Consider the following 57,671-nt stretch of genomic DNA (forward strand, 5'->3'; position numbering starts at 1 on the left):
GACCGTGACCGCGAGCGAGCCGTCCGCCGGGTCGGACGCCCCCACGACCAGGGCGCCGGAGCGGCCGAGCCCGTAGAGCGAGGCCTGCCGGAAGGCCGTACGGGAGTCCAGCGCGCGGGCGGGCAGCCGGACCGAGCGCAGCAGCTCGCCGTCCTTCAGGTCCTTGACGCCGGCGCCCAGGATGAAGTCGGCGACGGGCAGCCGCCGGGTGGCGCCGTCCTGGCCCTGGAGGAGGACGGTGCCGTCGAGGGCGGCGGTCAGGGAGATCATCGGGCCGGCGGGCAGGCCGTTGCAGAGGTTCCCGCCCACCGTGGCCATGTTCCAGATCTTGAAGCTGGCCAGGAAGGCCCGGCAGCACTGCTCGAAGAGCGGGGCGGCCGTCGCCGGCAGGGTCCGGCCGAACCGCGACAGCTCGGTGATGGTGCAGGTCGCTGCGATGTCCAGGGAGCCGTCCGGCTGCCAGGACAACGGCGGCCAGCCCATCCGGGAGAGGTCGACGAGGCGTCGGATGTGCGGCTGCGGCTCGGAGAAGAGATACGTGCCCCCGCCGAGCCAGGCATCACCCGGGCGCCACGGCTCGCGCCGGCGGGCGTCCCGCACGTCGAGCACCGTGTTGAGATCCATTTCGCGCCACCGACCTCTCACCGTTGGAGTGTTTCCGGTCAGTGAAGCAACGCGGACGGGGCCGCGACGACTGGTCCCGGCCACGGAAACGCACGGGCCCCCGGGGGTTTGTCCTGGATGATCGACCAAGAGGGAATGGCAGGTCTTGCCCTTGCATTTACGATGGGCTTTCACGTATTCACCTGGCGAATGTGGGTTCTGCCCACCGCAAGGAGTCCCCGTCATGCACGTCCTCGACCTGCTCCAGTCCGACGATCTCGGCCTCACCCTGCTCTGGGGGGATGAAGCCCTTCTCGGCCAAGAGGTCAGCGGGGTCACGGCCACCGACCTGGAGGACCCCGGCCGCTTCCTCGGCCCCGGGGAGCTCGTCCTCAGCGGGCTCGTGTGGTGGTCGGCGGGCGACCCGGCGAAGGCGGAACGCTTCGTCGCCGCGCTGGCCGAGGCCGGGGCCACCGCCCTCCTCGCCGGCGAGGAGACCCACGGGCGGGTCCCCGACGAGCTCGTCGCCGCCTGCCGCGCCCGCCGGGTGCCCATCGTCGCGGTCCCCGCGCGGACCAGCTTCCGGGCCGTCACCGAGACGGTGTACCTGCGCCAGTGGGGCGACCTCAGCCGCCGCCCGACGCGGCTGTTCGCCCTGCCCGAGAACGTCCGCGGCGAGCTGAGCCGGCTCCTGGAGAGCGGCGCCGGCCCCGCCGAACTGCTCGACCGGGCCTGCGCCCACCTGGGCCGGGTCTCCTGCTACCTGCTCACCGCGAGCGGCCGCACCGTGGCCCGCACCCCCTCCGCGCCCGCCCTCCCGGCCGGCCGCGCGGCCGGGACGCCCGGGCGCGGCGGGGTCTCGCTGCGCGTCGAGGCCGAGGGGTCCGCGTACGACGCCTGGCAGTTGCACCTCCCGGACGCGGACGCGGCGCCGCCCCGGGTGCTCCACGAGATCGCCGAGGTGCTGGCCCAGTACCGCGACGGGCAGGCCCGCCGCACCGCCGCCCGGCGCGCGGCCGGCCAGGAGCTGATCGCGCTGCTGGAGGGGCCGTGCCCGGCCGACCCCGGGGCGCTGGAGGAGGCCCTCGGCGCGGCCGGACTGCCGCAGGGCGGTCCGTACCGGGCCCTCGCGTCGACCTCCTCCGACGCCCTGGCCGAGGCACTGGACCACCTGGACGGGGCCCGGTACGCGGTGGGCCGCGCGGCCGCCGTGCTGTACGAGCCCCCGGGCACGGAGCGCGACCCGGTCTCCCGGCTCGGCCCGGTGTGGCCGCTGATCCAGGCGTGCGCGGACCCGGGGGCCGACCTGCGGCTGGGCGCCGGCGCCCGGGTGGCGGGGGCCGAGGGGCTGCGCACCTCGCTGAGCCAGGCCCGCTTCGCGCTGACCGCGGCGGACGCGCGGGTCCCGGTCCGCGGGATGGAGCGGTTGGACAGCCTCGCGGAACTGCTGGCCGGGGTGCCGCCGGAGGTCCGCTCGGTGTTCGGGGCGCGGACCCTGGGGGCGCTCGGGGACGGGATGCTCCGCGAGACGCTGGAGGTCTTCCTCGCCAACAACTGCTCGTGGACGCGCACGGCCGAGGCGCTGCACCTGCACGTCAACACGGTGCACTACCGGATCGAGCGGGTGGAGGCGCTGACCGGCCGCGACCTGTCCCGCCTGGACCACAAGCTGGACCTGTACGCGGCCCTGCGCTGCGGCTGACCGGGGCGCGGAACCGTGCGCCGGCCGGGCCCTCAGCCCAGGTCGACGTGGACCTCGGTGGACTTCACCCGCGCGGTCACCGTCACCCCGACCTCGATGCCGAGCTGCTCCACCGACTCCCGGGTCACCAGGGAGACGACGCGGTGCGGACCCGACTGGACCTCCACCTGGGCGGCCACCTCGTCGAGCCGGACCCGGGTGACGATCCCGGCGAAGGAGTTCCGTACGGAGGTGGCGGGCGCGTGCGGCGGCGGCGGGTGCGGCCCGGCGGCCCGCTCCTTGGCGAAGCCGGCCAGCGCCGCCCCGTCGATGCTCCGGCACCCGTCCGGACCGCGCAGCGCGGGCAGCCGCCCCGCGTCCGCCCAGCGGCGGACGGTCTCGGGGCTCACGCACAGCAGGTCGGCGGCCTGCCCGATGGAGTACGACGGCACGCCCGCAGCTTAGGCCGTGCCGGGCCCCGGCGGCCGGGTCACGGCCGGGGCCTCCCGCCGCGCGGCCCCGTCACCGCCGGAGCAGGACGATCACCGGACCCCGCATCGTCAGCGGCACGTTGCCCAGGGCGTACGGCACGGTCGTCCCCAGGGCCGGGATCTGGCTGCGCGCCCGTTCCGTGAGCGCGCCGAGCGCGGCGGTGGTGGTCTGGGCCCCGGCGAGGGCGCCGAGCAGGACCGGCAGCGGCAGCCGCTGCACGAAGTGCGCGTAGAGGAACCCGGCCGGCAGCGGCAGCGTCGTGACGGCCTCGCCCCACAGCAGCAGCGGCCAGCCCGCCTACGCAGACCGGGCACGAAGCTGGGACCGGGTGTCGCCGAGCTCGATCCGGGTGTCGGGGTCGTGTTCGAGGATCTCGCCCGCGCGGCGCAGCCGGGTGATGTAGAGCCGCCGGCCGGCGGCCTTCTGCTCGGCCTCGAAGGAGCCGACGGTGCGGCCGGCGAAGCGCGGCACGTCCACGGCGTAGGCGCGCAGCACGTGCCGGTAGTAGCCCTCGCCCGCGTCGGGGTCCGGGTCGACGGCCTCCGGGTCGGCGGCGAGCACGGCGCTCTCGGCCCCCCGCCCCCGCTCCGCACGCCCGGCGGACCCGAACGGCGCCCGACCGCCGCGGCCTTCGCGGCGCGGGCCGGGGCGCGCGCCCCGGGCCGCGACGGACACCGGTAGGGGAACCATGGGGAAAAGTGCGCCGGGAAGCGCGAAGAGCCCCACCGCAAGCGGTGGGGCTCTTCAACGTATTGCCCGGTGAGAGCAATGGCGGAGGATACGAGATTCGAACTCGTGAGGGGTTGCCCCCAACACGCTTTCCAAGCGTGCGCCCTAGGCCACTAGGCGAATCCTCCGCGGCAAACAATACAAGACGTTGAGGGGTGCTCGCGAACGTGATCGTCCGGCCGCTTCGGGGACGGAGTCCGGGTCGATTCCGGGGCCCCGCATCCGCTAGGGTGGGGCCAGCCCCTCACGTGGCGCTATCTCACCCAACTCCCCCAGGGCCGGAAGGCAGCAAGGGTAAGTGGGCTCTGGCGGGTGCGTGGGGGGCGCTTTGCGTTCCGGGGCGGCCACCCCGGACGGCCCGCGCGCGGAGTCGCCGAAGCGGGCGGGGCGGTGCGGGGCGCGGAGCGCGTGGCGGCGGCGGGCCGCCGTTGTCGGCGGGCCCGGATAACCTCGTATACGTGTCGTCCCTTGCGCTGTACCGCCGCTATCGCCCCGAGTCGTTCGCCGAGGTCATCGGTCAGGAGCATGTCACTGCACCGCTGATGCAGGCCCTGCGGAACAACCGGGTCAACCACGCGTACCTGTTCAGCGGTCCGCGCGGCTGCGGGAAGACGACCAGCGCGCGCATCCTCGCCCGCTGCCTGAACTGCGAGCAGGGCCCCACCCCGACCCCGTGCGGGGAGTGCCAGTCCTGCCAGGACCTCGCGCGCAACGGGCCGGGCTCCATCGACGTCATCGAGATCGACGCCGCCTCGCACGGTGGTGTGGACGACGCCCGTGACCTGCGGGAGAAGGCCTTCTTCGGGCCCGCCTCCAGCCGCTACAAGATCTACATCATCGACGAGGCGCACATGGTCACCTCGGCGGGCTTCAACGCCCTGCTGAAGGTGGTCGAGGAGCCGCCGGAGCACCTCAAGTTCATCTTCGCCACCACCGAGCCGGAGAAGGTCATCGGGACCATCCGGTCCCGCACGCACCACTACCCCTTCCGCCTGGTCCCGCCCGGCACCCTGCGTGAGTACCTGGGCGAGGTCTGCGGCCGCGAGGGCGCCAAGGTCGAGGACGGGGTGCTGCCGCTCGTCGTGCGCGCCGGCGCCGGGTCCGTCCGCGACTCGATGTCCGTCATGGACCAGCTGCTGGCCGGCGCCGCCGACGACGGTGTGACGTACGCCATGGCCACCTCCCTGCTCGGCTACACGGACGGGTCGCTGCTCGACTCCGTCGTGGACGCCTTCGCCGCCGGGGACGGGGCCGCCGCCTTCGAGGTCGTCGACCGGGTGGTCGAGGGCGGAAACGACCCGCGCCGCTTCGTCGCCGACCTGCTGGAGCGGCTGCGCGACCTGGTGATCCTGGCCGCCGTGCCCGACGCCGGGGAGAAGGGCCTGATCGACGCCCCCGTCGACGTGGTGGAGCGGATGCAGGCCCAGGCCTCCGTCTTCGGGGCCGCCGAGCTGTCGCGCGCCGCCGACCTGGTCAACACCGGGCTCACCGAGATGCGCGGCGCCACCTCTCCCCGGCTCCAGCTGGAGCTCATCTGCGCCCGCGTGCTGCTGCCCGCCGCCTTCGACGACGAGCGCTCCCTCCAGGCCCGGCTCGACCGGCTGGAGCGCGGCGGCGCGGGCCTGGCCTTGGCCGCGGCCGCCGCGCCCGCCGTGCCGCAGCCCGCCATGGGGTACGTGCCCGGTCCCGAGGCCCACGCCATGGCCCCGGCCGGCCCCGGCGGAGGCCCCGCCGCGGCCCGCGCCGCCGCGCAGGCCGCCGAGCCCGAGGCCGCCCCCGCGCCGGTACGGGCCCCCGCACCGCCCGAGCCGGCCGCGCACCCGGCCCCCGCCGGGCCCCCCCACACCCACCCCGCGCCCGCCGCCCCGGCGGCCCCGGCCGGCCCCGCCCCCGGCGCCTGGCCCGGAGCCGCGCAGCCCGGCGGCGGTGCACCCGGTGCCTGGCCCGGAGCCGCCCCGCAGGCCGCGCCCGCCCAGGCCGCCCCCGCTCCCACCGCCGGCGCCTGGCCCAGCGCGGCCGCGCCCGGCCAGGGCGCGCCCGCGGCGCCCGCACCGGCCCCCGCCGCGCACGCCGCCGCCCCGGCCGCGGCGCCCGCGCCCTCCCCCGGCATGGCCGCCGGCGCCGGGCAGGTCCAGGCGATGTGGCCGTCCGTGCTGGAGGCCGTCAAGAACCGGCGCCGCTTCACCTGGATCCTGCTCAGCCAGAACGCCCAGGTCGCCGGTTTCGACGGCACCACCCTCCAGCTCGGCTTCCCCAACGCCGGAGCCCGCGACAACTTCGCCAGCAGTGGCAGCGAGGACGTCCTCAAGGCGGTGCTCGCCGAGCAGTTCCAGGTCAACTGGAAGATCGAGGCCGTGGTCGGCGGCGGCGGCCCCGCGCCCGCCGTCTCCTCGGCGTACGGTGCGCCGGCCGCCCCCGCGTACAGCCCGCCGCCCCCGCAGCAGGCCCAGGCCCCGCAGTACCCGCCGCAGGAGTCGCAGCCCGCCCGGCAGTCGCCGCAGCAGCCCCCGCAGCACCAGCAGTCGGCTTCCGCCCCGCAACCTCCCGTACGCCAGGCGCCCCCGCCGGTGTCGCCCGAGGACGACGTCCCGGAGGAGGACGATCCCGACCTCGTCGACAGCGCGCTGACGGGCCACGACCTCATCGTGCGCGAGCTCGGAGCGACGGTTGTGGAGGAATACACGAACGAGTAGGGCACCGTACTTGGGTGGCCGCACGAATCCGGCTGCGCCGTCCGGGCTAGGCTGAGCAGCGTGAAGGTCCTCGTCATCGGCGGCGGCGCCCGCGAACACGCCCTGTGCCGCTCTCTGTCCCTCGACCCCGACGTCTCCGCGCTCTACTGCGCTCCCGGCAACGCCGGGATCGCCGAGGTGGCCGAGCTGCGCCCGGTCGACGCCCTCAACGGCACCGCCGTGGCCCGGCTGGCCGCCGAACTCGGCGCCGGCCTCGTCGTCGTCGGCCCGGAGGCGCCGCTGGTCGCCGGCGTCGCCGACAGCGTCCGCGCGGCCGGCATCCCCTGCTTCGGCCCGTCCGCGGCGGCGGCCCAGCTGGAGGGCTCCAAGGCCTTCGCCAAGGACGTGATGGCCGCCGCCGGCGTCCCGACCGCCCGCAGCTACGTGTGCACCACCCCCGAGGAGGTGGACGCGGCCCTCGACGCCTTCGGCGCCCCGTACGTGGTCAAGGACGACGGCCTCGCCGCCGGCAAGGGCGTCGTGGTCACCGAGGACCGGGCCGCCGCCCGCGCGCACGCCCTGGCCTGCGGCCGGGTCGTCATCGAGGAGTACCTCGACGGCCCCGAGGTCTCCCTCTTCGCCATCACCGACGGGGTCACCGTCCTGCCGTTGCAGCCCGCACAGGACTTCAAGCGCGCGCTCGACGGCGACGCCGGCCCCAACACCGGCGGCATGGGGGCGTACTCCCCGCTGCCCTGGGCCGACCCCAAGCTGGTCGACGAGGTCATGGAGCTCGTCCTGCAGCCCACCGTCGACGAGCTGCGCCACCGCGGCACCCCCTTCTCCGGCCTGCTCTACGCCGGCCTGGCCATCACCGGCCGCGGCACCCGGGTCATCGAGTTCAACGCCCGCTTCGGCGACCCCGAGACCCAGGTCGTGCTGGCCCGGCTGCGCACCCCGCTCGCGAGCGTGCTGCTGAACGCCGCCAAGGGCACCCTGGACGCCGAGCCCCCGCTCAGCTGGCGCGACGAGGCCGCCGTCACGGTGGTCATCGCCTCCCGCGACTACCCCGAGACCCCGCGCACCGGGGACCCGATCGAGGGCCTGGCCGAGGTGGCCGAGCAGGACGCGCCCGACGCGTACGTGCTGCACGCCGGGACCGCGCGCGACGGCGACCGGGTGGTCAGCGCGGGCGGCCGCGTGCTGTCGGTGACGGCGACCGGTTCTGATCTGGTGCAGGCCCGGGAGAGGGCGTATAAGGCGGTGGCGCGGATCCGGCTCGACGGTGCGCAGCACCGCACGGACATCGCCGCCAAGGCGGCCGAAGGCCGCTGAGCGGCGACGAAGTGAACCCGCGGGTCCGGTGCGCAGGAGGTGCGCCCGGGCCCGCAGGCGTGTCCGCGGACGATTGCATCCGGCCGCGTTCGAACGCACCCAGCTTTACCCAAAGCCATTCCATCGGGTGATCGTCACCCGGACTGCCTGACGGCCGCCCGCACCCCAACTAGGGTGCGGCGCAAGCATTCCGGCACTTGGCCCACCGGCATTGCGGTGTCGGTGGCGGGTGTCACAGTGGGGGAGTGAGCAAAGCCGCCGCAGGGCAGAGGGGGTGAGGTCCGGCCGTGTCCGGAACCGGTTCGATCATGGAAGTGGGCGTGCCGTCCGCGCGTTCCCGCGCCTTGGCCGTGCTGCGCGTACGCAGCAGGGCCCTGGCCGCCGTACTGCTGCCCGCCGCCGTCGCGGTGGTGCTGGTGGCGGCCCGGGCGACCGGCCGCCTGGCCGCCGATCCCTGGCCCGCGGTGACCCTCGCCGTCTGCGCGGCCGCCGCGCTCGTCCTGCTCGTCGGCGCGGCCTTCGGCGCGGTCGTGCTCCGGGCGAGCCCGGCCGTGACCCCGACCGTGCCGCTGTCGGAGGCCGCCGCCCCCGACCTCTACCGGCTCGTACGGGACCTGGCCGACCGGATGGACGTCCCGGCCCCGTCCGCGATAGCCCTGACCCCGGACTGCGACAGCTGGCTGGAGGACCGCACGCACGCCGCGCACCGCCGCGGCGGTGCGACGACCGGGCCCGAGACCGTGCCCGGCGCCGCTCCCGTGCTGGTCATCGGCTCGCCGTTCCTGTGGTGGATGCGCGTGGCGGAGCTGCGGGCCGTGCTGGCCCCGGTCGTCGCCGGCACGGGACCTTCCGCGCACCCCGACATAGCCGACGCCCGGGGGTTCGTCCGGGGCCTGGACGCCGCCGTGGACGTGGGCGGCCGGCCCGGCCTGGGCTGGATCGCCGTGCCCGCGCGGCTGCTGCTGCGGCTGTGCCGGGTGGACGCCGCCGAGATGGAGCGCGGGGTGGCCGCGGCCGCCTCCGATCGTGCACAGGGTGTGGACTACGGGCTGCGCATCGTCGCCCAGGAGCAGGTCGGCCTCGCCTACGCGGGCTGGGACCGGCTGCTGACCCGGGTCGCGCTGCCCGCCTGGCGGATGGGCCGCTGGCCGGCGCACCTGGACGCGGGGGTCGTCTCCGCGCTGACCGAGCTGTCCCGCCGCGACCGGCTGGCGGAGGGCTTCACGTCACGGCTCGGCGAGCGGCCCGCCTGCGACCTGCTGGACTCGCCCGGGGCGATCGACGAGGCGACCTCCCTGCTGGCCGCCCGGCTCTTCCACGGCGGTCCCGCCGAGTCCGGGCCCGACTGGTCCCCGGTGGACTGGACGGCGTACCCGGAGGAGGTCGTGGACCGCAAGTGGCGCACGGAGGCGGCCCGCCTCCACGCGGCCCTGGACGCCCTGGCCTTCCCGGCGGGCGCCCCCGGCCCCGCCGGCGCCCCGTCGCCCCCGCCCGGCCCCGCGGCCGGAGAGGCCCGAGCCGCCTCGGCGCCCGGCGCGGGCGCGTCCCTCCCGGCGGCGCCGGCGGCCGTACCGGCGAACCGGGTCGCCTCGGGCGCCCCCCTCGCCCCGCCGGCCCCGGCCGTCCGTGCCCCGGCCTCCCCGTCCGCTCCGCCTCCCGCCGCCCCTGACCCCGCGCCCCTCCCGGCCGCCGACGTCTTCGCCGGGCCCACGCTGGAGCGGGTGCTCGGCTACCTCACGGACCCGGCCGGCGACGGTGCGGCCGGGGAGGCGCTGGCCGGCCGGCTCAGCGGGGACGTGGCGCGCGAGGAGCGGGCCGCCGGTTCGGCCGCCGCCGGAGCCGGGAAGGCCCGCGGCGCGGACGCCGTACCGCTCTTCCCGCTCCAGCCGCCCCGCAGCGGGCGGGACCTGCTGGCCGACCACGTCACCGCGATGGTGTGCTGCGCTGCCGTGGACTCGGCCGGTGCGGGCCCCGGGCTGGACTGGCTCGACGGCCCGGTCCTGCTCGTCGGGGGCGAGCGACGCACCGATCTGGCGCCCCGCGTGCTGTCCCTGGTCGAGGACGGCGACGCGGCGCCCCTGCGGGACTGGCTCGCGGAGCTGGGCGTCCGCCCGGAGAAGCCGGTCCGCCTCGTGTGACCGGCCCCGGCACCGGCCCCTCCCGCGCCCGGACCCGGCGCGCGGGTGCAAGCGGACGTCGATGTTCCGTTCACATCGATTCGCGACGAACGGTGACGGAGTGAGCGCGTTATGTGATGTGCTGGGACCGGGTCGCGGCCGCTGACCGGAAACCGTGTCCGGAAACAGTGCCGCGCACCGGCCAGGCGATGCCCGTCCGGGGGAGCGAGGGAGGGGAGCGATCATGGGTGCGGACCAGATCCGGCGTTGGGAGTCAGGTGCGCTCGCGCACGCGGTGAGCGATCCCTTCGGTCAGGGCCCCCTGCCGTGGTTCCGGGGCAGCGAGCTCTACTTCGACGACACCGGCCACGTCGTGCCCTGGTACGTGGACCCGGCCGCCGGAACCGGCCGGATCCCGCGCGCCCGGGGCGCCGGCGGCCCCCGGACCGCCGACGACGTGCACCGCCAGATCAAGGGCTTCACCTCCACCGGCGCGGTCACCCCCGGCGAGGCCATCGACTTCCACATCACCGTCGACCCGCCCCAGCAGTTCTCCGTCGACGTCTACCGCATCGGCCACTACGGCGGCGACGGAGCCTCCAAGATCACCACCAGTCCGCGGCTGTCCGGCATCGTCCAGCCGGCCCCGCTGACCGCCGACCGCACCGTCTCCTGCCACCACTGGTGGATGTCCTGGCGGCTGCAGGTCCCCTCGTACTGGAGCGTCGGCGCGTACGTCGCCGTCCTGACGACCGCCGACGGCTACCGCTCCCACATCCCCTTCACGGTCCGCGACGACCACCCCGCCGACCTCCTGCTCCTGCTGCCCGACATCACCTGGCAGGCCTACAACCTCTACCCGGAGGACGGCCACACCGGCGCCAGCCTCTACCACGCCTGGGACGAGGACGGCCGGCTGCTCGGCGAGCGCGACGCCGCCATCACCGTCTCCTTCGACCGCCCCTACGCGGGCGCCGGCCTGCCCCTGCACGTCGGCCACGCCTACGACTTCATCCGCTGGGCCGAGCGCTACGGCTACGACCTCGCCTACGCCGACACCCGCGACCTGCACGCCGGACGCATCGACCCCACCCGCTACCGCGGCCTGGTCTTCCCCGGCCACGACGAGTACTGGTCGGCGCCCATGCGCCGCACCGTCGAGCGCGCCCGCGACCACGGCACCTCCCTCGTCTTCCTCTCCGCCAACACCATGTACTGGCAGGTCGAGCTCGGCCCCTCGCCCTCCGGCGTCGACGACCGGCTCCTCACCTGCCGCAAACGGCGCGGCCCCGGCCGCGCCAGCCTCTGGCGCGAGGTCGACCGCCCCGAACAGCAGCTGCTCGGCATCCAGTACGCGGGCCGGGTCCCCGAACCCGCGCCGCTGATCGTGCGCAACGCCACGCACTGGCTGTGGGACTCCACCGGAGCCACCGAGAACGACGAGCTCCCCGGCCTGGTCGCGGGCGAGGCGGACCGTTACTTCCCGCGCACCCAGCTCCCCGTGCACCAGGACCGCATCCTGCTCGCGCACTCCCCGTACCTCGACGGCGAGGGCCACCGCCGCCACCAGGAGACCTCCCTCTACCGGGCCCCCAGCGGCGCCCTGGTCTTCGCGTCGGGCACCTTCGCCTGGTCCCCCTCGCTCGACCGCCCCGGCCACGTCGACGAACGGGTCCAGCGGGCCACGGCCAACCTCCTCGACCGGATCTGCAAACGGGACTGACCGCCCCCGCCCGGGCCGGCGCGCCCGGCGCGCCGAGCCCCGTGCCCGGGCACCGGCCCCGGTACGGGAGAATGGCCCTGCGCTCGTACAGAACCACAGGGAGATCCCGTGTCCGGATTCGTCGAAAAGCCCGAGCCGGTCCAGGTGCCCGGCCTCGTCCACCTCCACACCGGCAAGGTCCGCGACCTCTACCGCGACGGCGACGGCAATCTCGTCATGGTCGCCAGTGACCGCATCTCCGCCTTCGACTGGGTGCTCCCCACCGAGATCCCGGACAAGGGCCGCGTCCTGACCCGGCTCTCGCTCTGGTGGTTCGAGCAGCTGGTCGACCTGGTCCCGAACCACGTCATCGGCACCGAACTGCCCGACGGCGCCCCCGCCGACTGGGCCGGCCGCACACTGGTCTGCAAGAGCCTGACCATGGTCCCGGTCGAGTGCGTGGCCCGCGGCTACCTCACCGGGTCCGGCCTCGCCGAGTACGACCGGACCCGCACGGTCTGCGGCCTGGGCCTCCCCGAGGGCCTGGTGGACGGCTCCGAGCTGCCCGGCCCGATCTTCACTCCGGCCGCCAAGGCCGAGGTCGGCGAGCACGACGAGAACGTCTCGTACGAGGAGGTCGCGCGCACCACGGGCGTCGAGACGGCCGCCCTGCTGCGCCAGACCACCCTGGCCGTCTACAGCCGCGCCCGGAACATCGCCCGCGACCGCGGCATCATCCTGGCCGACACCAAGTTCGAGTTCGGCTTCGACGCGGACGGCACGCTGGTCGCCGGCGACGAGGTGCTGACCCCGGACTCCTCCCGCTTCTGGCCCGCCGACCAGTGGAAGCCGGGCCGCGCGCAGCCGTCCTTCGACAAGCAGTTCGTCCGCGACTGGCTGGCCTCCCCGGCCTCCGGCTGGGACCGTACGGCCGAACTGCCGCCGCCCGCCCTCCCGCAGGAGGTCGTCGAGCAGACCCGCGCCAAGTACATCGAGGCGTACGAGCGGCTCACCGGCCTCACCTGGGTCTGAGGCCCGCGGGGCCACCCGCGCCGAACACGAGGAAGCCCCCCGGTCACAGGACCGGGGGGCTTCTCCGATGGAGCGGACAACGCGACTCGAACGCGCGACATCCACCTTGGCAAGGTGGTGCTCTACCAACTGAGCTATGTCCGCAAGCGCCGTAAGGCGAGACCTACTATACCCAACCCCGCTCGCGTGCGAGACGCACTGCCGTGTGCCGGTTCTCGGCGCCCAGCTTCGTCGCCGCCGAGGACAGGTAGTTCCGTACCGTCCCCTGCGAGAGCGCGGCCCGCTCCGCGATCTCCGCGACCGGTGCCCCGTCCGCCGCGAGTTCCAGCACCTCGGCCTCCCGGGCGGTGAGCGGCGAGTCCCCCGCGCTGATCGCGTCGGCCGCCAACTCCGGGTCCACGTAACGGCCTCCGGCGTGCACGGTGCGGATCAGCTCGGCCAGCCGCTGCGCCGAGACCGTCTTCGGCGCGAAGGCGCGCACCCCCGCCGCCAGGGCCCGCTTCAGGTGGCCGGGACGCCCGTGACTGGTCACGATCATGGTCTTGCAGTCGGGCAGCTCGGTCCGCAGCGATGTGGCCACGCTCACACCGTCCGCCCCCGGCATCTGGAGGTCCAGCACCGCCACGTCCGGCCGGTGGGCCCGCGCCATCGCCAGCGCCTCCGGCCCGGACGCCGCCTCCGCCACCACCAGCAGATCGTCCTCCAGTCCGAGCAGCGCGGCCAGCGCCCCGCGGATCAGGTGCTCGTCATCGGCGAGCAGCACGCGTACGGGGCTCACGCCCGCACCCCCTCTTCCTTCTCTTCGTCCTCGTCGCTCCGGCCGCCGTCCCCGCGCGCCCGGCCCCCGATCCCGCCGGCCAGGCACCTCGCGGGGACCTGCGCGCGGACCCGGAAGCGGCCCCCGGGCACCGGCCCGGCCTCCAGGGTGCCCTCCACCGCGGCCAGTCGCTCCCGCAGCCCGGCCAGGCCCGAGCCGGGCGCGCGGCCGTCCGGCGCCGCGACCGCGGCCGCGCCGTCGTTCTCCACGGTCAGCACCAGGTCCGCGCCCGCGTCGGCCGCCGCCAGCCGGATCACGCAGTGCCGGGGTTCGCCGTGCCGGAGCACGTTCGTGGTGGCCTCGCGCACCACCCAGCCCAGGGCCGACTGCACGGCCGGGGGCAGCGGCCGCCGCTCGCGCAGCTCCACCCGGCAGTCGATCCCCGCCGCGCTGAGCACGCCCCGGGCGCCCTCCAGCTCCACCGCCAGATCGGCCGCGCGGTAGCCGCGCACCACGTCCCGCACCTCGCGCTGGGACTCCCGGGCGATGCGCTGCACCTCGATCATCTGCTCCACCGCCTCGGGGCGTTCGCGCCGGGCCAGCTGGACCGCCAGCTCGCTCTTGAGGGCGATCACCGCCAGGTTGCGGCCCATCACGTCGTGCAGGTCGCGGCCGAAGCGCAGCCGCTCCTCGGCGACCGCCAGCTGGGCCTGGAGCTCGCGCGAGCGGTCCAGTTCCCGGACCGTGCGCACCAGCCACGCCGAGAACCCGCAGGCGGCCGCGAGGAAGAAGGAGCTCAGCAGCACCGCGGCCCCGTACCCGACGGCCTCGCCGGCCGACCGGCCCACCAACGCGATCCCGGCAGCCGCGGCCACCGCCAGACCGGGGGCGAGGTACAGCATGTGGCGGACCCGGGGCAGGCACAGCACCACGGAACCCGCGGTGAAGCAGGCCATGCCCACCAGGAGGGTCGGCGTCACCTGCGGGGGCCCGGTCAGGCCGGCCCCGTCCAGCAGGAGCACCGCCAGCGACGCGCCGGCCGTCACGGCGAGCGTGGCCGCAGCGAGCCGCACCGGCCGCGCGCGCCGCTCCACCACCCAGTCCAGGGCCCGGGAGGAGAGCACCCCGCACAGGACGGACTGCACGCACACGATCCCGAACAGCGACAGCCCGACGGCCCTCGACAGGTCGCCGGGCACGGACCCGAGCGGAGCCAGCCCGACGGTCGTGATTTCGAGCAGCACGAAGAAGTGGAAGGACCAGCGGGTGTACAGCTCGACCTTCCCCGCACTGCTCCGGTCGCGCCACCACCCGGTCAGCTTCGACACGGCTCCGTCTCCCCGCCTCGCTCGTCCCGCGCCCTAGCGCCGCGGTTCCCAGCGGAACCACCGCTGCACAGCAAACACCGTTATCCCCGCCCAGGCCAGCGTGGTCAGCCCGGCCGCCAGCAGGTCACCGCCCTGCGCCCCGCCCGACCAGCCGGCCCGCACCAGGGTCATCACGCCGCTCAGCGGCAGCAGTTCGCAGACCGGGACCAGCGCGTCGGGCAGCGCGTCCACGGGCAGGAAGAGCCCGGAGCCGAGGGCCGTCAGCAGGAACAGCGGCAGGGTGGTGATGCCCGCGCTCTCCACGTTGCGGGTGAAGGAGCTGGTCAGCGCCGACAGCCCGGCCAGCAGCAGGATGCCCGCGAGGACGGCCGCGAGGACCAGCGGGGGATTGCGCGGCAGCCGTACGTCCAGGGCTGCGGCCCCGGCGGCGACGAGGACGGCGATCTGGCCGAGGGCGAGGACCGTCGCGGGCAGCGCGGTCCCGGCGAGGATCTCCAAGTCGCGCGCCTCGCCGGTGCGCAGCCGCTTCAGCACGAGCTCCTCGCGCCGCGCCACGTAGGCGGAGACCAGGTTCATGTAGACGACGAGGACCAGCACCATCCCGATCCCGCCGGTCAGGGTGGCCTCGCCGAGCGCGGCCGCGTCCTGCGGGCCGGTCAGGGTGGAGCGCAGGACGAAGACCATCACCAGCGGCAGCAGCAGCGCCACGCTCAGCGCGGCCCGGTTGCGCACGAGCAGGGTGAGTTCGCTGCGGCCGAGCGCCGCGAGCCGTGCGGGCTTCAGGGACAGTGCGGTCATCGGGTCCTCGCCATCGTGGTGTCGGCCGCGTCGCCCGCGCCCTCGGTCGTGCCGTCCGCCCCGCCGCTCCGGCCGGCCGCGCGCCGGCGGTCCCGGGCGATCTCCAGGAAGGCCTCCTCCAGGGACGCGGACCGGGCGTCCAGCCCGGCCAGCTCGACCCCGGTGTCGTGGGCCCAGCGCAGCAGTGCGCCCAGGTCGGCCTGGAGCCGCCCGGTACGGATCTCCACCTGCCGCCCGTGCGCGGCGGCGTGCAGCGCCAGCGGCAGCCGGCCGGCCGGCATCCCTTCGGGCAGGGTGAAGCGGATGCGGGCCGGCCGGGTGGCGGTCACCTCGGCCGGGGTGCCGGAGAGCACGAGCTCCCCCTCGTGCAGGATCCCGAGCCGGTCCGCGAGCTCCTCGGCCTCCTCCAGGTAGTGCGTGGTCAGCAGCACGGTGGTGCCCTGGGCGCGCAGTTCGCGGACGAGGGCCCAGGTGTCGCGGCGGCCCTCGGGGTCCATGCCGGTGGTCGGCTCGTCCAGGAAGAGCACCTCGGGCCGGCCCAGCAGGGCCATCGCCAGGTCGAGGCGGCGCCGTTCGCCGCCGGACAGCTGTGTGACCCGTACGGCGGAGCGCGCGCCGAGCCCGACCAGCTCCAGCACCTCGGGCGCCGGCCGGGCGGCGCTGGTGACCCCGCTCCACATCCGGACGGTCTCGGCGACCGTCAGGTCGGAGGGGAAGCCGCCCTCCTGGAGCATGACCCCGGTCCGGGGGCGGACGTCCGCCCGCCGGGTGTACGGGTCGAGTCCGAAGACGCGCACCCGTCCGCCGGTCGGGGCGGCCAGTCCCTCCAGCAGTTCGACGGTGGAGGTCTTGCCGGCGCCGTTGGTCCCGAGCAGGGCGAAGATCTCGCCGCGCTCCACGGAGAAGGAGACGCCTCGGACGGCCTCGAAGCCGCCGGCGTAGCCGCGGCGCAGGCCCTCGACGTCGATCACGGTGTCAGTCATGGTCCAAGCCTCGGCCCGGCCCGGACCGGCCGGCAGTGCGCGCTGTCACGAGCGGCGATGACATTTGTCAGGGAGCACCGGGGCCGGGGCCGCCGGCGCGAAAAGACGGTGCGGCGCAGTGCGGGGAAACACGAAGAAGGCCCCGGTCGCAATGACCGGGGCCTTCCATCCGAGCGGACGACGCGACTCGAACGCGCGACATCCACCTTGGCAAGGTGGTGCTCTACCAACTGAGCTACGTCCGCAAGCACCGCGCGAAACTACCGCGTGGGCAATGCGTGCATCACTCTACCTGATCCACCGAGGTGGTCGGTATTGCGTTGCAGAGCGGGTGACAGGGATCGCACACTGCGCCTTCCTCCTGGAAGGAGGATGTTCTACTACTGAACTACACCCGCACGACCTGTGGGGCTTTGACCTGCGGTCTGGCCCCTCGGCGTGATCCACACACTAGCCGACGGAGGGGGGTGGATGGCAAATCGGCTCTCAGTGGGCCGCGTTGTAGGCCTCGTAGATCCTCTTGGGGATGCGGCCGCGCGGCGGCACCTCGTGCTGGTTGGCGCGGGCCCAGGCCCGGACGACCGCCGGGTCGGGCGCGATGGACGTGTGCTTGAAGGCCTTCCCCGAGCGGGACTGGCGCCGCCCGGCGGCCACGAAGGGGGCGAGGCCCTTCCGCAGTTTCTTTGCGTTGGCCGCATTGAGGTCGATCTCGTACGACTTACCGTCCAGGGAGAACACGACCGTTTCCGCCGCTTCTCCGCCGTCGATGTCGTCGGAGAGCGTGACTACTACGCGCTGCGCCACGGATATCGGTCCCTTCGTGCGACGCCACCGGCGCTGTGCCCGGTGATGTCGCCTGTGTGGATGTTTCGGAGCATTGCATCTTTACCGCACCGTTGCGAAGCGACAAATGCCACTTGCTCCGGGTGATTCCTTTGTACCCCGATTCCCTTTGTATTGCGAAGCCCAGTTAATTGTCTCCGCGTGTCCCGCCGCAATCCCGGGCACGTGGTTTTCCGGCGGATTTTGCGAAGCGTTGGTGAAGCCCAATGTCCCGGACGATCACGATCGAAGGATATCTACCCGCGTAGAAATTTTCGCCGGGTACGCTGAGGGAACCGCCTTCGCACCAACCACCACACGGGAGTGCCAGTGGCACGCGTCGTAGTCGACGTCATGCTCAAGCCGGAGATCCTCGACCCCCAGGGCCAGGCGGTGCAGCGTGCACTGCCGCGTCTGGGCTTCGAGGGGATCTCCGACGTCCGCCAGGGGAAGCGCTTCGAACTGGAGGTGGAGGGACCGGTCGACCAGGCCGCCCTCGACCGCATCCACACGATGGCCGAAACGTTCCTCGCCAACACCGTCATCGAAGACTTCACCGTGAAGGTCGAGGCCTGACGGTGACCACTCGCATCGGAGTCGTCACGTTCCCCGGAACGCTCGACGACCGTGACTCGCTGCGCGCCGTCCGGCTCGCCGGGGCCGAGCCGGTCCCGCTCTGGCACCGCGACAAGGACCTGCACCAGGTCGACGCGGTCGTCCTCGCGGGCGGCTTCTCCTACGGGGACTACCTGCGCGCCGGGGCCATCTCCCGCTTCTCGCCGGTGATGGAGACCGTCATCGCGCAGGCCCGCGCCGGCATGCCCGTCCTGGGCATCTGCAACGGCTTCCAGGTCCTCACCGAGGCCCACCTGCTGCCGGGGGCGATGCTCCGCAACAACCACCTCCACTTCGTCTGCCGCGACCAGAAGCTGCGGGTGGAGAACGCGGAGACCGCGTGGACCGGCGACTACACCGCCGGCCAGGAGATCTCCGTACCGCTGAAGAACATGGACGGCCGATACACCGCCGACGAGCGCACGCTCGACGAACTGGAGGCCGAAGGCCGCGTGGCCTTCCGGTACCTCGACGGCAACCCGAACGGCTCGCTGCGCGACATCGCCGGCATCACCAACGCCGAGGGCAACGTCGTCGGCCTCATGCCGCACCCCGAGCACGCGGTCGAGCCGCTGATCGGGACGGGCCGCACCGACGGCCTCCCGTTCTTCACCTCGGTCCTGAAGAAGCTGGTCAGCGCATGAGCCTCGACACCGTCAAGAACGCCACCGTCACCCCCGACGCCTCCCAGCCCTGGAAGGAACTCGGCCTCAAGGAGGACGAGTACGCGCGCATCCGGGAGATCCTCGGCCGCCGTCCCACGGGCGCCGAGCTCGCCATGTACTCCGTCATGTGGTCCGAGCACTGCTCGTACAAGAGCAGCAAGGTCCACCTCCGGCAGTTCGGCGAGAAGACCCCCGAGAACGACGCGATGCTCGTCGGCATCGGCGAGAACGCCGGCGTCGTGGACGTCGGCCAGGGCTACGCGGTCACCTTCAAGGTCGAGTCGCACAACCACCCCTCGTACATCGAGCCCTACCAGGGCGCGGCCACCGGCGTCGGCGGCATCGTCCGCGACATCCTCGCCATGGGCGCCCGCCCGGTCGCCGTCGTCGATCCGCTGCGCTTCGGTGCGGCCGACCACCCCGACACCCGGCGCGTGCTGCCGGGCGTGGTCGCGGGCATCGGCGGCTACGGCAACTGCCTGGGCCTGCCGAACATCGGCGGCGAGGTCGTCTTCGACGCCTGCTACCAGGGCAACCCGCTGGTCAACGCCGGCTGCATCGGCGTGATGAAGCACGAGGACATCCACCTCGCCCAGGCCTCCGGCCCCGGCAACAAGGTCATCCTCTACGGCGCCCGCACGGGCGGCGACGGCATCGGCGGCGTCTCGGTCCTCGCGTCCGAGACCTTCGACGACACCAAGCCCACCAAGCGCCCCGCGGTGCAGGTCGGCGACCCGTTCCAGGAGAAGCTCCTCATCGAGTGCACCCTGGAGATCTTCAAGGAGAAGCTGGTCGCGGGCATCCAGGACCTCGGCGGTGCCGGGCTCTCCTGCGCCACCAGCGAGCTGGCCTCGGCCGGTTCGGGCGGCATGCGCGTCGAGCTGGACACCGTCCCGCTGCGCGACGCGACGCTCTCGCCCGAGGAGATCCTCATGAGCGAGTCGCAGGAGCGCATGTGCGCGATCGTCGAGCCGCAGCACGTCGCGCGGTTCATGGAGATCTGCGAGAAGTGGGACGTCATCGCCACCGTCATCGGCGAGGTGACCGAGGGCGAGCGCCTGGAGATCTTCTGGCACGGCGAGCAGATCGTGGACGTGCCCCCGGGCACCGTCGCCCACGAGGGCCCCGTCTACCACCGCCCCTACGCCCGTCCCGACTGGCAGGACGCGCTCCAGGCCGACGACGCGGGCCGGCTGCCGCGCCCGCAGACCTCCGAGGAGCTGCGCGCGCAGGTCCTGGCGCTGGTCTCCTCCCCGAACCAGGCCTCGAAGTCCTGGGTCACCGACCAGTACGACCGCTTCGTGCAGGGCAACACCGTCCTGTCGCAGCCCGAGGACGCGGGCATGGTCCGCATCGACGAGGACACCAACCTCGGCGTGGCCATGGCCACCGACGGCAACGGCCGCTTCACCAAGCTCGACCCGTACGCGGGCGCGCAGCTGGCGCTGGCCGAGGCGTACCGCAACGTCGCGGCGACCGGGGCCAAGCCGCTCGCGGTCTCCGACTGCCTGAACTTCGGCTCGCCCGAGGACCCGGCCGTCATGTGGCAGTTCGCCGAGGCCGTCCGCGGTCTCGCGGACGGCTGCCTGGAGCTGGGCACCCCGGTGACCGGCGGCAACGTCTCGCTCTACAACCAGACGGGCGAGAGCGCGATCCACCCGACCCCGGTCGTGGCGGTCCTCGGTGTGATCGACGACGTCAACCGCCGGACGCCGATGGCGTTCGCGGAGGCCGGCCAGCTGCTCTACCTGCTCGGGGACACGGCCGCCGAGTTCGGCGGCTCGGCCTGGTCCCAGGTCGTCCACGACCACCTGGGCGGGCTGCCGCCCAAGGTGGACCTGGGCCGCGAGAAGCTGCTCGGCGAGATCCTGATCTCGGCGTCGCGCGACGGCATGATCGACGCCGCGCACGACCTGTCCGACGGCGGTGTGATCCAGGCCCTCACGGAGTCCTGTCTGCGCGGCGGCAACGGCGCGCGGATCGTGGTGCCGGAGGAGCTGGACGCCTTCACCTTCCTGTTCTCCGAGTCCGCGGGCCGGGCCGTCGTGTCCGTCCCGCGCAGCGAGGAGCTCCGCTTCACCGACATGTGCGGTGCGCGGGGCCTGCCGGTCGCGCGCATCGGCGTGGTGGACGGCGACGCGATCGAGGTGCAGGGCGAGTTCACCCTCCCCCTGGCCGAACTGCGCGAGGCCCACGAGGCGACGATCCCGGCGCTGCTCGCCTGATCCCGCCCCACCCGCTCCCTCCACGGGCCCCCGGCCGGACTCCCTCCGGCCGGGGGCCCGCGGCGTGTGACCGCACGGCGCGGGCCCGCCTGTTGTACGGGATTGCGCAATGACGTGACTTCGGCCCCGCGAAGCTCGAAGAACGCGTCGCGGAGCTGGAACGGCGGCTGGCCGCAATGGAGTCGGCGCGGACGGCCGCCGGCCCGCCGGAGCCCGCCGAGGGCGACTTCCGGGCCCTGGAGAGCTTCGTGGCGGCCCCGGCCGGCCGCGTGCAGCCAGCCGGCCGCGGTCAGCTGCCGCAGGTGGTGGTAGACCTGCCCGCTGGTGCCGACCCCGTCGAGCGCGGTCGGTTCGGCGCCGGTGCGCCGGCCCGCGAGGATCTCGCGCAGCAGCCGTACCGGCCCCGCCCCGCACCGGCCCGGTGCCTCCCGGGCCCGGCGGGGCCCCGAGTAGGGTCGGGGCATGTCGCCCGCCGGGAAGAAGCTGCGGAGCTACGACTCCGCGAAGATCCGTACCGCCGTCACCGCCCAGTTCGGGCACGTCGCCCGCAGCGCGGCGGAGCTGACCCCCGGGCAACTGGAGCGGCCCAGCGGGCTCGGGGACTGGACCGTCGCCGAGCTGGCCGGGCACGTCGCGTGGATCGCCGACTCGCTGGCCGCCGGACTCGCCCGCCCGCCCGGCGCCGTCCCCGAACTGCGTGCCGCCGAATGGCCCTTCGCCACCGCCTCCCTCGCCGGGAAGATCTCCGAGGCGGCCCGGGAGACCCTCGGCGGCGCCCCGCTGCCCGAGCTGTTCGCGGGGGCGGCGCTGCGGCTGGCGAGCGCACTGGCGGAGCACCCGGACGGCCGGGTGCTGGACCTGTGGATCGGGGACATGACCCTGGCCGACTTCCTGGTCACCCGGACCGTGGAACTGGTGGTCCACACCGACGACCTGAACCGGGCCGTGCCCGGCCTCGACATCCCCCTGGAGCGCCAGGCCCTGGCGGCCTGCACCCGGCTGCTCGCCGACGCCCTCGCGCTCAAGGCGCCCGGCGGTTCGGTCGAGGTCAGGATCCCGCCCTTCGCGGTGGTCCAGTGCGTGCAGGGCCCCAGCCACACCCGCGGCACCCCGCCGAACGTCGTCGAGACCGATCCGCTGACCTGGCTGCGGCTCGCGACGGGCCGTACGGACTGGGCCGGGGCCGTCGACGGGGCACTGGTACGGGCCAGCGGCGAGCGGGCCGACCTGTCGGCGCTGCTGCCCCTGATGAGCTGAGCCGCGACCCCCGGGCCCGCGGCCCGCTCAAGGCGACGGCCGCGCCGGGCGGAACCGCTCCGGCCGCCGCTCCGTCACACCACCATGCGTACTCTCCGGCACCTCACCTCCGGTCTGGTCCTCGTCCTCGCCCTCGCCGCGTGCGGCGGAGCGGGAGAGGAGCCGGCCGATCCGCTTCCGGGGGCCGCCGGCTCCTGGCGCGTCGAGTCCCTGACCACCGGCGGACGGACGCTGCACGCGCCCGCCGCGGCCCGCTTCGACCTCGCCGGGGACGAGGCCGAGGGCAACTACGGCTGCAACGGCTTCACGGCGAAGGCGGTCACCGAAGGCCGCACCGCCGTGACCCTCACCCCCGGCGTCTCCACCACCATGGCCTGCGAGGACCAGGCGTTCGAGGTCGCGTTCGCCAAGCTGCTCCGGGGCCGGCTCACCATCGACCGGGGCCCCGACCGGCTCACGCTGAAGACCGCCGACGGGAGCACCATCGCGATGACCTCCGAGCCCCGCACCCCCGACGCCCCGCTGACCACCACCGCATGGACCGTCACCTCGCTGACCGGCGGCGGGACCGCCTCGTCCGTCCCCGCCGAGGCGGCCGGCCGGGCCCGGTTCACCCTCGCCGCCGACGGCGCCGCGAGCGGCAGCCTCGGCTGCAACCGGTTCAGCGCCCGGGCCGCCATCGAGGGCTCCTCGGTCGTGTTCGGGCCGCTCACCTCGACCCGGATGGCCTGCCAGGGCGCGGCGGGCGACGTCGAGCGGTCGCTGACCGCGCTGCTGGGCAGCGGCCCGCTCGCCTGGAAGGTCCAGGAGGGCACCCTGACCCTCAGCGCCCCGGACGGCACCGGCCTGACGGCGACGGCGGGCTCCGCCGCCGAGTGACCGGCGCGCCCGCCCGGCGCGGCCCGCGCCGGCCGGCCGCGGCCCCGGCGGCCTCGGCGGCCCGGCGGCCCCGGCGCCCCGGCGCGGTCAGGCCGGGTACGGCAGCAGTCCCGCGTCCGTCTTCTCCCAGGCCGCCCGCAGCTCCGCCAGCCGCGCCGGCTCCAGGGCCGCCCTGTCGGCCTGCTCGCGGGCGTCCCCGGCCAGGTTGAACAGCTGGTCCCGGCCCGCCTTGCCGCGGTAGTACTTCCAGTCGCCGCGGCGCAGCGCCCGCTCCCCGCGCACCCGCCAGAACAGGTCCCGTACGGGCGCCTTCTCGCCGCGCAGCAGGTATCCGGCCAGGCTCGCCCCGTCCAGCGGGTACGCCCGGTGCGGGCGGGTCCCGGCCAGTTCCAGCAGGGTCGCCGTCCAGTCGGGGCTGAAGACGGGAACGTGGCTGACCTGGCCGCCGTCCAGACGGGCGGGCCAGCGGGCGATGTTGGGGACCCGGATGCCGCCCTCCTGGAGGGAGGCCTTGTTGCCCGACAGCGGCCAGTTGTAGGAGAAGCGCTCGCCACCGTTGTCGCTGGAGAAGACCACCAGGGTGTCCTCCTCCTGCCCGCTGCGCCTGAGCGCCTTCAGCACCTCGCCGATCGAGCGGTCGAGGTCCTCCACCATCTCCTTGTACTTCTCGACCGAGCCGCCGTCCTGGTGCCACAGGGCCTGCCGGTCGCCCGCCCTGATCCGCCGGACGACCTCGGCGCTCTGCGCGGTGTCCCCCTCGGCGATCCACGGCCAGTGCGGGGTGGTGAAGTTGAGGTTCAGCAGCCACGGCTTGCCGTGGTGGTCGCGCGCGACGTACTCGCTCGCCCGCTCGGTGATGATCCGGGTGTAGTAGCGCAGGTCCTGGTACTCGGCGTCGCCTTCGTAGAGGTCGTACTCACCGCCCAGCCCCAGCTTGGAGTAGTACTCCAGGGCCCCGCCGAAGTTGCCGAAGAACTCGTCCCAGCCGGACTTGGTGGGGCTGTAGTCGGGCAGGTGGCCCGCGTGCCACTTGCCGATCAGCGCGGTGGCGTACCCGGCCTCCTTCAGCAGCGACGCCAGCGTCGGGTGCGTGGGCTCCAGGCCGACGGACCGGTCGGCGATCGGCTCGGCCAGCCCGCCCCTGGTCCGGGCCGGGTAGCGCCCGGTGTACAGGCTGAACCGGGTCGGGGAGCAGGTGGCGGAGCCGGAGTAGGCGTCGGTGAACCGGACGCCCTGGCGGGCCAGCCGGTCCAGGTTGGGGGTCTTGATGTGCGGGGAGCCGTACGAGGACAGGTCGGCCCAGCCGAGGTCGTCGCCGAGGATGAACAGGATGTTCGGGCGGCGGGAGCGGCGGCCGCGGTCGGCGCGGAACTCCCGTTCCCGCGGGGCCGCGTCACGGTCCTCGGCGGCCTGCGCGGCCGGCGCGGCGGCACCCAGCCCGACGGCCGCGGCGGCGGCGCTCACACCGACGGCGCCGCCGAAGGCGCGCCGGGACAGGGGGGATTCGTTCGGGATCACGGGCGCTCCAGGGCACGGCCCGACGGCCCGGCCCGGGGGCGGCGCGCGGGCGGTGGCGCACGGCACGGAGGGGCGGGCCCGGTCGGGGGCGGGAAAAGAGAAAAAGGAAAGAAAAGGGAAAAGCCTGCGGCTACGCGCAGCGTCGACAGATGGCGCTCGCGACACGGACCAGGTCCACGTGCCGGCGCTCGACGAGGGTGACGGTGCGGTCACCGAGGGGCTGCATGGGGCGGAGCTTGTACGAACCGACAGGCACCTGTCAACCAGGGCATTCCGGATTCCGAGACGGTCACCCTCCGCACGGACGGCCGGACTGTCCGCACTGTGACTTTTCCTGGCCGTCCCCAATTCGGACCAGTGGTCGATCTCGCCTACACTCGGTGCCGTGCCTCGTGGTGATGGACGACTCAACCACGACCTGCTCCCCGGAGAGAAAGGCCCCCAGGACGCTTGCGGCGTCTTCGGTGTCTGGGCTCCGGGTGAAGAGGTCGCCAAGCTCACCTACTTCGGACTGTATGCACTACAGCACCGCGGACAAGAGTCCGCGGGAATCGCTGTGAGCAACGGTTCCCAGATCCTCGTCTTCAAGGACATGGGACTCGTTTCCCAGGTCTTCGACGAAACCTCTCTCGGCTCGCTCCAAGGTCACATCGCGGTCGGTCACGCCCGCTACTCGACCACCGGGGCCTCCGTCTGGGAGAACGCCCAGCCCACCTTCCGCGCGACCGCCCACGGCTCGATCGCCCTGGGTCACAACGGCAACCTGGTGAACACCGCCGAGCTTGCCGAGATGGTCGCCGACCTCCCCCGTCAGGACGGGCGCGCCACCCAGGTGGCCGCCACGAACGACACCGACCTCGTCACCGCCCTCCTCGCCGGACAGACCGACGAGGACGGCAAGCCCCTGACCATCGAGGAGTCGGCCGCCCAGGTCCTCCCGAAGGTCAAGGGCGCCTTCTCCCTCGTCTTCATGGACGAGGGCACCCTCTACACCGCCCGTGACCCGCAGGGCATCCGCCCGCTGGTCCTCGGCCGCCTGGAGCGCGGCTGGGTGGTCGCGAGCGAGACCGCGGCCCTCGACATCTGCGGCGCCAGCTTCGTCCGCGAGGTCGAGCCGGGCGAGCTCATCGCGATCGACGAGAACGGCCTGCGCACCTCGCGCTTCGCGGAAGCAAAGCCCAAGGGCTGTGTTTTCGAGTACGTCTACCTGGCGCGCCCGGACACCGACATCGCCGGCCGCAACGTCTACCTCTCGCGCGTCGAGATGGGCCGGCGCCTGGCCATGGAAGCCCCCGTCGAAGCCGATCTGGTGATACCGACACCGGAATCCGGCACGCCGGCGGCCGTCGGGTACGCCGAGGCCAGCGGGATCCCGTACGGATCCGGCCTGGTCAAGAACGCCTACGTGGGCCGGACCTTCATCCAGCCCTCGCAGACGATCCGCCAGCTCGGCATCCGGCTGAAGCTCAACCCCCTCAAGGAAGTCATCCGGGGCAAGCGCCTGGTGGTCGTGGACGACTCCATCGTCCGCGGAAACACCCAGCGCGCCCTGGTCAAGATGCTCCGCGAGGCGGGCGCGGCGGAGGTCCACATCCGGATCTCCTCGCCCCCCGTGAAGTGGCCGTGCTTCTTCGGCATCGACTTCGCGACCCGGGCCGAGCTGATCGCCAACGGGATGACGGTCGACGAGATCGCCACGTCGATGGGGGCGGACTCGCTCTCGTACATCTCGCTCGACTCGATGATCGAGGCGACGACCATCCAGAAGCCCAACCTCTGCCGTGCCTGCTTCGACGGCGAGTACCCGATGGAGCTGCCCGACCCGCAGCTCCTCGGCAAGCAGCTCCTGGAGAACGAGCTGGCCGGCGGCAAGGACGCCGCCGACGCGCTCCGCCGCCCGTAAGCCGACCCTCCCCGTCGGCCGCTCGACCTGCGCCGGGCCCTGTCTTTCCGGCTTTTCCCGGGGCCCGGCACCACCCGCAGTAACGACACGAAAGCTCTCTCCTGTCATGACAGAGAAGACCACCGGTGCCAGCTACGCAGCCGCAGGCGTGGACATCGAAGCGGGAGACCGCGCCGTCGAGCTGATGAAGGAGTGGGTGAAGAAGACGCAGCGCCCCGAGGTCCTCGGCGGCCTCGGCGGCTTCGCCGGCCTCTTCGACGCCTCCGCCCTCAAGCGCTACGAGCGCCCGCTGCTCGCCTCCGCCACGGACGGGGTCGGCACCAAGGTCGACATCGCCCGCCAGCTCGGCGTCTACGACACCATCGGCCACGACCTGGTCGCGATGGTCATGGACGACATCGTGGTCTGCGGGGCCGAGCCGCTCTTCATGACCGACTACATCTGCGTCGGCAAGGTGCACCCCGAGCGTGTCGCGGCCATCGTCAAGGGCATCGCCGAGGGCTGCGTCCTCGCCGGCTGCGCCCTGGTCGGCGGGGAGACCGCCGAGCACCCGGGCCTGCTGGGACCGGACGACTTCGACGTGGCGGGGGCCGGCACCGGTGTCGTCGAGCACGACCGGCTGCTGGGCGCCGATCGCATCCGTACGGGGGACGCCGTGATCGCCATGGCGTCGTCCGGCCTTCACTCGAACGGGTACTCGCTGGTCCGGCACGTGCTCTTCGACCGGGCCGGGATGTCCCTGGAGCAGGAGGTGGCCGAGCTCGGCCGCACCCTCGGCGAGGAACTCCTGGAACCCACCCGGATCTACTCGCTGGACTGTCTGGCCCTCACCCGTACGGCCGAGGTGCACGCCTTCTCGCACATCACGGGCGGTGGCCTCGCCGCCAACCTGGCCCGGGTGATCCCGGACCACCTGCACGCCACGGTCGACCGCACGACCTGGTCCCCCGGGGCCGTCTTCGACCTGGTCGGCAAGGCCGGCCGGGTGGAGCAGCCGGAGCTGGAGAAGACCCTCAACATGGGCGTCGGCATGATGGCCGTCGTGCCCGCCGAGTCCGTGGACGTGGCGCTGACCGCCTTGGCCGACCGGGGCGTCGACGCCTGGGTGGCCGGCGAGATCCTGGACCGCGGCGACCGCACCGAGGGCGCGACCCTCACCGGCGCCTACGCGAGCTGAGCAGCACCGAAACCCGGCCCGGGGCAATGCCCTGGACCGGGTTTCGGTGTGTATGACCTGGTGTGCAGACGCCGTGGGGCGTCAAGCGCCGCGGCGGTGGGCCGACGGACCGGACTCTTCGTCCTCGTCGTCGTCATCACCGTTGTACCGAGCCGCGTACTTGGCGTACGGGTCGTCGTCGTCATCCTGATCGTCATCGACTTCGACCGGCTCGCTGATAGGCAGCGGCTCCGTCGGCGATGCGCCCAGCTCATTGGCCAGACGCGAGAGGTCAGTCCCGCCGCTGTTGTACTTCAGCTGGCGGGCGACCTTTGTCTGCTTGGCCTTGGCCCGGCCGCGCCCCATGGCTCGACCCCCTCGGTGACGGGGCTCGACGGCCCCAGAGTCTGACACGCGTTCATGGTTCGGAGCGGACTCTCCGTGGAGAGACCGTCCGTAGGGGTTTAACGGTACCTGCTTCCGCGGCCATACGGTACGCCGCCCGCATGACGTGCCCCGGTGCAGAACCAGAGAGGCGCCCCGTCCTCGCTGGTCAGCTGCGATTTTAACCCTTTCCTGACGGGCGACCCGCCGAAGTGCAGTGAGTTCCGTCTCGCCGCAACCCCGGCGGGCGCACGCGGGCCCCCCGAAAGGGGTCAGGCGGTACGGGCCGCGCGGGCGTCGGCCATCCGCTGCTCGGCGATCCGGTCGGCCGCGGCGGCCGGCGGGATGCCGTCCGACTTCGCACGTGCGAATATGGCCAGCGTGGTGTCGAAGATCTTCGTCGCCTGTGCCTTGCAGCGGTCGAAGTCGAATCCGCGCAGCTCGTCGGCGACCTGGATCACGCCGCCGGCGTTGACCACGTAGTCCGGGGCGTAGAGGATCCCGCGGTCCGAGAGGTCCTTCTCGATGCCCGGGTGCGCGAGCTGGTTGTTGGCCGCACCGCAGACGATCTTGGCGGTGAGGGCCGGGACCGTCTCGTCGTCCAGCGCGCCGCCGAGCGCGCACGGGGCGTAGATGTCCAGGTTCGGGACGCGGATGAGCGCGTCCGTGTCGAGGACCGCCGTGACCCGGCCCGGGTGCTTCTCCAGCACGCGGTGCACGGACTCTTCCCGCACGTCCGTGACGACGACCTCGGCGCCGTCCTCCAGCAGGTGCTCGACCAGGTGGTGGCCGACCTTGCCGATGCCGGCCACGGCGACCTTGCGGCCGCGCAGCGTGGGGTCGCCCCACAGGTGCTGGGCGCTGGCGCGCATGCCCTGGAAGACGCCGAAGGCGGTGAGCACCGAGGAGTCGCCGGCGCCGCCGTTCTCGGGGGACCGGCCGGTGGCCCAGCGGGTCTCGCGGGCCACCACGTCCATGTCGGCCACGTAGGTGCCGACGTCGCACGCGGTCACGTAGCGGCCGCCGAGGGACTCCACGAAGCGGCCGTAGGCCAGCAGGAGTTCCTCGGACTTCAGCACGTCGGGGTCGCCGATGATCACGGCCTTGCCGCCGCCGAGGTCGAGGCCGGCGAGGGCGTTCTTGTACGACATGCCGCGCGAGAGGTTGAGCGCGTCCCGGACGGCCTCTTCGTCGGAGGCGTACGCGTGGAAGCGGGTGCCGCCGAGGGCCGGGCCCAGGGCGGTGGAGTGGATGGCGATGACGGCCTTGAGGCCGGTGGCCCGGTCCTGGCACAGCACGACCTGCTCGTGTCCGCCCTGCTCCGTGCGGAACAGGGTGTGCAGGACGCCGTCGGTCATTTCGGTCACGGTGGTGACTCCCATGGAAGAGATGCGGCGGGAAGACGCCCGCCCTGCGGGTGGGGGAGGGCGCGCTGGGAGCAGAGTAAGACCTCCGGGCCGCCCGCAGGTGGCCGGTCCGGGGATCGGAACCCTCCCGGGTTGCGGGCGGCGCGCGGCGGTCCGGATGCGCCCGGGAGGTGAACCGGGCCCGAGAAGGGGGGAGTACGTGAGCGTGAGCGAATCCACCGATCGACCGCTGCCCTCCGCGCGCTCGGCGCCGACCGTCCCCTACGCCTCCTACCTGCGCGTCTACGAGCCGCTGGCCGCCTTCCCCGAGCCCGAGCGCACCCACTGGACCGCGTACGCCCGGCGCGGGGTGATCCCGACGGCCCAGGACGAACTGCGCCGGTCCCTCTCCGATTTGGTCCGGGTGCCGGTGGTCGGGGTGCCGGCCCGCGAGAGCGCGGACGCCTTCACCGCGGAGGTGGCCGGGGTGCTGCTGGTCTGCCCGTGGCGCACCCGGCTGCGGGGCTGGCTGGCGCTGCAGGAGCTCCAGGAGTGGTTCCCGCTCCCGGTGCTGGACGCGGCGCTGCCGCCGGCCGTGCGCCGGCGGCAGGTCGAGGAGTACGAGCGCTGGCGCGAGCGGAACCCGGACGCGCGCCCCTGGATCCGCACGGGCGTGTGGCAGGTGCCGCTTCGCTGGTTCGTGCTGGTGGCCGACGAGGAGCGGGAGTACCTGCCGGGCGAACGGCTGCGCTACCGGACGCCGATGGTCGAGGCCCGCCGACGGCTGGCGCGGGCACTGCGGACGCTGCGCGAGGCGGAGGGGTACGGGATGCTCGCCGACGGGCTGGTGGAGGTCGGGAGCTGGCTGGAGGAGTTCCATCCGCGCTCGATGGTCGAGCTGGACTACGGCGGGCTGCTGCACGCCCTCCCGGGGGAGCGGCTGGAGTCCGACCGCTCGGCGCGGGACCTCGCGGCGGGCATCGCGTTGCTGCGGGCGGGGGACGCGGAGGGGGCGGTCGAGGCGTACGGGGAGCTCGCGGAGCGCTGGCGGGCGGTCCGCGAGCGACTTTTCGCGAATTAGCTCCCGGCACTCGCCGGCGGTCCGGCGAGTGCCGGGAGAGCCGTACACACCGTTGCGTATCGGTCGATCGGTCATAAGTGCCTGATCAGCGCCCTGATCGTGAGATTTGGGACGTAGTGCCAGGACCTTCGTCCCGATACGGGCCATTGGCCCAAGCGTGACGGACCGCACTAACCACACCCTTGCGCCCTTCCCCTACCCTCGTGCCAAAATAGGACAAGGAGTCCGGGGAGGGTTCCTTCCGTCCAACTAAGGGCGGAATGCTCGGCATTGCGCTCTACGGGGGGTCTGACGACTCCTGATCGCTCTGTGACTGATCGTCACAGTGGGGTGACTGTCCGTTATGGGGCGGTCCATCGGCTTCCGCCGCTGATGAACACCTCGGAGGGCAATTCCGTCGGTTTGGCCCTTAGGGCTGGACGGATGGTGTAGTTGTAGTGCCGAGGACAAGCCGTTCGTCCTATAACCGACTCGGCCCGCGTATGTCCATTTCGGGCACCGCGGGCCAAGGTGCAGAATTTAGAGGAAAGAACCGAGATGGTTCGGTTCTCCCGAGGAGGCCGCTCATGACCGCTCGCACCCCTGATGCCGAGCCGCTGCTGACCCCGGCTGAGGTTGCCACGATGTTCCGCGTGGACCCGAAGACGGTCACCCGCTGGGCCAAGGCTGGCAAGCTCACGTCCATCCGCACCCTGGGTGGACACCGCCGTTACCGCGAGGCCGAGGTCCGCGCACTGCTTGCGGGAATTCCGCAGCAGCGCAGCGAGGCCTGAGGTTCCGCAGCACCCCGCTTTAACGGGTCGCATTCGGGTCCCCCAATCCGATGAAACCCACATTGCTTCATCGACCGAACCTGCCCCAACAGGTTCACCGGTCGTCGATCGCGCTGGACTCCGCCGGGTCCAGCGCGATCTTTTTTTATGCCCAGGTCAGGGCGGTACCGGTCGGGCGCGCGCGGGCCGGCCAGGTAGGTGCCATTGCACATATTAAATTGAGGTCGCGTATGGATGCGATAAAAGTACGCGTCTCAAAAACTCGTACGGTGACTCCCGTCACAGACGTTCACTCTTGTACTCCCGGCGGCCCGCGCCGTAAAGGGACCCGCGCCGCGCCGCGCATCCCGCGAACGGCCGATGCGCACCCCGCCCCGGAGCGTTCACGTGCCGGTGGCCCGGTGGCCCGGTGGCCCGGTGGCCCGCCGCGGCCCCTCGCGGCCGGGAGCGCCGCTCCCGGCGCCGCCGAGCACCCTGTGGCCGGTTGGGGCGCGCCGGCCCCTCCGCGGCCCGCAGGCGGCCCTCCAAGGCCGCCGGGCCGTCCGTACCGCGCAACGCGTCAGGGCCCGTATCCCCTGGGGGATACGGGCCCTGACGTTTCTGCGAACCTGACGGGACTTGAACCCGCGACCTCCACCTTGACAGGGTGGCGAGCTAACCAACTGCTCCACAGGTCCTTGAGCGGCGACCGGTTACCCGGCTGCGAAACAGACTGTACAGCAGCTCAGGGGGTGCGGTCGAACCCGATCACGGGGCAGCCGCGTCCACCGCCTTCACGATCCGCTTGTCGGACACCGGGTACGCCGTGCCGAGCGCGTGGGCGAAGTAGCTGACGCGCAGTTCCTCGATCATCCAGCGGATGTCGGTGACCGCCTCGGGGACCGGCCGCCCCTTCGGCAACTGCTCCAGCAGCCAGGCGTACTCGTCCTGCATCTCGTGGACCTTCTGCATCCGCGTGGTGTCGCGCTGCACGCCGGTCGGCATCTGCTGGAGCCTGCGGTCCGCGGCCACCAGGTAGCGCATCAGGTCCCCCAGCCGCCGCAGCCCGGTCAGCGTGACGAACCCGGCCGGCACCAGCGCCGCCAGCTGCGTCCGGACGTCCTGGACGTTGGCGGCCAGGGCGAGGCTGTTGGTGCCCTTCAGCCGCCGCTCGCAGGCCTGCCAGGCGGCCAGCACCTGCTGCACCTGCTGCACGGTGCGCACGGTCGTGTCCACCAGGTCGGCCCGCACGGCCTCGTAGAGCGCGCGGAAGCCCGCCTCGTCCCACGCCGGACCGCCGTGGTCGGCGATCAGCTTGTCGGCCGCCGCCGTCGCGCAGTCGTCGAACAGGGCCTGGATGGAGCCGTGCGGATTGCGGGACAGGGCCAGCTTCTGCTGGTTGGTCAGGTGGTCCGAGGCGAACTTCGCCGGATTCACCGGGATGTTCAGCAGGATGAGGCGCCGGGTGCCCAGCCACATCGCCTGCCGCTGCTCGGCCTCGGTGTCGAAGAGCCGTACCGAGACGGTCGTGCCCCCGTCCACCAGCGCCGGGTACGCCTTCACCGGCTGGCCCGCGCGCCGGGTCTCGAAGATCCGGGTCAGGGTGCCGATGGTCCAGTCCGTCAGGCCGGAGCGCTCCACCGACTCCCCGCCCGCCCGCTCCGCGGTGGCCGCGGCGGCCTTGGAGAGCGCCTGGCGGGCCTTGGGCTTCAGGCGCAGCCGCAGGGCCTCCAGGTCCTTGTCCTCGGCGAGGTTGCGGCGCCGCTCGTCGACGATCCGGAAGGTGATCTTCAGGTGGTCCGGGACCCGGGTCAGGTCGAAGTCCTCGGGCGCCACCGGGACCCCGACCATCCGCTGGAGCTCGCGCGCCAGCGTCACGTGCAGCGGCTCCTGCAGCGGCGCGGCCGTCGCCAGGAACCGGCCCGCGAAGTTCGGCGCCGGCACGTAGTGGCGCCGCACCGGCTTCGGCAGCGAGCGGATCAGCTCGGTGACGACCTCCTCGCGCAGCCCCGGGATCTGCCAGTCGAAGCCTTCGTCGGTGACCTGGTTCAGCACCTGGAGCGGGACGTGGACGGTCACGCCGTCGGCGTCCGCGCCGGGCTCGAACTGGTAGGTCACCCGGAACGACAGCTGGCCCTGCCGCCACGTGTCCGGGTAGTCGGCCTTGGTGACCCCGGCCGCCTTCTCGGTCAGCAGCATCTCGCGCTCGAAGTCGAGGAGTTCGGGCTCCTCGCGCTTCTTGTGCTTCCACCAGGAGTCGAAGTGCGCCCCGGACACCACGTGCGCGGGGATCTTCTGGTCGTAGAAGTCGAAGAGGGTCTCGTCGTCCACCACGATGTCGCGGCGCCGGGCCCGGTTCTCCAGCTCCTCCACCTCGGTCAGGAGTCTGCGGTTGTCCGCGTAGAACTTGTGGTGGGTCCGCCAGTCGCCCTCGACCAGCGCGTTGCGGATGAACAGCTCGCGCGAGACCTCGGGGTCGATCCTGCCGTAGTTGATCTTCCGCTGGGCGACGATCGGCACGCCGTACAGCGTCACCTTCTCGTACGCCATCACCGCCGCCTGGTCCTTCTCCCAGTGCGGCTCGCTGTACGTCCGCTTGACCAGGTGCTGCGCGAGCGGCTCGACCCACTCCGGCTCCACCTTGGCGTTGACCCGGGCCCACAGCCGCGAGGTCTCCACCAGCTCCGCCGACATCAGGAACTTCGGCTGCTTCTTGAACAGCGCCGAACCGGGGAAGACGGCGAACTTCGCCCCGCGCGCGCCGAGGTACTCGTTCTTGTCGGTGTCCTTCAGCCCGATGTGCGAGAGCAGGCCGGCCAGCAGCGAGACGTGCACGACCTGCTCGGGGGCGTCGGCCTCGTTGACGTGCAGGCCCATCGTCCGGGCCACCGAGCGCAGCTGCGCGTAGATGTCCTGCCACTCGCGGATGCGCAGGAAGTTCAGGTACTCCTGCTTGCACATCCGGCGGAACGAGGAGGAGCCGCGCTCCTTCTGCTGCTCCCGGACGTAGCGCCACATGTTCAGGAAGGCCAGGAAGTCGCTGGTCTCGTCCTTGAAGCGGGCGTGGTGCTGGTCGGCCTGGGTCTGCTTGTCCGAGGGACGCTCGCGCGGGTCCTGGATGGACAGCGCGGCCGCGATGACCATGACCTCGCGGACGCAGTTGTTCTTGTCGGCCTCCACCACCATGCGGGCGAGCCGCGGGTCCACGGGCAGCTGGGAGAGCTGGCGGCCCATGGGCGTGAGCCGCTTGCTGTGGTCCTTCTCCGCCGGGTCCAGCGCCCCGAGCTCCTGGAGGAGCTGGACGCCGTCGCGGATGTTGCGGTGGTCCGGCGGGTCGATGAAGGGGAACTTCTCGATCTCGCCGAGCCCGGCCGCGGTCATCTGGAGGATGACGGAGGCGAGGTTGGTGCGCAGGATCTCGGCGTCCGTGAACTCCGGGCGGGAGAGGAAGTCGTCCTCGGAGTACAGCCGGACGCAGATGCCGTCGCTGGTACGGCCGCAGCGGCCCTTGCGCTGGTTGGCGCTGGCCTGCGAGACCGGCTCGATGGGCAGGCGCTGCACCTTGGTGCGGTGGCTGTAGCGCGAGATCCGGGCGGTGCCCGGGTCGATCACGTACTTGATGCCCGGGACGGTCAGCGAGGTCTCGGCGACGTTGGTCGCCAGGACGATCCGGCGCCCGGTGTGCTGCTGGAAGACCCGGTGCTGCTCGGCGTGGGAGAGCCGCGCGTACAGGGGGAGGACTTCGGTGAAGCGCAGGTTCCGCTTGTTCAGGGCGTCCGCCGTGTCCCGGATCTCCCGCTCGCCGGAGAGGAAGACCAGGACGTCGCCCGGACCCTCCGACTGGAGCTCGTCCACCGCCTCGCAGATCGCCGTGATCTGGTCCCGGTCGCTGTCCTCGGAGTCCTCCTCCAGCAGCGGCCGGTAGCGGACCTCGACGGGGTACGTCCGCCCGCTGACCTCGACGATCGGCGCGTCGCCGAAGTGGCGGGAGAACCGCTCGGGGTCGATCGTCGCCGAGGTGATGATCACCTTGAGGTCGGGGCGCCGGGGCAGCAGCGTGGCGAGGTAGCCGAGCAGGAAGTCGATGTTCAGCGACCGTTCGTGCGCCTCGTCGATGATGATCGTGTCGTAGGCGCGCAGCTCGCGGTCCGTCTGGATCTCGGCGAGCAGGATGCCGTCGGTCATCAGCTTCACGAAGGTCTCGTCCTGGTCCACCTGGTCGGTGAACCGGACCTTCCAGCCGACCGTCCGGCCGATCTCGGACTTCAGCTCCTCCGCGATGCGCTCCGCGACCGTGCGGGCCGCGATCCGGCGGGGCTGGGTGTGCCCGATCATGCCCCGGACGCCGCGGCCCAGCTCCATGCAGATCTTGGGGATCTGCGTGGTCTTGCCGGAGCCGGTCTCGCCCGCGACGATCACGACCTGGTGGTCGCGTATCGCCTCGGCGATCTCGTCCTTCTTCTGGCTGACGGGCAGGTTCTCGGGATAGGTGACCTCGGGCTTGCGCGAGGCACGGCCGGCCAGTCGCGCGGCGGCCTTCGTGGCCTCCGCGGCGATCTCGTCGAGCACGGCCTGCCGGGCCTCGGTCTTGCGGATTCGGCGGGCGCCTTCGAGGCGGCGGCCGAGGCGGTGCGCGTCGCGGAGGGAGATCTCACCGAGAAGCGTCTGCAGGGCGGCGAAGGAAGTAGACATACCTGGTCGAGGATCTCACCTGGGCCGGGCGGGTGGCGAACGCATTTGTGCCCCTCCCCGTACCATTTCGGGACGAGTCCCCCGGTTGTGCGAGTGAGAGGCAGCGCATCGTGACCCGCCGCCGCCTCCCGCGCCGCCTCCCGGCCGCCGCAGCGGCCCTCGCGCGGGCCTTCGCGCTGGCCCTCGTGCTGACCGTGCTCCTTCCGGCCGGCCCGGAGACCACCGCGGGAACCGCCCCGGCGGCGGCCCCGGCGCCCATCCGTGCCGCGACCGCCGCCGCAGCCGCCTCGGCCCCGCGGGCCGTGCCGGCCGCGGCTGCGGAGGCCCCCGCGGCCCCCACCGGTGCGCCGGACGCCCGGCCCGGGGCGGCCCGCGCGGCCGCCGCCGCTGCCCCCGACACGGGCGCCCGCGAGCTCCGCGCGGTCTCCGGCGCGGCCCGCGGTGCGCGCGGGCCGGTCTGCGACCCGGGGGCCCCGCGCCCGGGCGGGGTGCCCGCCGTGCCCCCGCGCGCCGGGGCCGACCACGGCCAGGTCCCGCCCGCGCGGCCGGTGCCGGAGGAGGCGCGGCCGCGCGCCACCGCGCCCGTGCGCGCCCTCGTACGCGGCCCCGAGCAGCCCGCGCCCGGCCCCGTGGAGCTCTCGGTGCTGCGGGTCTAGGCCGGCCGGTCGACACCACCGGTCCGCCCGATCCCGCCCTCCGCACCACTGGAGCACCCGCATGTCCTCGTCCTCCTCCCGCCCCTCCCGAAAGCCCCTGCTGTACGCCGCCGGCGTAGCCCTGGCCGCGGTCACCCTCGGGGTGGTCTCCTGGCAGGCCACCGCCCCCGACGGCCGGCCCGCCGACGGCTCCGGGGCCGCGGGCGCCTCCGCCACCGCGCCGTCCGCGCCCGCCTCCGACCCGGTCGCCGGCCTCAAGGCGCTCGCCCGGCGCGACGCCGGGGACAAACTGGCCGTCGGCCGCCCCGACGCGCCCGTCGTCCTGATCGAGTACTCCGACTTCAAGTGCGGCTACTGCGGCAAGTTCGCCCGCGACACCGAGCCCGGCCTCGTCGAGAAGTACGTCGCCGACGGCACCCTGCGCATCGAATGGCGCAACTTCCCGATCTTCGGAGCCGAATCCGAGGCCGCCGCCAAGGCCGCCTGGGCGGCCGGCCGCCAGGACCGCTTCACCGCCTTCCACGAGGCCGCGTACGCGGAGGGCTCGAAGGAGAAGGGCTTCGCCGAGGCCCGCCTGCTGGAGCTGGCCCGCGAGGCGGGCGTGCCCGACCTGGAGCGCTTCGCGAAGGACCTGGCCGGTGCGGAGGCCGCCGCCGCCCTGGCGAAGGACCGCGAGGAGGGCTACCGCATCGGCGTCACCTCCACCCCCTCCTTCCTCGTCAACGGCCGCCCCCTCGCGGGCGCGCAGCCCACCGCCGCCTTCACCGACGCCATCACCCGGGCGAAGGCGGAGGCCGAGGCCGCGGCGGGGGCCCGCAAGTGACCGACATCGGCTACCTGGCCGCCCTGCTCGGCGGCCTCCTCGCCCTGCTCAGCCCGTGCAGCGCACTGCTGCTGCCGGCCTTCTTCGCGTACTCGATCGACTCCCCCTCCCGGCTCCTGGCCCGGACCGGGATCTTCTACGCGGGCCTCGCGAGCACCCTCGTACCGCTCGGCGCGGCCGGCTCGTACGCCGGCCGGTTCTTCCACGCCAACCGCGACCAGCTCGTCCTCGCGGGCGGCTGGCTGATCATCGCGCTCGGGGCCGCCCAGGTCCTCGGCCTCGGATTCGCCTCCCGGCGCATCGCGGAGCTGTCCGGCCGCATCCGCCCGACCACCGCGCTGTCCGTCTACGCGCTCGGCGCGGTCTACGGCCTGGCCGGCTTCTGCGCCGGACCGATCCTCGGCAGCGTCCTGACGGTGGCGGCGGTCAGCGGCAGCCCGGTCTACGGCGGCCTGCTGCTGGCCGTCTACGCCCTGGGCATGGCCGTACCGCTCTTCGTCCTGGCCCTGCTCTGGGAGCGGTTCGACCTCGGCCGGCGCCGCTGGCTGCGCGGCCGGGCCCTGCGGGTCGGCCGCGTCGAACTGCACACCACCTCCCTGCTGTCCGGGCTGTTCTTCATCACCCTGGGCACCCTGTTCCTCGTCTACGACGGGGCGAGCGCGCTGCCGGGACTCCTGGACGTGGACGACTCGTTCGCGGTGGAGCAGCGGGTGCGCTCGCTGACCGGCGGCGTCCCGGACTGGGCCCTGCTCGGACTGGTGGCGGCGGGCGCGGCGGGAGCGGGCCTGGCCCAGTGGCGGCGCGGCACCCGGCGCGCGGCGGCGGGAGGGGAGTAACGCGGAAGGCCCCGTCCGAGGACGGGGCCTTCCTGTGGTGGCTGGGGCCGGGGTCGAACCGGCGACCTATCGCTTTTCAGGCGATCGCTCGTACCAACTGAGCTACCCAGCCACGAAACCGTTTCCGGCTTCAGCGAACCTGACGGGACTTGAACCCGCGACCTCCACCTTGACAGGGTGGCGAGCTAACCAACTGCTCCACAGGTCCTTGCAGTGTGCGAGAACAAGTCTCGCACAAGGTGTTGCGTACCCCCAACGGGATTCGAACCCGTGCTACCGCCTTGAAAGGGCGGCGTCCTGGGCCACTAGACGATGAGGGCTAAAGGCCCGCCGGGCACTTCATCAGCGCGTCGGGGACGTGAGAAGCATATGGGATCGGGGGAGCTATCGCCAAAACGGTTTCCCGCGGAGGGACAATGGCCCGGTGCTGGAGATGACGCGCGAGGAGTTCGAAGAGCTCGTCGCAGAGGCCCTGGACCGCATCCCGCCGGAGCTGACGCGGCTGATGGACAACGTGGCGGTGTTCGTCGAGGACGAACCGCCCGCCGACGACCCCGAGCTGCTCGGCCTGTACGAGGGGACGCCCCTGACGGACCGCGGCGAGTGGTACGCCGGCGTGCTGCCCGACCGGATCACCATCTACCGCAACCCCACGCTGCGCATGTGCGAGGACCGGGAGAGCGTGGTCGCCGAGACGGAGATCACCGTGGTGCACGAGATCGCCCACCACTTCGGGATCGACGACGACCGCCTCCACGACCTGGGCTACGGATGACCGGGCCGCCGCCCGGCGACGACCTCGGCCCCGACCCCGTACGCGCCCCCGTCGACCCGGACGTCGACCTGCACGTGCCGGCGCAGCGCGCCGAGCCGCAGGGCCGGGTCCTCGCGGCCGTGGCCGCGGGCGGCGCGGTCGGGGCCTCGGCGCGGTACGGGATCTCCCTGCTGTGGCCGGCCGGCGCGGGCGCCTTCCCGTGGGCGACGTTCTGGGTCAACGTGGCCGGCTGCGCGCTGATCGGCGTCCTGATGGTGCTGATCACCGAGGGCGGCCGGCCGGCGCACCCCCTGCTGCGCCCCTTCGCCGGGGTCGGAGTGCTCGGCGGGTTCACCACCTTCTCCACCTACGCGGTGGACTTCTCGCGCCTGCTGGACGAGGGCGCGGCGGGGACCGCGCTGGCGTACGCCGGGCTCACGGCGGTGGCGGCGCTGGGCGCCGTGTGGGCGGCGGCCTCGGCGACCCGGCGCGCGGTCCGGGGGCGCGGGTGAACTGGCTGCTGGTGGTGGCCGGCGCGGTGGTGGGGGCGCCGCTGCGCTACCTGACGGACCGGGCGGTGCAGGCGCGCCACCGCACCCTCTTCCCCTGGGGCACCTTCACGGTGAACGCGGCGGCCTGCCTGGTGCTGGGCGCGCTCGCGGGCGCCGCGCTGGCCGGGGCGTCCTCCTCGCGGCTGGACCTGCTGCTGGGGACCGGGCTGTGCGGGGCCCTGAGCACCTACTCCACGTTCTCCTACGAGACGCTGCGGCTGGCCGAGCGCGGCCGGACCTTCCTGGCCGGGGCGAACGTGGTGGCGTCGGTGCTGGTGGGGCTGGGGGCGGTCCACCTCGGCTCGCAGGTGGCGCGGCAGTTGCTGGGCTGACGGCCCGGTGGGCGCGGCGCGGCGGCGGGGAGCAGGTGCGGGCTCGGGCGTGTCTCATACGGGGCAAAGGGAGTTGGGCTCATTGACCCGCTCATGCGGACCGCTCTTCACCCAGGCTCCGGAGGTGCCCCGTGCGCCAGTTGAACGCTTCCCTCCGACTGGCCGTCACCGCGCTCGCGGTCGCGGCCACGGCGGGCTGCATGAGTGTCGGGGAGGACGCCGCGAAGCCCGGGCCCTCCTCCTCCGCCGACCGCGGGTCCCCGGTGGGCGCCGCGGCCGGCTCCGGCCGCGGCTCCGGGGTGCACGGCAGCGGGTACGGCGGCAAGGACGGCGCGGGCGCCCCGGACGGCAGGGCCAAGGAGGACGGCAAGGCCTCCGGGGCCACCGGCGCCACGCCCAGCGCGGGCGCGCCGAGCGGCCGGCCCGGGGCGCCCTCGCCCTCGGCGGGCCCCGGGGGCGGGGCGGGCGGCCAGGGGCCCCAGCAGCCCCCGGCGGGCTCCGCCGGGGGGACCGGCGGGGGAACGGGCGGCGGCCAGCCGTCGCACAGCGCGACTCCGGAGCCGCCCGCTCCGACTCCCCCTGTGACGGAACCCACTCCGCCCGCGCCGTCTCCGCCGGCGCCGCAGCCGGAGCCCTCGGGACAGCCGCAGCCGCAGCTGTAGCCGGGGCGCACCTCCCTGACGGTCGGGCATCGTCGCAGGTCAGTGTGGTTGCCGACGGGGCGACTTGCCAGACCCGGGGGAGGGTGCGTATGGTTATAGATCGTTTGATCCCATTGCCCGGCGCCGAATCCGAAGAGCGCCGTGTGGCGCGTACTCTCCCTAGCCGTGGCTGACCGCATTGAGGCGGTCGATTTGCGATTCACGGAGTTTGGGCGCGTGCCGAGACTCCGGAAGGTTTCGCATTTCGCATGTCCATTTCCAGTTCTGACCGTTCCGTCATGCCCGAGAACGACTCCAACGAGATCGTCGACGCCGAGGCCCTCGTGGTCACCGAGGCCATCGAGGCCGTAGTCGCCGACGAGATCATCGAGGCTCTTGAGGCCGACGTGAGCACCGACGAGTCCTTCGAGGACTCCGCCCCCACCGACTTCGACGACGACGAGGCCGACGCCGACACCGACGCCGAGCCCACGATCACCTTCGGCGACCTCGGTCTGCCCGACGGCATCGTGCGCAAGCTCGCGCAGAACGGCGTCACCGCCCCCTTCCCGATCCAGGCCGCCACCATCCCGGACGCCCTGGCCGGCAAGGACATCCTCGGCCGCGGCCGCACCGGCTCCGGCAAGACCCTCTCCTTCGGTCTGCCGACCCTGGCCTCGCTGGCCGGCGGCCACACCGAGAAGAAGAAGCCCCGCGCGATCATCCTCACGCCGACCCGCGAGCTCGCGATGCAGGTCGCGGACGCCCTCCAGCCCTACGGCGACGTCCTCGGCCTGAAGATGAAGGTCGTCTGCGGCGGCACCTCCATGAGCAACCAGATCTTCGCCCTGGAGCGCGGTGTCGACGTCCTCGTCGCCACCCCGGGCCGTCTGCGCGACATCATCAACCGCGGCGCCTGCTCCCTGGCGAACGTCCAGGTCGCGGTCCTCGACGAGGCCGACCAGATGGCCGACCTGGGCTTCCTGCCCGAGGTCACCGAGCTGCTCGACCAGATCCCCGGCGGCGGCCAGCGCATGCTCTTCTCCGCCACCATGGAGAACGAGATCGGCACCCTGGTCAAGCGCTACCTGACCAACCCCGTCACGCACGAGGTCGACAGCGCGCAGGGCAACGTCACGACCATGACGCACCACGTCCTCGTCGTGAAGCCGAAGGACAAGGCGCCGGTCACGGCCGCCATCGCCGCCCGCAAGGGCCGCACCATCATCTTCGTCCGCACCCAGCTGGGCGCCGACCGCATCGCCGAGCAGCTCGTCGAGTCCGGCGTGAAGGCCGACGCGCTGCACGGCGGCATGACGCAGGGCGCCCGCACCCGGGTCCTCGCGGACTTCAAGGACGGTTACGTCAACGCGCTCGTCGCGACCGACGTCGCCGCCCGCGGCATCCACGTCGACGGCATCGACCTGGTCCTGAACGTGGACCCGGCCGGTGACCACAAGGACTACCTGCACCGCTCGGGCCGCACCGCCCGCGCCGGCAAGTCGGGCGTCGTCGTGTCGCTGGCGCTGCCGCACCAGCGCCGCCAGATCTTCCGCCTGATGGAGGACGCGGGCGTCGACGCCACGCGTCACATCGTCCAGGGCGTCGGCGCGTTCGACCCGGAGGTCGCCGAGATCACCGGTGCGCGTTCGCTCACCGAGGTCCAGGCCGACTCCGCGAACAACGCCGCCAAGCAGGCCGAGCGCGAGGTCGCCGAGCTCACCAAGCAGCTGGAGCGGCTGACCCGCCGGGCCGGCGAGCTGCGCGAGGAGGCCGACCGCCTGGTCGCCCGCTCCGCCCGCGAGCGCGGTGAGGACCCGGAGGCAGCCGTCGCCGAGGTGGCCGAGGCCGCCGAGGCCGAGGTCGCGGCTGCCGCCGCCGCCGCTGCCGCCGAACTGGCCGCGCAGGAGCGCCGCGAGGAGCAGCGCGCCCAGCGCGACGACCGCGGCAACTTCGAGCGCCGCGACAACCGCGGCGGCGACCGCGACAACCGCGGTGGCGACCGGGGCGACCGTGGCGGCTTCCGTCGCGACGACCGCGGTGGCCGTCCGTCCGGCGGCTTCAACCGTGACGACCGCGGTGACCGCGGTGGCGACCGTGGCGGCTTCCGCTCCGGTGGCGACCGTCCGTCCGGCGGCTTCCGTTCCGGTGGCGACCGTCCCTCCGGTGGCGGCTTCCGTCGCGACGACCGTCCGTCCGGCGGCTTCCGCTCGGGCGGCGACCGTCCGTCCGGCGGTGGCTTCCGTCGTGACGACCGTCCCTCGGGCGGCTTCAACCGTGACGACCGCGGTGGCGACCGCGGCGGCTTCCGCTCGGGCGGCGACCGTCCGTCCGGCGGTGGCTTCCGTCGTGACGACCGTCCCTCGGGCGGCTTCAACCGTGACGACCGCGGTGACCGCGGTGGCGACCGTGGCGGCTTCCGCCGCGACGACCGCCCGTCCTCCGGCGGCGGCTTCAACCGCGACGACCGTCCGTCCGGCGGCTTCCGCTCGGGTGGCGACCGTCCGTCCGGTGGTGGCTTCCGTCGTGACGACCGTCCCTCGGGCGGCTTCCGCTCCGGTGGCGCCGGCGACCGCCCGTACGGCCGCCGTGACGACAACCGCCCGTCGGGCTCCGGCTCCACCGGCTCCTTCGGCGGGCGCCGCGACGACAAGCCGCGCTGGAAGCGCAACGGCTGATCGCGCCTGATCACCCGACAGGGCCCCCACGACACCGTCGTGGGGGCCCTGTCGCCTCTCCCGGCGGGCGGCTCGCCCGATACCCGATCGGCTGCCGGGCGGTCTGCGGCTATGCTCTTGGGGGAGCACGTGGAGGGCCATTAGCTCAATTGGCAGAGCAGCGGACTTTTAATCCGTTGGTTGTCGGTTCGAGTCCGACATGGCCTACTGCTCGCAGCGACGAGGGAATCCCCTCCGACCTGTGCCTAGCGCCCCACCCGGAGTCCGCGGGTGGGGCGCTTCGCTGTGCCGGGGTCGTTCGGGCGGTCTGACGCGGTGCCGGCCGCGCCGGGCACCGCCAACAGGGCCGCGGCATCCTCGGAGTTGTCCCGCGCCGTGCGCGGCCGTGCTGGGTGCGGGGGGTCGGTTCCGTAGAGTTTTACCGCATCTGACCTGGGGTTATTCCGTTCTGGGGGTGTGTGGAGCGCTTATTGGCACGGGGGGCGCCCCGGATGGCGTAGAGTTGTGTTTACCGACGCGGGGTGGAGCAGCTCGGTAGCTCGCTGGGCTCATAACCCAGAGGTCGTAGGTTCAAATCCTGCCCCCGCTACTCAGTACGAAGGCCCGGTTCCCCTTGGGGAGCCGGGCCTTCGTCGTTGGCGTTCCGGCCCTGCTCCCCTCACCCGGCCTCCCCTCACCCGTTCGGCCACCGCCGGGTCGCCGTCTGCCTGGCAGGGAGCCAGCCTTGGGGGCGAGGCGGCGGTGGCCCGCACCCGTGGGAGTGGCCGGGCGGCAGGAGAACAGCGTCATGGGGCTGGGTCAGCGGGACGACGGCGGGCGGAGCGGCCCGGGCGGTCTCGGGAGCGGCGCGGCCCGGCTGATCGTCCGGCTGCTGCCGGGCGGCCTGATCATCCTGGGCCTCATCTTCGACCTGCTGACCCCGCCCAGTTTCACCGGTTCCCCCTTCTTCTCCGCGGCTCCGCTGATCGCCGCCCCGCTGGTCGGCTTCCGGGCGACGGCCCTGACCGGGGCGCTGGCCTCGACCGTGGTGGTCCTGCTGCACCTCTACAAGGGCACGAGCCTGCAGGCCGAGTCGCTGACCGAGTTGGCCACCGTGCTGACCGTCTCCGGACTGGCCCTCCTGATCAACGGTGTCGTACGGCGGGGCAACGCGCAGCTCGCCTCGGCCCGCGGGATCGCCGAGGCCGCGCAGCGGGCCGTGCTGCCGACGCCGGCCGAGCGGATCGGGGGCCTGCACGTCTCCGCCCGGTACGAGGCCGCCCAGGCGGACGCCTTCATCGGCGGGGACCTGTACGCGGTCCAGGACACCCCGTACGGGGTGCGGCTGGCGGTGGGGGACGTACGGGGCAAGGGGCTGGGGGCGGTGGAGGCCGTGGCCGTGGTCCTCGGGGCGTTCCGGGAGGTCGCCGAGACCGAGCCGACGCTGGAGGCGGTGGCGCAGCGGCTGGAGCGGGCGCTCGCCCGGGAGGGCGTACGGCGCGACAGCCTGGACGCGGTGGAGGGGTTCACCACGTGCGTGCTCGGCGAGATCCCGCCGGGGGCGGAGGTGGTGCGGCTGCTCAACCGGGGCCACCCCGAACCGCTGCTCCTGCACGCCGACGGGCGACTGGCCGTGCTGGCCCCGGCGGATGCGGCGCTGCCGCTCGGGATGGGGGAGCTGGGGGCGTGGCCGGACCGCGCGCGGGAGTGGGGCTTCCCCGCGGGGGCCACGCTGCTGCTGTTCACGGACGGGCTGACCGAGGCCCGGGACGTCGCGGGCGCCTTCTACGATCCGGCGGACCGGCTGCGCGGGCGGGTCTTCCCCGGGCCGGACGAACTGCTCGACGCGCTCAGCAGCGACGTGCGTCGGCACACGGGCGGCGCGGCGACCGACGACATGGCGCTGCTCGCGCTGGGGCGGCCGGGGCAGGGGCAGCCGGAGCGGCGGCGGACGGTGCCGGTGGTGCCGCGGGACGAGCGGTCGTGACGTTGCGTGCCCGAACGGCAGCGTTCCGCAAGCCGGCTGACGGCGCATCATGGCGTGCGTGTGGCTGAGGAGGGAGGTGGCTCGACCGATTTTTGCCCGCGTTGAACCATTTTTGTGGGCAATGGTGTTGGCCAAAGTTGTTAGGGGGGTGGCTGATTGGTGTGAACGATCAATCGCAACAGCTTGGAATCACTCCCCCGCGTCTATTACCGTTCGATAACGCAGCGCGGTCGTCCCAGCCGTCGCAAGAGACGGCGCCGTGCGCGTGCGCGTCCCCCTAGGAGTGTGCCCCGGTGGCCTCCAACCTGCCTGCGCCCGAGGGCACCGAGACCCAGGAGCCGCCCACCGCGGGGGCCTGGGGCGAATGGAACCCCACCGAGGACTCGGTCCGCTCCGTCCGCGGCAGGCACCGGGTGGCCAGGCAGCGCGGCGGCCTCGCCCGCAGCTCCACCGTGCTCGGCGTCGGCGTCATCGCGGCGGTCGGCGCGGGCGGCATCGCCACCGCGCAGGACCGCCCCCAGGTCGCCATCTCGCTGCCCTCGCTGCCCGACGTCATGTCCGGGAACCTCACCGGCGGCGACGCGGGCTCCGGCGCCGCCGAGGCCGGGGCGCGGCAGGCGGACACGGGCTCCGGCGAGGCCGCCGCACAGGCCGGGATCATCCCGCGCCAGTCCGACCGCCGGTCCGACGCCGGCGAGGTGCTGCGCAACCGGATCCTCCAGCAGGCCGAGTCCCAGCAGGGCGCCGCCGAGGCGCAGGCCGAAGCGGAAGCCGAGCGGGTGGCGCGGGAGGCCGCCGCGCAGGAGGCCAAGGACAAGCGCGAAGCGGCCCGCAAGGCCGCGGAGGAGGCGGCCGCGCAGGCCGAGGCCAAGGCGGCCGAGGAGGCGGCGGCGGCCCGGGAGGCGGCCGAGGCCAAGGCCGAGCAGGAGCGCGCCGCCAAGCCGGCCGGCAGCTACTCCCTGCCCACCTCGGCCTACACGCTCACCTCGCGCTACGGGACCGCCGGTTCGATGTGGTCCTCCGGGCACCACACCGGCCTCGACTTCGCCGCCCCGACCGGCACCCCGGCCAAGGCGGTCGCCGCCGGGAAGATCGTCTCGGCCGGCTGGTCCGGTGCGTACGGCTACCGGATCGTGCTGGAGCTGGAGGACGGTACGGAGATCTGGTACTGCCACCTCTCCTCGATGTCCGTGACCTCCGGGCAGGTCGCCCCGGGCGAGACCATCGGCCGCGTCGGCGCGACCGGCAACGTCACCGGTCCGCACCTCCACCTGGAGGTGCGCAAGGGCGGCTCCACGGTCGACCCGATGGCATGGCTGAACTCCAAGGGCCTCAGCGTCTAGCCCGGGACCGGAACCCGCTCCGGGGAGCCGGTACGACGGTCGGTGCGGGTGCGGGTGCGGGTGCGGGTGCGTGGGCCGTGGCCGTCGGGGTGCCGGGGACGGGTGGCGCGGGTCGCGGCAAGGGGTCGAAGCGCGCCGGCAGGAGCTCCTCCATGACCGCCGCCCGCGACAGCGCGGGACCGGCCGTCGCCCGGTGCCGCCAGAGCCGGTGCAGCAACTCCCGCTCCCGCGCCGCGAAGTCCGGCTCGCCCGGCGGACCGCCGTGCCGGGCCCGGTTCCGCAACAGGGCCAGCGCGGCCGCGTCGGCCTCGTAGCGGGCCACCGTACGGCCGGCGGCCCGGCCGCCGCTGCGCCGGGCCAGGGTGCGGGCCAGCGACCGGGCCGGTATCGAGGCCAGCGCCGGCACCTCGGCCGGGCCGAGCCACCCGGCGGCCGCGTACACCGCCAGCTCCCCGGCGACGGCCCGCAGCCGTCGCCGCCGTATCCGTACCGCCACCCACACCAGCAGCCCGAACGCCGGGACCATCACGCAGCCGTAGACCACGTAGAAGCCGTTCTCACCCCAGCGGGACGAGCCGTTCCACAGCGCGTGCATACCGATGGCGCCGGCCAGGCCGAGCAGCGGCAGGCCGACCCGGCGCGAGCGGCGCACGGCGAGGGCGGCCGCGCCGAAGCCGAGCCCGGTGAGCACCGTGAACAGCGGATGCGCGAACGGCGACAGCACTATCCGGACGAAGAAGGTCGCCGCCGTCACGGAGTCGAGCACGGGGGTGCCCTTGGCCATGTCCTCGTCGTAGGCGCTGCCCAGATAGAGGATGTTCTCGGTGAACGCGAAGCCGGTGGCGGTGAACCCGGCCACCACGAACCCGTCGGCGGGCCCGGTGAACTGCCGTCTGCGGAAGACGAACACCAGCAGCAGCGCCGCCGCCTTCGCGCTCTCCTCGACCACCGGCGCGACCGCCACCGAGCCGAGCTGGTCGGCGTCGGAGGGGTCGGCGGTGGCTGCGGCTATCCACTGGGTGGCGAAGTTGTTGGCCAGTATGGCGATCAGCGCGGCCGTGCAGGCGCCCCAGCCGAAGCAGAACAGCAACTGCGGCCAGGGTGCGGGCGCGGCCCGGCCCAGCCAGCGGAAGGCGGCCAGGAGCGGGGCGACCGGCAGCACGGCCAGCGCGAGGCCCACCAGGAAGCCGGGGGTGCCGGTCTGCTCCCGTACGAGTTCGAGGATCGCGGCGCCGGTGCAGGCGAGCAGGGCGACGAGCACGCACGTGCGGACCGCGCCCGACGGACGTGCGAGCACACGGGGGAGCGCTCGGTACACACCACGACCCTACCGAGCCCCACCGACACGGGCCGTGACGTTGTCAGTTCGCCGTGCGACGGAAGAGCAGGTCGTGTACGACGTGTCCCTTGTCGAGCCCCTGGCCCTCGAAGCGGGTGAGCGGCCGGAAGTCGGGCCGGGGCGCGTAGCCGCCGTCCTCCCGGGTGTTCTCGAAGTCCGGGTGCGCGGTCAGGACTTCGAGCATCTGCTCGGCGTACGGCTCCCAGTCGGTCGCGCAGTGCAGCACGGCCCCGGGGGCCAGGCGGGTCGCGGCCAGGGTGAGGAACTCGGGCTGGATCAGCCGGCGCTTGTGGTGGCGGGCCTTGGGCCACGGGTCCGGGAAGTACACGCGGATGCCGGCCAGGGAGTCCGGCGGCAGCATCTCGCGGAGCAGGATGATGGCGTCGCCGTTGGCCACGCGGACGTTGGTCATGCCGCCGCGCTCGGCCAGCGCGAGCAGGTTGCCCTGGCCGGGGGTGTGCACGTCGGCGGCGAGGATGCCGGTGCCGGGGTCGGCGGCGGCCATCTGGGCCGTGGCCTCGCCCATGCCGAAGCCGATCTCCAGGACCACGGGGAGGCCGTCGAAGAGCACCTTGAGGTCGAGGACCTCGTGGCCGTCGATGTCGAAGCCCCAGGTGCCCCACAGCCGCTTCAGGGCCTCGCCCTGGCCGGTGGTGACCCGGCTGCGGCGGGGCTGGAAGCTGCGGATGCGCCGCTCGTGGTGCGAGCCGGCCGGGTCCGGCGCGGGGCCGTCGGGGAAGCGGGGCTCGGTGCGCCACTTGGGCGGCACGTACGCCTTCGCCTCCGGCTGGGGCCGCGGCTCGGTGGGGGGCGCCGCCGGGTCGGTGTGGTCCGGGAGGCGGGACGGCTGGGGGTTCATGGGCTCAGACACAATGCGCTGATTCTACGACGGGGGTGGGGGCGCGGCGGTGCCCTGCGGTGCCCTGCGGGGCTCGGGCGGGGGTGGGGCGCGGCCGCGGTGCGGTCGGGCACGGCACCTCTGGGCCCGCGGGCGCCGGAGATGCGGGGCGGGTGCCTCGGCCCGCTTTGCCGGGGGCCGGCACCTTCAGCTTGGCCGGAGTGCGGGGGCCGGGTTACTTCAACCTCGCCGGCGTGTGAGGCGCGGCTCTGGGCGGAGCCGGGCCCGCGGGGGCGCACAGTCAGCCATTCCTCGGCGGGGGCCGGGCATGTCAGCCCTGCCGGCTTCGTTGGAGGGGCCCGGCCATGTCAGCCTCGCCGGCTTGCTTGGCGGGGCCGGGCATCTTCAGCCGGGCCCGCTTCCTTGGCTGGGTCCGGCGATCCCAGCCTCGCCGGCGTGTGAGGCGCGGGTCCGGGCGGAGCCCGCTTCCCGGCGGAGCCGGGGTGTTGTGGGGGTGGGCCAGGGCCGGCGCGGGCCCGCGTATTCGGCTTCGGGGGCGGCGTTGGTCAGGCCGAGGTGAGGGTGCGGAGGGCTCGGGCGGCGATTTCGCGGCCGATCGGGAGGGACGCCGTGGCCGCCGGCGAGGGGGCGTTCAGGACGTGCACCGTGCGCGGCGCGTCCTGGATGAGGAAGTCGTCCACCAGGGTGCCGTCCCGCAGGACGGCCTGCGCGCGGACCCCGGCCGCGGCCGGGCGGAGGTCCGCCGCGGTGACGGCCGGCAGCAGCCGCCGTACGGCCTGGGTGAACGCCTGCTTCGACAGCGAGCGACGGATCTCGCCCGCACCGTAGCGCCAGTGCCGTGCGGCCATCCGCCAGGATCCGGGCCAGGACAGCTCGGTGCCGATGTCCCGCGGCCGGACCGTGGACCAGTCGTACCCCTCGCGGGCCAGCGCGGGCACGGCGTTCGGGCCGACGTGGACGCCGCCGCCGATGCCCCGGGTGAGGTGGACGCCGAGGAACGGGAACGCCGGGTCGGGCACCGGGTAGACCAGGCCCCGGACCAGGCCGGGGCGGGCGAGGTCGTAGTACTCGCCGCGGAAGGGGATGATCCGCATACCCGGTTCGTCGCCGGCCAGACGGGCGATCCGGTCGCACTGGAGCCCCGCGCAGTTCACCAGCACCCGCGCCCGGACCACCAGGCCCGAGGTGGTGCGGACGGCCACGGCCGAGGGGCGACGGGAGATCAGGTCCACCGCGCCGCCGTAGACGATCTCCGCGCCCGAGGACTCCGCCAGCTGGGCGGTCACCCTGCCGTAGTCCACGATCCCGGTGGTGCCGACGTGGATCGCGGCCAGGCCGCGCACCTCGGGCTCGTACTCCGAGATCTGCGCCGGGCCGAGCTCGCGCACCGGGATGCCGTTCTCCCGGCCGCGCTGGACCAGGGCGTGCAGCCGCGGCAGCTCGTCGCGCCCGGTGGCGACGATCAGCTTCCCCGTCACTTCGTGCGCGATGCCGTGCTCCGCGCAGAACTTGACCATCTCGGCCGCGCCGCTCACCGCGAAGCGCGCCTTGAGCGATCCCGGGCGGTAGTAGATCCCGCTGTGGATCACTCCGCTGTTGCGCCCCGTCTGGTGCCGCGCCGGACCGGTCTCCTTCTCCAGGACGACCACCCGGGTACCCGGAGCCAGCCGCGACAGGGCATGCGCCGTCGACAGGCCGACGATCCCGCCGCCGATCACCAGCACATCGCAGTCCACGCCGCCGCCCACGCTGAAACCTCCCACCCCTGATACTGCACCCCGCCACCGACAACGCGACTACGCGGGGGCCACCAGCAGCGGGCGGGCCCGCTCGCGCAGCTCCGCGACACGCGGTTCGTCCCCGTACGGTTCCAGCCGGTGCAGGAGGTCCCGTACGTATTCGGTCGTCCGTGCCGAGGAGATGCGGCCCGCCACCTCCACTGCCCGGGTTCCGGCCGCGCACGCCGCGTCGAGGTTGCCCGACTCCAGCTCGGCGACCGCGCTCACCACCAGCCGCAGCCCGTGCGAGCGCACGTACTCCTCGGTGGGCCGCGACAGGGCCTGCTCCGTGAAGCGCCGCACCTGCCGGGGAAGTTTGAGGTCCCGGTAGCATTCCGCCGCATCCGCCGCGAAACGGTCGTACGAGTAGAAACCGAGCCAGGTCGGATCCGGGTCGCCGTCCCGGGCGCGCTCCAGCCAGCCCTCGGCCGCGCGCAGCGCCGCCCCCGCGGCCGTCGGGTCGCCCGCCTTCGCGTGCGCCCGGGCCTCGACCAGGCGGAAGAAGCTCATGGTGCGCGCGGTGGCGAGGCCCCGGTTGCGTTCGAGCGCGGCCTGCGCCAGGTCCACGCCCTCGTCCGGGAAGTCCCGGTAGGTCGCCTGCAGGGACATCGAGGCCAGGACGTATCCGCCGAGCGGTACGTCGCCGGCCGCGCGGGCGAGCCGCAGCGCCTGGATGTAGTAGCGCTGGGCCGCCTCCTGCTGCCCGGTGTCGAACGCCATCCACCCGGCCAGCCGGGTCAGTTCGGCGGTCGCGCCGAACAGGGCGCGTCCCACCTCGTCCGTGTAGGAGCCGAGCAGCAGGGGGGCCGCGTCCACCCGCAGGCACTCCGGGACCATCGACGAGCGCCAGTCGCCGCCGCCGTACTTGGAGTCCCAGCGGCGCGCGTCCTCGGCGGCCTCGCGCAGCTTGGCCACGTCGCTGTGGCCAACGCGCTGCGGGGCCGGTTCCGCGGGGACGGCCGGCGGCTGCGCCACCGGTGCCTGCGCCCCGGGGGCCGGGACCGGCGCGGTCTGCGGCTGCGGCTGCGGGTGTGCGGGCTGGGCCGCGGGCGGTCGGGCCGCCGGGGCGGTCGGTGCCGGCGGGCCCGTGTCCCGCGCCGTCGGCTCCCGCGGCTCCCGTGCCACGGAGCCGTCCGCGGGGGATATCAGCCAGCGCGAGGCGGGCGTCGCGTACGCCGCCACCGAGAACGAGCCCGCGAGCGACTGCCAGATCCCGCCACCGCCACGCCGTCCCGCGAGGTCCAGCCGGTAGAGGTCGGTGGCCGAGCGCACCGCCGCCGCCACGTCGCGCGGGAAGGCCAGGCCCACTTCGGGCGCGGGGTCGGCGTCCGCCAGCCCGATCTCGTGCAGCGGCACGGGCCGGCCCAGCTTCGCGCCGATGGCGGCCGCGATCAGATGCGGGGCGGCGCCCTGCGGCACCATCCCCTTCGACACCCACCGGGCCACCGACGTCTTGTCGTACCGAAGCGTCAGGCCGCGCTGTGCGCCGAGGTCGTTGACCCGTCGGGCCAGTCCGGCGTTGCTGATGCCCGCGAGGGCGAGGACGGCGCCGAGCTTCTCATTGGGCTCGCGGAGCTCCCTGGACATGCGCCACCCCTCGTCACACGCGGAACGCAGACGCCGCCGGGGCATAGGCTCCCGGCATTTCGTAAACCCAGCGTAGTTCCCCGCCTCCCAAGCGTTAAGGCCCCTTCTTCCCTATGGCGGGATTGTTGTCCGTGCGCACAGTCGGGCTCGCGTTCGGGCCCGGGGCGCACGCGGTCCGGTGTGCTCCGGGCGTGTGGCCGTGCGCCCGCCCGTGCGCTCTGTCCGGTCCGGTGGGCCGGCGATTCGATGTGCGGTGCGTGGGTCGGCCCGCTGCACCAACCGGGCGGGCCGGGGGATGCCGCTACCTCAATCCCCGCGGGTGGCGGAACGGGCCGGGGGGCGGTTTCCGCCTCCCGGACCGCGCCCGCGCACCCGTGTCCGAGGTCACACCTCGACGCTCGGGACGGCCCGAGATTGGCCGAAACCGACCTATGGGGCGCTGGGAACGGAACGCCAAATACCGCATGGCCCAGGCGTGTTCGTTTGCATGTGCGCCCCCCTTACCCCCTCCCGTACGCCTGTCCCGTGGCAGCATGGACCCGAGCCACCCGGGGTCCTGCCGGCCGCGCCCTCAGCGCCGTCGGTCCTGCCCGTGCCCCGGTCATGTGCCCAGGCTGGGGAGGCGGCGGTGCGCTGGTTGGTGGGGTGGAGCAGTATCGCCGCGAGCTTCGGCACGGCCGGCCGCGTCTCCGGCCCGGGCACCCACGCGCGCCGGACCGGCAGCGCCCACGGACCCGGCTCCCACGGGACGAACGGCCACCGTGCGAACGGCCACGGCGCGTACCCCCGCGGCGGCCCCGGACCGGCCGACGGATACGCCGCCGGATATGCCGCCGGACACGCCGACGGCGGGGCCCCGCTGCACGGCGGCATCGCGGACGCCGCCCACCCCGGCGACCCCGGCGCGGACGCCGAGCGCACCGTCCACCCCGTCGGCGCCCAACTCCTGTGGGGCGATCCCGACCCCCTGTGGGCCGTCGGCGACTGGCGCCCCGACGAGATCCGGCTGCTCACCGCCGACCCCGCCGACCCCTTCACCCGGCTGGCCGTCCTCGGCTGCTGCGGCGCCACCGACGCCGAACTGCGCCGCGCCCTCTACGCCGCCCGCGGCGGGGCCCTGCGCCACCTCACGCAGTGGTCCGGCAGCTACACCGCCGTCGTCCAGACCGGCCGCCGCATCACGATCGTCGGCGACCTCGCGGGCGCGCGGCCCGTCTTCTACACGCCCTGGGCCAGCGGGACGGCGTACGCCACCGCCGCGCTCCCCCTCGCCGACCTCATCGAGGCCCAGCTCGACATCGGCCACCTCGCCGCCCTGCTGGCCTGCCCCGACAGCCCCGAGGCACTGGGCGACGGCACACCGTACGCCGGGGTCCGGCGCATCCCGCCCGGCCACGCGCTCATCCTCCGCGAGGGCTCCCGCGAGATCACCGGCTACGAACCCGTCGCCTCCCTCGCGGTGTCCGCGCCCGAGGCCGATCCCGACCGGGCGGTGGAGGGCGTGCGCGAAGCACTCGTCGACGCCGTGCGCGCCCGGCTCACGGCCCCCCGCCATGCCCCCGACACCCCGCAACCGCCGTACGATCCCGGCCCCGTGCCCGGCATGGGCCCCGCCGACCGGCGCGCCGCCCGCGGAGCCCCGGCCCCCGGAGTCGGCGCCGACCTCTCCGGCGGCAGCGCCTCCGCCACCCTCGCCCTGCTCGCCGCCGGCCTGCCCGGCGCCCCCGGCACCCTGCTGAGCCCGGCCGGGGCGCGGCTGCTGGCCGTCACCTTCAACGACCTCGCCACCCCGCAGGGCCGCGAGGCCGAGATGGAGCGCGCCCGCGCCATCGCGGCCGACCCGCGCCTGCACCACGTCGTGGTCGCCGCCGCCGAGGAAGCCCTCCCGTACGCCGACCTCGACGGACCCCTCACCGACGAACCCGGCCCCTCGCTGGTGTTCGCCGCCCGCGAGCGCCGCCGCCTCGCCGCCGGCTCCGCCGACCACTTCACCGGACACGGCGCCCGCCAGGTCCTCGACGCGCACCCGGCCCGCATGGCCGACCTCCTGATGGACCGCCGCCGCCGCCACCTGCTGCGCCCGGTGGCCGCGCTGGCCCGTTCGGCCTCCGCGTCCGGCGAGTCCCTGCTGGTGCCGCTCACCGTGTACGCCGCGGCCCGGCGCCTCGCCCGTACGCCGTACCGCGCGGGCATGGAGGCCGCCGCCGCCCGGCTCCGCGAGGGCCGCGTCACGGGCGGCGCCTCGGGCGCGGTGGACGCCTCCCTCGCCGCCCTCACCTGGTCCCGGCCCGGCCCGGCGGCCGGCTGGCTCACCGGGGAGGCGCTGGCGGAAGTATCGATCCGGCTCACGGCCGCCGCCGGCCGGCCCCCCCTGTCGCTGCGCCCGGGCGAGGCCCGCGCCCGTTCCGTGCTCGCCCGGCACGCCGCCGACCACCGGGTCTTCGAGCAGGCCGTGGAGGTCCGCAGCCAGCGCCTGCACGCCCCCTTCCTCGACAACCAGGTCGTACGGGCCGCCCGCGCCCTCCCCGAATCCCTCCGGGTCCAGCCGGGCGCCCGGGCCGCCATCCTGCGCACCGTCCTGTCCGCGACCGGCGTCCGCGAGCTCCCGCCCGGCTGGGGCGCGACCGCCCACGCCCCGCACGAGACGGCGACCCGACTGGGGCTGCGGGCCGCCCTGGACGAACTGCTCTCCCTCTTCGCCGCCCCGCTGCTCGCGGACGCCGGCCTGATCGAGGCCCGCGTGGTCCGCCAGGCCCTGCTCGACGCGGCGGACGGCCGCCCGGTACCGCTCGACGGCCTCGCGGAACTCGTCTCGATGGAACTGTGGCTCCGCCGCCTCCTGGCCCGCCGCGGCACCTGCTGGACGGGCACCACGGCGGCCCGCCGCCGCGCGGTCCCGGAGGGCGTCCCGATCCACCGGCCGGCCCTGTCCTGAGACCCGCGGCCGAGGAGCCCGCGCGGGACGTGGCGCTGGTCGCGGTCCCGGTCTCGGCGCAGGCTCTCGGCCCCCGTCCCGGTCGCCGACTTTCGGGCCCGAGTCCCGATCCGGGTCGTGGTCTCGGCTCCGATCCGGGTCGCGGTGTCGGCGCTGGTCGCGGTCCCGGTCCCGGTCGCAGTCCTGGTCCGGGTCGCGGTGTCGGCTCTCGGCCCCGATCCCGATCCCGGTCGCGGCCTCGGCTCCGATCCGGGTCCCGGTCTCAGCCCCGGTTCCGGCGTCGGCTCTCGCCGTGGCGCGGGGCTTGCCGTGGTGCCGGGGGGCCGGGGCGCCGACCCGCCGGGGCGCAGGCCCGCCGTGGCGCAGGCCCGCCGGGGTGCCGCCCAGTTGTTGTGTCGGCCTGCCGCAGCGCGGCCCTGACGGCGCGGCCCGCGGTGCCCCGCCGCCCTCGGCCCGGACCGCTGCGCGCGCGAGGAGGCTGCCGACGCCGCCCTCGGACCGGCAGCGCCGGCCGCGGCGCTCAACGGCAGCTGATCACGGCGTCGGCCCAGCTCGCCAACGCGGGCAGCCGGCCCGGCCCGGCCCGTTCCACGACCAACCGCAGCGTCGTACGCCCGGCCAGCGGAACCTGCACGGAAGCCGCCGGGTCGCGGTAGCCGAGCGCGGCGGACCGCCACAGCCGCTCCCCGTCCCCGTACACCGAGAACCGCACCGTGCCGTCGGTGAACAGCGACAGGCCGTCCACGCCCGCACGTGCCGAGAACGAGGTGCACTGCCGGTTCAGGGCGATCTCCACCGAGGACGGGGAGTTCACGGTGATCCCGTGCCCGAAACGCCGCTCGCCCACCTCCAGCCCCCAGCGCTGCCACACCCAGCTGCTGCGCCAAGTTCGCACCTCGGGACCTGTGTGGTCGCCGCCGACGGAATGCCCGAGCGACGCCAGCTGGAAGCCACGCGGCGGCTTGGGCGCGGGCACCGTCGGCCGGGGGGCGGACGGCGCGGGCCGCGCCGCGCTCGGCGACGGCGACGGCGACGGCCGGGGCGCGGCGGACGGCGACGGGGGAGGCGGGGGCGCCGCCTTCGACCGCGTCGGCGAGGCCTTGCGCGGCGGCGGTACGGGGCTCCGCCCGGGCGGAGCCTCCACCACGGGCGGGGCGCTCTCCGCCGGGGCGGGTACGTCCGGCACCACCGGGGCGGCGGCGCTCGGCGCCGGCTTCGCCCGGACCGGCGGCGCCGCGTCGTCCCCGGCCAGCGCGAACACCACCCCGGCCGCGGCGGCGACGGCGATACCGGCGGCGATGGCCGCCTTGGCCGGCAGCCCGAGCCCCTCGGACACCGCGGCACCCCCGGCCCCCGACCCGGCTCCGCCGGCCGCACCCCCGGCGGCGCCCGCCCCGGCACCCGTACCGGCGGCGCCCACGACCCCGCCCCCGGCACCCGCGCTCGACCCGCCCACGGCGGCCGCCGCGGCTCCGGCCCCACCGGCGGCGACGGCGCCACCGGCCACCACACCCGCCGCCTTGGCCGCGTACCCGGCGGCGAACCACCCGATGACCGCGACCGGCAGCAGCGCGGGAATGCCCGCGTTGACGTCCTTGAGCTCCCCGGCGGCCAGCCGGCACTTCGCGCACTCCTCCAGGTGCTTGCGCAGCCCCCGCTCCGCCCGCATCCGCAACCCGCCGCGCGCGTAGGCGCCCAGCCGGTCCGCGTAGCGCGCGCAATCGCCGCCCTCGCTCAGCGCCGAGCTCACGTGGGCCTGGAGGTAGGCCTGCTTGAGCCCCTCCCGGGCCCGACTGGCCAGCACCGCGGTCGCGTTGGGACTCAGCCCGAACAGCGGCGCGACGGCGCTCGGCGAGGCCTCCTCGACGGTGGTGTGCCACAGCACGGCCTGCCACCGCTCGGGCAGGCTCCGGAAGGCCTGCATGGCCAGCGACTGGTCCGCCTCGCGCATCGCCCGCACGTCCGCGCCGAGTTCGAGGGTGTCGTCCCCCGACAGCCCACCGCCGCCCTCCGTGCCCGCGGCCGCCTGCTCCGCGAAGACGGCGAAGTCCTCGACCAGCTGCTCGCGCCGGGCGGTCTTCGCCCAGGCCGCCGCGACCCTGCGCACCGTGGTCAGCAGGTAGGCCCGCACCGACTGGTCCGGCCCGGCCCCGCCCCGCACCGCCTGCAGGGTCCGCGCGAACACCTCGGCGGTCAGGTCGTCGGCGGTGTGCCCGTCCCGGCAGCAGGTCCGCGCGTAGCGCCGCACGGCGTCGGCGTGCCGGCGGAACAGTTCCTCGTACGCCCCGTCGTCGCCGCCCCGCATCCGGGCGATCAGGTCACCGTCGGACGGCGGCGGCTCGCCGCCACCGGGCGGGGCCGCGTGTCGGCCCCCCGGTTCGCGCTGGGCCGGTACCTGCCGGGCGGGCGGGCTCTCGGCCCCGGCCCCGCCGGCGGTACCGCCGAACGGCTCGTCCCGACCGTCAACACTCATCGCGGAAGCCCCCGCACGACACACTCAACCGGTACACCGATCCAGCGTGGCACACGGTGCCCGCGCCCCGAGGCGCTCCGAGCACCATCCACTCGTCCGGGCACACTTCGGCGAACAGCCGTGCCGTCGCGGCCCGTTCACCGCGGCTCGACCGTTCGACCAGCCGAGCCACCCGACCGTCCGCCCCAGCCGTTCGACCCGGCCGTTCGCCCAGCCGGGCCGCCCCGACCGCCCACCCCGGCCGTTCGACCAGCCGACCCGTCCGGACCGCTCACCCCAGACCACCAGACCACCCGACCACTCCGGCCGCCGCCCCGAACAGGCGGCGGCCGGCGGCCGGCCGAGGTCACGCGGTCCGGGAGCGCAGCCCTTCGAGCAGGATGTCGAGCAGTCGGGTGGACGCCGCGGCCTGCTGCGCCGGGTCGGGCAGCGCGGGCGCCGCCGTCGCTATCACCAGCAGTACATCGGCCACCGTCACGTCCCCGCGCAGCTCACCGGCCTCCCGCGCCCGGTCGACCAGCCGCCCCACGACCTCCAGCAGCGCACCGGCGCCCGAGTCCTCCGCGGGCTCGTCGTCGGCCGGGATCCGCGCGCCC

46 protein-coding genes, 10 tRNA genes, 1 other RNA gene and 1 pseudogene (2 of these 58 cut by a window edge) are annotated in these 57,671 nt (G+C 74.1%); 29 read left to right on the forward strand and 29 right to left on the reverse strand.

Features of this window, described 5'->3' with window-relative positions; all coding sequences use genetic code 11:
- Positions 1-624 carry the 5' portion of an FAD binding domain-containing protein gene (locus tag CP968_RS17700; protein WP_150518952.1) on the reverse strand. It extends 273 nt beyond the left edge of the window, so 624 of the gene's 897 nt are visible here — the first part of the coding sequence; it begins with the start codon at positions 622-624; the stop codon falls past the left edge of the window.
- Positions 625-847: 223 nt separating this feature from the next.
- Here CP968_RS17700 and CP968_RS17705 point away from each other — a divergent pair, with 223 nt between their 5' ends.
- Positions 848-2,305: a helix-turn-helix domain-containing protein gene (locus tag CP968_RS17705; protein WP_150518953.1), complete on the forward strand. Its 1,458-nt coding sequence runs from the start codon at positions 848-850 to the stop codon at positions 2,303-2,305.
- A gap of 32 nt (positions 2,306-2,337) precedes the next feature.
- Here the strand turns inward: CP968_RS17705 and CP968_RS17710 are convergent, their stop codons facing one another.
- The 4 genes from CP968_RS17710 to CP968_RS17720 all read right to left on the reverse strand — a co-directional run bounded on the left by CP968_RS17710 (position 2,338) and on the right by CP968_RS17720 (position 3,633).
- A complete protein-coding gene (locus tag CP968_RS17710) occupies positions 2,338-2,736 on the reverse strand; it encodes a TOBE domain-containing protein (protein ID WP_150518954.1) in 399 nt (132 codons plus the stop codon).
- A 70-nt stretch (positions 2,737-2,806) separates the two neighbouring features.
- Entirely contained in the window at positions 2,807-3,061 is a 255-nt protein-coding gene (locus CP968_RS34855; RefSeq protein WP_306419953.1) for an aspartate-alanine antiporter-like transporter, read from the reverse strand.
- A gap of 12 nt (positions 3,062-3,073) precedes the next feature.
- The gene (locus CP968_RS34860; protein ID WP_229886853.1) at positions 3,074-3,337 is read right to left on the reverse strand and encodes a hypothetical protein; all 264 of its coding nucleotides are present in this window, start codon (positions 3,335-3,337) and stop codon (positions 3,074-3,076) included.
- Positions 3,338-3,545: 208 nt separating this feature from the next.
- A tRNA-Ser gene (locus CP968_RS17720) sits at positions 3,546-3,633 on the reverse strand.
- A 107-nt stretch (positions 3,634-3,740) separates the two neighbouring features.
- Between CP968_RS17720 and ffs the strand changes: the two genes are divergently transcribed.
- The 6 genes from ffs (at position 3,741) to CP968_RS17750 (ending at position 12,363) form a co-directional block, all read left to right on the forward strand.
- An RNA gene (gene ffs / locus CP968_RS17725) (signal recognition particle sRNA small type) lies at positions 3,741-3,839 on the forward strand.
- A 124-nt stretch (positions 3,840-3,963) separates the two neighbouring features.
- Positions 3,964-6,198: a DNA polymerase III subunit gamma and tau gene (locus CP968_RS17730; RefSeq protein ID WP_150518955.1), complete on the forward strand. Its 2,235-nt coding sequence runs from the start codon at positions 3,964-3,966 to the stop codon at positions 6,196-6,198.
- A 60-nt stretch (positions 6,199-6,258) separates the two neighbouring features.
- On the forward strand, positions 6,259-7,512 hold the full coding sequence (purD, locus tag CP968_RS17735) for a phosphoribosylamine--glycine ligase (protein ID WP_150518956.1): 1,254 nt from the start codon (positions 6,259-6,261) through the stop codon (positions 7,510-7,512).
- A 308-nt stretch (positions 7,513-7,820) separates the two neighbouring features.
- A complete protein-coding gene (locus tag CP968_RS17740; RefSeq protein WP_167536936.1) occupies positions 7,821-9,650 on the forward strand; it encodes a M48 family metalloprotease in 1,830 nt (609 codons plus the stop codon).
- A gap of 223 nt (positions 9,651-9,873) precedes the next feature.
- Positions 9,874-11,352 (forward strand): N,N-dimethylformamidase beta subunit family domain-containing protein, encoded by a 1,479-nt coding sequence (locus tag CP968_RS17745; protein ID WP_150518958.1) that lies wholly within the window; start codon positions 9,874-9,876, stop codon positions 11,350-11,352.
- Positions 11,353-11,460: 108 nt separating this feature from the next.
- A complete protein-coding gene (locus tag CP968_RS17750; RefSeq protein ID WP_150518959.1) occupies positions 11,461-12,363 on the forward strand; it encodes a phosphoribosylaminoimidazolesuccinocarboxamide synthase in 903 nt (300 codons plus the stop codon).
- A gap of 68 nt (positions 12,364-12,431) precedes the next feature.
- On the opposite strand, the gene CP968_RS17755 is transcribed toward CP968_RS17750, so the two are convergent.
- The 8 genes from CP968_RS17755 to CP968_RS17790 form a co-directional block, all read right to left on the reverse strand.
- Positions 12,432-12,507 (reverse strand) — tRNA-Gly (locus CP968_RS17755).
- Between the two features lie 22 nt (positions 12,508-12,529).
- Positions 12,530-13,141 carry a response regulator transcription factor gene (locus tag CP968_RS17760; RefSeq protein ID WP_150518960.1) on the reverse strand — a complete coding sequence of 204 codons (612 nt, stop codon included), beginning with the start codon at positions 13,139-13,141 and terminating at the stop codon, positions 12,530-12,532.
- On the reverse strand, positions 13,138-14,448 hold the full coding sequence (locus tag CP968_RS17765; RefSeq protein ID WP_150518961.1) for a sensor histidine kinase: 1,311 nt from the start codon (positions 14,446-14,448) through the stop codon (positions 13,138-13,140). Before CP968_RS17765 ends, CP968_RS17760 begins: the two co-directional genes overlap by 4 nt.
- 33 nt (positions 14,449-14,481) lie before the next feature.
- Positions 14,482-15,246, reverse strand: coding sequence for an ABC transporter permease (locus CP968_RS17770; RefSeq protein WP_150518962.1), 765 nt, complete (start codon positions 15,244-15,246; stop codon positions 14,482-14,484).
- A complete protein-coding gene (locus CP968_RS17775) occupies positions 15,243-16,229 on the reverse strand; it encodes an ABC transporter ATP-binding protein (protein WP_150518963.1) in 987 nt (328 codons plus the stop codon). The genes CP968_RS17770 and CP968_RS17775 overlap by 4 nt, the downstream gene beginning before the upstream one ends.
- A gap of 172 nt (positions 16,230-16,401) precedes the next feature.
- Positions 16,402-16,474, reverse strand: a tRNA-Gly gene (locus CP968_RS17780).
- 81 nt (positions 16,475-16,555) lie between these two features.
- A tRNA-Gly gene (locus CP968_RS17785) sits at positions 16,556-16,627 on the reverse strand.
- Between the two features lie 88 nt (positions 16,628-16,715).
- Positions 16,716-17,033, reverse strand: a complete 318-nt coding sequence (locus tag CP968_RS17790) for a histone-like nucleoid-structuring protein Lsr2 (RefSeq protein ID WP_150518964.1) — start codon at positions 17,031-17,033, stop codon at positions 16,716-16,718.
- Between the two features lie 348 nt (positions 17,034-17,381).
- Here CP968_RS17790 and purS point away from each other — a divergent pair, with 348 nt between their 5' ends.
- The 3 genes from purS to purL are packed head-to-tail and all read left to right on the forward strand — an operon-like array spanning position 17,382 to position 20,556.
- Complete coding sequence (gene purS / locus CP968_RS17795) at positions 17,382-17,627, forward strand: phosphoribosylformylglycinamidine synthase subunit PurS (protein ID WP_150518965.1); 246 nt, start codon at positions 17,382-17,384, stop codon at positions 17,625-17,627.
- A 2-nt stretch (positions 17,628-17,629) separates the two neighbouring features.
- The gene (gene purQ, locus CP968_RS17800) at positions 17,630-18,310 is read left to right on the forward strand and encodes a phosphoribosylformylglycinamidine synthase subunit PurQ (protein WP_150518966.1); all 681 of its coding nucleotides are present in this window, start codon (positions 17,630-17,632) and stop codon (positions 18,308-18,310) included.
- Complete coding sequence (gene purL, locus CP968_RS17805) at positions 18,307-20,556, forward strand: phosphoribosylformylglycinamidine synthase subunit PurL (RefSeq protein ID WP_150518967.1); 2,250 nt, start codon at positions 18,307-18,309, stop codon at positions 20,554-20,556. The genes purQ and purL overlap by 4 nt, the downstream gene beginning before the upstream one ends.
- Before the next feature lie 218 nt (positions 20,557-20,774).
- On the opposite strand, the pseudogene CP968_RS34865 reads toward purL, so the two are convergent.
- Positions 20,775-20,954 (reverse strand): annotated as a pseudogene (locus tag CP968_RS34865) (ArsR family transcriptional regulator); the annotation flags it as partial.
- Positions 20,955-21,018: 64 nt separating this feature from the next.
- On the opposite strand from CP968_RS34865, the gene CP968_RS17815 reads away from it, so the two are divergent.
- Together CP968_RS17815 and CP968_RS35370 are read left to right on the forward strand one after the other, a co-directional pair.
- Positions 21,019-21,813, forward strand: coding sequence for a maleylpyruvate isomerase family mycothiol-dependent enzyme (locus tag CP968_RS17815; RefSeq protein WP_150518968.1), 795 nt, complete (start codon positions 21,019-21,021; stop codon positions 21,811-21,813).
- Between the two features lie 84 nt (positions 21,814-21,897).
- Entirely contained in the window at positions 21,898-22,692 is a 795-nt protein-coding gene (locus CP968_RS35370; RefSeq protein WP_150518969.1) for an META domain-containing protein, read from the forward strand.
- 87 nt (positions 22,693-22,779) lie between these two features.
- Here the strand turns inward: CP968_RS35370 and CP968_RS17825 are convergent, their stop codons facing one another.
- Complete coding sequence (locus tag CP968_RS17825) at positions 22,780-24,210, reverse strand: sulfatase-like hydrolase/transferase (RefSeq protein ID WP_150518970.1); 1,431 nt, start codon at positions 24,208-24,210, stop codon at positions 22,780-22,782.
- Between the two features lie 130 nt (positions 24,211-24,340).
- Positions 24,341-24,436, reverse strand: coding sequence for a putative leader peptide (locus CP968_RS35580; RefSeq protein ID WP_312847264.1), 96 nt, complete (start codon positions 24,434-24,436; stop codon positions 24,341-24,343).
- 159 nt (positions 24,437-24,595) lie between these two features.
- Here CP968_RS35580 and purF point away from each other — a divergent pair, with 159 nt between their 5' ends.
- Positions 24,596-26,113 carry an amidophosphoribosyltransferase gene (gene purF, locus CP968_RS17830; protein ID WP_150518971.1) on the forward strand — a complete coding sequence of 506 codons (1,518 nt, stop codon included), beginning with the start codon at positions 24,596-24,598 and terminating at the stop codon, positions 26,111-26,113.
- Positions 26,114-26,219: 106 nt separating this feature from the next.
- Positions 26,220-27,290, forward strand: coding sequence for a phosphoribosylformylglycinamidine cyclo-ligase (gene purM, locus CP968_RS17835; protein WP_150518972.1), 1,071 nt, complete (start codon positions 26,220-26,222; stop codon positions 27,288-27,290).
- Positions 27,291-27,371: 81 nt separating this feature from the next.
- On the opposite strand, the gene CP968_RS17840 is transcribed toward purM, so the two are convergent.
- Positions 27,372-27,635: a DUF3073 domain-containing protein gene (locus tag CP968_RS17840; protein WP_150518973.1), complete on the reverse strand. Its 264-nt coding sequence runs from the start codon at positions 27,633-27,635 to the stop codon at positions 27,372-27,374.
- Positions 27,636-27,925: 290 nt separating this feature from the next.
- Positions 27,926-29,020, reverse strand: a complete 1,095-nt coding sequence (locus CP968_RS17845; protein ID WP_150518974.1) for a Leu/Phe/Val dehydrogenase — start codon at positions 29,018-29,020, stop codon at positions 27,926-27,928.
- 205 nt (positions 29,021-29,225) lie between these two features.
- Here CP968_RS17845 and CP968_RS17850 point away from each other — a divergent pair, with 205 nt between their 5' ends.
- Together CP968_RS17850 and bldC are read left to right on the forward strand one after the other, a co-directional pair.
- Positions 29,226-30,080 carry a DUF8083 family protein gene (locus CP968_RS17850; RefSeq protein ID WP_189829087.1) on the forward strand — a complete coding sequence of 285 codons (855 nt, stop codon included), beginning with the start codon at positions 29,226-29,228 and terminating at the stop codon, positions 30,078-30,080.
- A 566-nt stretch (positions 30,081-30,646) separates the two neighbouring features.
- On the forward strand, positions 30,647-30,853 hold the full coding sequence (gene bldC / locus CP968_RS17855) for a developmental transcriptional regulator BldC (RefSeq protein ID WP_003949541.1): 207 nt from the start codon (positions 30,647-30,649) through the stop codon (positions 30,851-30,853).
- 603 nt (positions 30,854-31,456) lie between these two features.
- Here bldC and CP968_RS17860 read toward each other — a convergent pair.
- Both CP968_RS17860 and hrpA read right to left on the reverse strand, forming a co-directional pair.
- Positions 31,457-31,530, reverse strand: a tRNA-Asp gene (locus CP968_RS17860).
- A gap of 70 nt (positions 31,531-31,600) precedes the next feature.
- Positions 31,601-35,524 carry an ATP-dependent RNA helicase HrpA gene (hrpA, locus tag CP968_RS17865; protein ID WP_150518975.1) on the reverse strand — a complete coding sequence of 1,308 codons (3,924 nt, stop codon included), beginning with the start codon at positions 35,522-35,524 and terminating at the stop codon, positions 31,601-31,603.
- 110 nt (positions 35,525-35,634) lie between these two features.
- Between hrpA and CP968_RS17870 the strand changes: the two genes are divergently transcribed.
- The 3 genes from CP968_RS17870 to CP968_RS17880 all read left to right on the forward strand — a co-directional run bounded on the left by CP968_RS17870 (position 35,635) and on the right by CP968_RS17880 (position 37,839).
- Entirely contained in the window at positions 35,635-36,180 is a 546-nt protein-coding gene (locus CP968_RS17870) for a hypothetical protein (protein WP_150518976.1), read from the forward strand.
- A gap of 61 nt (positions 36,181-36,241) precedes the next feature.
- Positions 36,242-37,003: a DsbA family protein gene (locus tag CP968_RS17875; RefSeq protein ID WP_150518977.1), complete on the forward strand. Its 762-nt coding sequence runs from the start codon at positions 36,242-36,244 to the stop codon at positions 37,001-37,003.
- Entirely contained in the window at positions 37,000-37,839 is an 840-nt protein-coding gene (locus tag CP968_RS17880; protein WP_150518978.1) for a cytochrome c biogenesis CcdA family protein, read from the forward strand. The genes CP968_RS17875 and CP968_RS17880 overlap by 4 nt, the downstream gene beginning before the upstream one ends.
- A gap of 35 nt (positions 37,840-37,874) precedes the next feature.
- On the opposite strand, the gene CP968_RS17885 is transcribed toward CP968_RS17880, so the two are convergent.
- The 3 genes from CP968_RS17885 to CP968_RS17895 form a co-directional block, all read right to left on the reverse strand.
- Positions 37,875-37,951 (reverse strand) — tRNA-Phe (locus tag CP968_RS17885).
- Positions 37,952-37,973: 22 nt separating this feature from the next.
- A tRNA-Asp gene (locus tag CP968_RS17890) sits at positions 37,974-38,047 on the reverse strand.
- A 39-nt stretch (positions 38,048-38,086) separates the two neighbouring features.
- A tRNA-Glu gene (locus CP968_RS17895) sits at positions 38,087-38,159 on the reverse strand.
- A 104-nt stretch (positions 38,160-38,263) separates the two neighbouring features.
- On the opposite strand from CP968_RS17895, the gene CP968_RS17900 reads away from it, so the two are divergent.
- The 9 genes from CP968_RS17900 to CP968_RS17940 all read left to right on the forward strand — a co-directional run bounded on the left by CP968_RS17900 (position 38,264) and on the right by CP968_RS17940 (position 46,104).
- Positions 38,264-38,614: a metallopeptidase family protein gene (locus CP968_RS17900; protein WP_189829088.1), complete on the forward strand. Its 351-nt coding sequence runs from the start codon at positions 38,264-38,266 to the stop codon at positions 38,612-38,614.
- Positions 38,611-39,105, forward strand: coding sequence for a FluC/FEX family fluoride channel (locus CP968_RS17905; RefSeq protein WP_150518979.1), 495 nt, complete (start codon positions 38,611-38,613; stop codon positions 39,103-39,105). Before CP968_RS17900 ends, CP968_RS17905 begins: the two co-directional genes overlap by 4 nt.
- Positions 39,102-39,476 (forward strand): fluoride efflux transporter CrcB, encoded by a 375-nt coding sequence (gene crcB, locus CP968_RS17910; RefSeq protein ID WP_150518980.1) that lies wholly within the window; start codon positions 39,102-39,104, stop codon positions 39,474-39,476. Before CP968_RS17905 ends, crcB begins: the two co-directional genes overlap by 4 nt.
- Before the next feature lie 131 nt (positions 39,477-39,607).
- Positions 39,608-40,138 (forward strand): hypothetical protein, encoded by a 531-nt coding sequence (locus CP968_RS17915; RefSeq protein WP_150518981.1) that lies wholly within the window; start codon positions 39,608-39,610, stop codon positions 40,136-40,138.
- A gap of 248 nt (positions 40,139-40,386) precedes the next feature.
- Complete coding sequence (locus tag CP968_RS17920; RefSeq protein ID WP_150518982.1) at positions 40,387-42,795, forward strand: DEAD/DEAH box helicase; 2,409 nt, start codon at positions 40,387-40,389, stop codon at positions 42,793-42,795.
- Between the two features lie 134 nt (positions 42,796-42,929).
- Positions 42,930-43,002, forward strand: a tRNA-Lys gene (locus CP968_RS17925).
- 308 nt (positions 43,003-43,310) lie between these two features.
- Positions 43,311-43,384 (forward strand) — tRNA-Met (locus CP968_RS17930).
- A 198-nt stretch (positions 43,385-43,582) separates the two neighbouring features.
- Positions 43,583-44,761: a PP2C family protein-serine/threonine phosphatase gene (locus tag CP968_RS17935; RefSeq protein WP_150518983.1), complete on the forward strand. Its 1,179-nt coding sequence runs from the start codon at positions 43,583-43,585 to the stop codon at positions 44,759-44,761.
- Positions 44,762-45,054: 293 nt separating this feature from the next.
- On the forward strand, positions 45,055-46,104 hold the full coding sequence (locus CP968_RS17940; RefSeq protein ID WP_150518984.1) for a M23 family metallopeptidase: 1,050 nt from the start codon (positions 45,055-45,057) through the stop codon (positions 46,102-46,104).
- Here the strand turns inward: CP968_RS17940 and CP968_RS17945 are convergent.
- The 4 genes from CP968_RS17945 to CP968_RS17960 all read right to left on the reverse strand — a co-directional run bounded on the left by CP968_RS17945 (position 46,094) and on the right by CP968_RS17960 (position 51,667).
- On the reverse strand, positions 46,094-47,422 hold the full coding sequence (locus CP968_RS17945; protein WP_150518985.1) for a PrsW family intramembrane metalloprotease: 1,329 nt from the start codon (positions 47,420-47,422) through the stop codon (positions 46,094-46,096). The two genes, CP968_RS17940 and CP968_RS17945, sit on opposite strands and share 11 nt — an antisense overlap.
- Before the next feature lie 43 nt (positions 47,423-47,465).
- Entirely contained in the window at positions 47,466-48,317 is an 852-nt protein-coding gene (gene trmB / locus CP968_RS17950) for a tRNA (guanosine(46)-N7)-methyltransferase TrmB (protein WP_373304126.1), read from the reverse strand.
- Positions 48,318-48,847: 530 nt separating this feature from the next.
- Positions 48,848-50,065 (reverse strand): L-2-hydroxyglutarate oxidase, encoded by a 1,218-nt coding sequence (gene lhgO / locus CP968_RS17955; protein WP_150518986.1) that lies wholly within the window; start codon positions 50,063-50,065, stop codon positions 48,848-48,850.
- 33 nt (positions 50,066-50,098) lie between these two features.
- On the reverse strand, positions 50,099-51,667 hold the full coding sequence (locus CP968_RS17960; protein WP_150518987.1) for an NsdA family TPR-like regulatory protein: 1,569 nt from the start codon (positions 51,665-51,667) through the stop codon (positions 50,099-50,101).
- 628 nt (positions 51,668-52,295) lie between these two features.
- Here CP968_RS17960 and CP968_RS17965 point away from each other — a divergent pair.
- Entirely contained in the window at positions 52,296-54,602 is a 2,307-nt protein-coding gene (locus tag CP968_RS17965; protein WP_150518988.1) for an asparagine synthase-related protein, read from the forward strand.
- A 520-nt stretch (positions 54,603-55,122) separates the two neighbouring features.
- Here CP968_RS17965 and CP968_RS17970 read toward each other — a convergent pair.
- Both CP968_RS17970 and CP968_RS17975 read right to left on the reverse strand, forming a co-directional pair.
- Entirely contained in the window at positions 55,123-57,075 is a 1,953-nt protein-coding gene (locus tag CP968_RS17970; RefSeq protein ID WP_150518989.1) for a sigma-70 family RNA polymerase sigma factor, read from the reverse strand.
- A gap of 346 nt (positions 57,076-57,421) precedes the next feature.
- On the reverse strand, positions 57,422-57,671 hold the 3' end of the coding sequence (locus tag CP968_RS17975; protein ID WP_150518990.1) for a TetR/AcrR family transcriptional regulator. Its footprint extends 527 nt past the window's final position; the window shows 250 of its 777 coding nt (coding positions 528-777); its start codon lies off the right edge, out of view — the gene reads right to left on this strand; its stop codon occupies positions 57,422-57,424.

It is taken from the genome of Streptomyces subrutilus (genome assembly GCF_008704535.1).
GTDB classification, from domain to species: Bacteria; Actinomycetota; Actinomycetes; order Streptomycetales; family Streptomycetaceae; genus Streptomyces; species Streptomyces subrutilus.

Bases quoted from the DNA above. Each gene is read 5' to 3' on its own strand.
- CP968_RS17705 (WP_150518953.1), top strand. From the start codon at position 848: ATGCACGTCCTCGACCTGCTCCAGTCCGACGATCTCGGCCTCACCCTG.
- CP968_RS17740 (WP_167536936.1), top strand. From the start codon at position 7,821: ATGGAAGTGGGCGTGCCGTCCGCGCGTTCCCGCGCCTTGGCCGTGCTG.
- CP968_RS17745 (WP_150518958.1), top strand. From the start codon at position 9,874: ATGGGTGCGGACCAGATCCGGCGTTGGGAGTCAGGTGCGCTCGCGCAC.
- CP968_RS17770 (WP_150518962.1), bottom strand. From the start codon at position 15,246: ATGACCGCACTGTCCCTGAAGCCCGCACGGCTCGCGGCGCTCGGCCGC.
- CP968_RS17775 (WP_150518963.1), bottom strand. From the start codon at position 16,229: ATGACTGACACCGTGATCGACGTCGAGGGCCTGCGCCGCGGCTACGCC.
- purL (WP_150518967.1), top strand. From the start codon at position 18,307: ATGAGCCTCGACACCGTCAAGAACGCCACCGTCACCCCCGACGCCTCC.
- CP968_RS17815 (WP_150518968.1), top strand. From the start codon at position 21,019: ATGTCGCCCGCCGGGAAGAAGCTGCGGAGCTACGACTCCGCGAAGATC.
- CP968_RS35370 (WP_150518969.1), top strand. From the start codon at position 21,898: ATGCGTACTCTCCGGCACCTCACCTCCGGTCTGGTCCTCGTCCTCGCC.
- CP968_RS35580 (WP_312847264.1), bottom strand. From the start codon at position 24,436: ATGCAGCCCCTCGGTGACCGCACCGTCACCCTCGTCGAGCGCCGGCAC.
- purM (WP_150518972.1), top strand. From the start codon at position 26,220: ATGACAGAGAAGACCACCGGTGCCAGCTACGCAGCCGCAGGCGTGGAC.
- CP968_RS17840 (WP_150518973.1), bottom strand. From the start codon at position 27,635: ATGGGGCGCGGCCGGGCCAAGGCCAAGCAGACAAAGGTCGCCCGCCAG.
- bldC (WP_003949541.1), top strand. From the start codon at position 30,647: ATGACCGCTCGCACCCCTGATGCCGAGCCGCTGCTGACCCCGGCTGAG.
- hrpA (WP_150518975.1), bottom strand. From the start codon at position 35,524: ATGTCTACTTCCTTCGCCGCCCTGCAGACGCTTCTCGGTGAGATCTCC.
- CP968_RS17875 (WP_150518977.1), top strand. From the start codon at position 36,242: ATGTCCTCGTCCTCCTCCCGCCCCTCCCGAAAGCCCCTGCTGTACGCC.
- CP968_RS17905 (WP_150518979.1), top strand. From the start codon at position 38,611: ATGACCGGGCCGCCGCCCGGCGACGACCTCGGCCCCGACCCCGTACGC.
- CP968_RS17920 (WP_150518982.1), top strand. From the start codon at position 40,387: ATGTCCATTTCCAGTTCTGACCGTTCCGTCATGCCCGAGAACGACTCC.
- CP968_RS17935 (WP_150518983.1), top strand. From the start codon at position 43,583: ATGGGGCTGGGTCAGCGGGACGACGGCGGGCGGAGCGGCCCGGGCGGT.
- CP968_RS17960 (WP_150518987.1), bottom strand. From the start codon at position 51,667: ATGTCCAGGGAGCTCCGCGAGCCCAATGAGAAGCTCGGCGCCGTCCTC.
- CP968_RS17970 (WP_150518989.1), bottom strand. From the start codon at position 57,075: ATGAGTGTTGACGGTCGGGACGAGCCGTTCGGCGGTACCGCCGGCGGG.